Annotated in this window: 47 protein-coding genes (1 of these 47 running past the window's edge); 39 read left to right on the top strand and 8 right to left on the bottom strand. The window is 46.7% G+C overall.

Translation table 11 applies throughout. From position 1 onward, the window contains the following. Positions 1-285: the start of an AI-2E family transporter gene (locus FHW36_RS25990; protein ID WP_145673526.1), read on the bottom strand. It extends 819 nt beyond the left edge of the window; 285 of the gene's 1,104 nt are visible here — the first part of the coding sequence; the start codon lies at positions 283-285; its stop codon lies off the left edge, out of view. Between the two features lie 141 nt (positions 286-426). On the opposite strand from FHW36_RS25990, the gene FHW36_RS25985 reads away from it, so the two are divergent. Continuing rightward, positions 427-1,512, top strand: coding sequence for a family 20 glycosylhydrolase (locus FHW36_RS25985; protein ID WP_145673524.1), 1,086 nt, complete (start codon positions 427-429; stop codon positions 1,510-1,512). Between the two features lie 69 nt (positions 1,513-1,581). Here the strand turns inward: FHW36_RS25985 and FHW36_RS25980 are convergent, their stop codons facing one another. Beyond that, the gene (locus FHW36_RS25980) at positions 1,582-2,502 is read right to left on the bottom strand and encodes a helix-turn-helix transcriptional regulator (protein WP_145673523.1); all 921 of its coding nucleotides are present in this window, start codon (positions 2,500-2,502) and stop codon (positions 1,582-1,584) included. Between the two features lie 445 nt (positions 2,503-2,947). Between FHW36_RS25980 and FHW36_RS25975 the strand changes: the two genes are divergently transcribed. The 7 genes from FHW36_RS25975 to FHW36_RS25945 all read left to right on the top strand — a co-directional run bounded on the left by FHW36_RS25975 (position 2,948) and on the right by FHW36_RS25945 (position 8,078). Further along, positions 2,948-3,187: a hypothetical protein gene (locus FHW36_RS25975; RefSeq protein ID WP_145673522.1), complete on the top strand. Its 240-nt coding sequence runs from the start codon at positions 2,948-2,950 to the stop codon at positions 3,185-3,187. Between the two features lie 56 nt (positions 3,188-3,243). Continuing rightward, entirely contained in the window at positions 3,244-3,591 is a 348-nt protein-coding gene (locus FHW36_RS25970) for a DsrE family protein (RefSeq protein ID WP_145673521.1), read from the top strand. 176 nt (positions 3,592-3,767) lie between these two features. After that, positions 3,768-4,637, top strand: coding sequence for a type IX secretion system protein PorG (porG, locus tag FHW36_RS25965; protein ID WP_186452601.1), 870 nt, complete (start codon positions 3,768-3,770; stop codon positions 4,635-4,637). Positions 4,638-4,860: 223 nt separating this feature from the next. After that, on the top strand, positions 4,861-5,193 hold the full coding sequence (locus tag FHW36_RS25960) for a hypothetical protein (RefSeq protein ID WP_145673518.1): 333 nt from the start codon (positions 4,861-4,863) through the stop codon (positions 5,191-5,193). 57 nt (positions 5,194-5,250) lie between these two features. Then, positions 5,251-5,577, top strand: coding sequence for a hypothetical protein (locus FHW36_RS25955; protein ID WP_145673517.1), 327 nt, complete (start codon positions 5,251-5,253; stop codon positions 5,575-5,577). A 106-nt stretch (positions 5,578-5,683) separates the two neighbouring features. After that, on the top strand, positions 5,684-7,606 hold the full coding sequence (locus tag FHW36_RS25950) for a menaquinone biosynthesis decarboxylase (protein WP_145673515.1): 1,923 nt from the start codon (positions 5,684-5,686) through the stop codon (positions 7,604-7,606). Beyond that, positions 7,578-8,078: a DUF6265 family protein gene (locus tag FHW36_RS25945; RefSeq protein WP_145673514.1), complete on the top strand. Its 501-nt coding sequence runs from the start codon at positions 7,578-7,580 to the stop codon at positions 8,076-8,078. Before FHW36_RS25950 ends, FHW36_RS25945 begins: the two co-directional genes overlap by 29 nt. Before the next feature lie 69 nt (positions 8,079-8,147). Here the strand turns inward: FHW36_RS25945 and FHW36_RS25940 are convergent, their stop codons facing one another. Continuing rightward, a complete protein-coding gene (locus FHW36_RS25940) occupies positions 8,148-9,731 on the bottom strand; it encodes a peptide chain release factor 3 (protein ID WP_145673513.1) in 1,584 nt (527 codons plus the stop codon). 102 nt (positions 9,732-9,833) lie between these two features. Here FHW36_RS25940 and FHW36_RS25935 point away from each other — a divergent pair, with 102 nt between their 5' ends. From FHW36_RS25935 to FHW36_RS25920, 4 genes are all read left to right on the top strand, one after another. Continuing rightward, a complete protein-coding gene (locus tag FHW36_RS25935) occupies positions 9,834-11,087 on the top strand; it encodes an ABC transporter permease (protein ID WP_145673511.1) in 1,254 nt (417 codons plus the stop codon). A gap of 77 nt (positions 11,088-11,164) precedes the next feature. Next, on the top strand, positions 11,165-12,160 hold the full coding sequence (tsaD, locus tag FHW36_RS25930; RefSeq protein WP_145673510.1) for a tRNA (adenosine(37)-N6)-threonylcarbamoyltransferase complex transferase subunit TsaD: 996 nt from the start codon (positions 11,165-11,167) through the stop codon (positions 12,158-12,160). Between the two features lie 108 nt (positions 12,161-12,268). Then, positions 12,269-14,404 (top strand): alpha-L-fucosidase, encoded by a 2,136-nt coding sequence (locus tag FHW36_RS25925; RefSeq protein ID WP_145673508.1) that lies wholly within the window; start codon positions 12,269-12,271, stop codon positions 14,402-14,404. A gap of 2 nt (positions 14,405-14,406) precedes the next feature. Continuing rightward, entirely contained in the window at positions 14,407-15,129 is a 723-nt protein-coding gene (locus tag FHW36_RS25920; protein ID WP_145673507.1) for a tRNA1(Val) (adenine(37)-N6)-methyltransferase, read from the top strand. An 11-nt stretch (positions 15,130-15,140) separates the two neighbouring features. Here the strand turns inward: FHW36_RS25920 and FHW36_RS25915 are convergent, their stop codons facing one another. Both FHW36_RS25915 and FHW36_RS25910 read right to left on the bottom strand, forming a co-directional pair. Further along, on the bottom strand, positions 15,141-15,773 hold the full coding sequence (locus FHW36_RS25915; protein ID WP_145673506.1) for a phosphoribosyltransferase: 633 nt from the start codon (positions 15,771-15,773) through the stop codon (positions 15,141-15,143). A 1-nt stretch (position 15,774) separates the two neighbouring features. After that, positions 15,775-16,428, bottom strand: coding sequence for a dienelactone hydrolase family protein (locus tag FHW36_RS25910; protein WP_145673505.1), 654 nt, complete (start codon positions 16,426-16,428; stop codon positions 15,775-15,777). A gap of 125 nt (positions 16,429-16,553) precedes the next feature. Here FHW36_RS25910 and FHW36_RS25905 point away from each other — a divergent pair, with 125 nt between their 5' ends. From FHW36_RS25905 to FHW36_RS25890, 3 genes are all read left to right on the top strand, one after another. Beyond that, complete coding sequence (locus FHW36_RS25905) at positions 16,554-17,882, top strand: erythromycin esterase family protein (RefSeq protein WP_145673504.1); 1,329 nt, start codon at positions 16,554-16,556, stop codon at positions 17,880-17,882. A 180-nt stretch (positions 17,883-18,062) separates the two neighbouring features. Beyond that, positions 18,063-18,365 carry an ABC transporter permease gene (locus FHW36_RS25900; protein WP_145673503.1) on the top strand — a complete coding sequence of 101 codons (303 nt, stop codon included), beginning with the start codon at positions 18,063-18,065 and terminating at the stop codon, positions 18,363-18,365. A gap of 402 nt (positions 18,366-18,767) precedes the next feature. Beyond that, on the top strand, positions 18,768-24,869 hold the full coding sequence (locus tag FHW36_RS25890) for a papain-like cysteine protease family protein (protein WP_145673502.1): 6,102 nt from the start codon (positions 18,768-18,770) through the stop codon (positions 24,867-24,869). 72 nt (positions 24,870-24,941) lie between these two features. Here the strand turns inward: FHW36_RS25890 and FHW36_RS25885 are convergent, their stop codons facing one another. Further along, the gene (locus FHW36_RS25885) at positions 24,942-25,859 is read right to left on the bottom strand and encodes a DUF4249 domain-containing protein (RefSeq protein WP_145673501.1); all 918 of its coding nucleotides are present in this window, start codon (positions 25,857-25,859) and stop codon (positions 24,942-24,944) included. A gap of 3 nt (positions 25,860-25,862) precedes the next feature. Then, on the bottom strand, positions 25,863-28,181 hold the full coding sequence (locus tag FHW36_RS25880) for a TonB-dependent receptor (protein WP_186452599.1): 2,319 nt from the start codon (positions 28,179-28,181) through the stop codon (positions 25,863-25,865). A 596-nt stretch (positions 28,182-28,777) separates the two neighbouring features. Between FHW36_RS25880 and FHW36_RS25875 the strand changes: the two genes are divergently transcribed. From FHW36_RS25875 to FHW36_RS25865, 3 genes are all read left to right on the top strand, one after another. After that, positions 28,778-29,293, top strand: a complete 516-nt coding sequence (locus tag FHW36_RS25875; protein ID WP_145673499.1) for a flavodoxin domain-containing protein — start codon at positions 28,778-28,780, stop codon at positions 29,291-29,293. A 71-nt stretch (positions 29,294-29,364) separates the two neighbouring features. Continuing rightward, positions 29,365-30,795, top strand: a complete 1,431-nt coding sequence (locus FHW36_RS25870; RefSeq protein ID WP_186452598.1) for a L,D-transpeptidase family protein — start codon at positions 29,365-29,367, stop codon at positions 30,793-30,795. Between the two features lie 92 nt (positions 30,796-30,887). Beyond that, positions 30,888-31,988 carry a gliding motility-associated C-terminal domain-containing protein gene (locus tag FHW36_RS25865; RefSeq protein ID WP_145673496.1) on the top strand — a complete coding sequence of 367 codons (1,101 nt, stop codon included), beginning with the start codon at positions 30,888-30,890 and terminating at the stop codon, positions 31,986-31,988. Between the two features lie 30 nt (positions 31,989-32,018). On the opposite strand, the gene FHW36_RS25860 is transcribed toward FHW36_RS25865, so the two are convergent. Next, positions 32,019-32,684, bottom strand: coding sequence for a sensor histidine kinase (locus FHW36_RS25860; protein ID WP_186452597.1), 666 nt, complete (start codon positions 32,682-32,684; stop codon positions 32,019-32,021). A gap of 481 nt (positions 32,685-33,165) precedes the next feature. On the opposite strand from FHW36_RS25860, the gene FHW36_RS25855 reads away from it, so the two are divergent. The 21 genes from FHW36_RS25855 (at position 33,166) to FHW36_RS25755 (ending at position 57,543) form a co-directional block, all read left to right on the top strand. Continuing rightward, positions 33,166-33,885 (top strand): response regulator, encoded by a 720-nt coding sequence (locus tag FHW36_RS25855; RefSeq protein WP_145673494.1) that lies wholly within the window; start codon positions 33,166-33,168, stop codon positions 33,883-33,885. 124 nt (positions 33,886-34,009) lie between these two features. Next, entirely contained in the window at positions 34,010-34,819 is an 810-nt protein-coding gene (locus FHW36_RS25850) for a polysaccharide biosynthesis/export family protein (RefSeq protein ID WP_145673493.1), read from the top strand. A 3-nt stretch (positions 34,820-34,822) separates the two neighbouring features. Further along, positions 34,823-37,174, top strand: coding sequence for a GumC family protein (locus FHW36_RS25845; protein ID WP_145673492.1), 2,352 nt, complete (start codon positions 34,823-34,825; stop codon positions 37,172-37,174). 110 nt (positions 37,175-37,284) lie between these two features. Beyond that, positions 37,285-37,791: a transcription termination/antitermination NusG family protein gene (locus tag FHW36_RS25840; protein WP_145673491.1), complete on the top strand. Its 507-nt coding sequence runs from the start codon at positions 37,285-37,287 to the stop codon at positions 37,789-37,791. Positions 37,792-37,807: 16 nt separating this feature from the next. Then, complete coding sequence (locus tag FHW36_RS25835) at positions 37,808-38,830, top strand: mannose-1-phosphate guanylyltransferase (RefSeq protein ID WP_145673490.1); 1,023 nt, start codon at positions 37,808-37,810, stop codon at positions 38,828-38,830. Positions 38,831-38,846: 16 nt separating this feature from the next. After that, the gene (gene fcl, locus FHW36_RS25830) at positions 38,847-39,791 is read left to right on the top strand and encodes a GDP-L-fucose synthase (protein ID WP_145673489.1); all 945 of its coding nucleotides are present in this window, start codon (positions 38,847-38,849) and stop codon (positions 39,789-39,791) included. An 11-nt stretch (positions 39,792-39,802) separates the two neighbouring features. After that, positions 39,803-41,149, top strand: coding sequence for a UDP-glucose dehydrogenase family protein (locus tag FHW36_RS25825; RefSeq protein WP_145673488.1), 1,347 nt, complete (start codon positions 39,803-39,805; stop codon positions 41,147-41,149). A 54-nt stretch (positions 41,150-41,203) separates the two neighbouring features. Then, positions 41,204-42,301 carry a GDP-mannose 4,6-dehydratase gene (gmd, locus tag FHW36_RS25820; RefSeq protein WP_145673487.1) on the top strand — a complete coding sequence of 366 codons (1,098 nt, stop codon included), beginning with the start codon at positions 41,204-41,206 and terminating at the stop codon, positions 42,299-42,301. Between the two features lie 10 nt (positions 42,302-42,311). Beyond that, complete coding sequence (locus FHW36_RS25815; protein ID WP_145673485.1) at positions 42,312-43,865, top strand: lipopolysaccharide biosynthesis protein; 1,554 nt, start codon at positions 42,312-42,314, stop codon at positions 43,863-43,865. 5 nt (positions 43,866-43,870) lie between these two features. Then, complete coding sequence (locus FHW36_RS25810; RefSeq protein WP_145673484.1) at positions 43,871-45,034, top strand: glycosyltransferase family 4 protein; 1,164 nt, start codon at positions 43,871-43,873, stop codon at positions 45,032-45,034. Next, entirely contained in the window at positions 45,018-46,283 is a 1,266-nt protein-coding gene (locus tag FHW36_RS25805) for an O-antigen ligase family protein (RefSeq protein ID WP_145673483.1), read from the top strand. Before FHW36_RS25810 ends, FHW36_RS25805 begins: the two co-directional genes overlap by 17 nt. Before the next feature lie 20 nt (positions 46,284-46,303). Further along, positions 46,304-47,449, top strand: coding sequence for a glycosyltransferase (locus FHW36_RS25800; RefSeq protein WP_145673482.1), 1,146 nt, complete (start codon positions 46,304-46,306; stop codon positions 47,447-47,449). 11 nt (positions 47,450-47,460) lie between these two features. Continuing rightward, positions 47,461-48,387 carry a polysaccharide pyruvyl transferase family protein gene (locus FHW36_RS25795; protein ID WP_186452596.1) on the top strand — a complete coding sequence of 309 codons (927 nt, stop codon included), beginning with the start codon at positions 47,461-47,463 and terminating at the stop codon, positions 48,385-48,387. A 2-nt stretch (positions 48,388-48,389) separates the two neighbouring features. Further along, complete coding sequence (locus FHW36_RS25790; protein ID WP_145673480.1) at positions 48,390-49,748, top strand: hypothetical protein; 1,359 nt, start codon at positions 48,390-48,392, stop codon at positions 49,746-49,748. Beyond that, positions 49,745-50,821, top strand: a complete 1,077-nt coding sequence (locus tag FHW36_RS25785) for a glycosyltransferase (protein ID WP_145673478.1) — start codon at positions 49,745-49,747, stop codon at positions 50,819-50,821. The genes FHW36_RS25790 and FHW36_RS25785 overlap by 4 nt, the downstream gene beginning before the upstream one ends. A 10-nt stretch (positions 50,822-50,831) precedes the next feature. After that, positions 50,832-51,962, top strand: coding sequence for an XrtY-associated glycosyltransferase XYAG1 (locus FHW36_RS25780; RefSeq protein ID WP_145673477.1), 1,131 nt, complete (start codon positions 50,832-50,834; stop codon positions 51,960-51,962). Beyond that, positions 51,963-52,868: a glycosyltransferase family 2 protein gene (locus FHW36_RS25775; protein ID WP_145673476.1), complete on the top strand. Its 906-nt coding sequence runs from the start codon at positions 51,963-51,965 to the stop codon at positions 52,866-52,868. Between the two features lie 6 nt (positions 52,869-52,874). After that, positions 52,875-53,456 carry a WcaF family extracellular polysaccharide biosynthesis acetyltransferase gene (locus FHW36_RS25770; RefSeq protein WP_145673475.1) on the top strand — a complete coding sequence of 194 codons (582 nt, stop codon included), beginning with the start codon at positions 52,875-52,877 and terminating at the stop codon, positions 53,454-53,456. Further along, the gene (locus FHW36_RS25765; protein WP_145673473.1) at positions 53,453-54,886 is read left to right on the top strand and encodes a capsule assembly Wzi family protein; all 1,434 of its coding nucleotides are present in this window, start codon (positions 53,453-53,455) and stop codon (positions 54,884-54,886) included. Before FHW36_RS25770 ends, FHW36_RS25765 begins: the two co-directional genes overlap by 4 nt. Positions 54,887-54,904: 18 nt before the next feature. Next, positions 54,905-56,128 (top strand): WcaI family glycosyltransferase, encoded by a 1,224-nt coding sequence (locus tag FHW36_RS25760; protein WP_145673472.1) that lies wholly within the window; start codon positions 54,905-54,907, stop codon positions 56,126-56,128. 29 nt (positions 56,129-56,157) lie between these two features. Continuing rightward, the gene (locus FHW36_RS25755) at positions 56,158-57,543 is read left to right on the top strand and encodes an undecaprenyl-phosphate glucose phosphotransferase (RefSeq protein WP_145673471.1); all 1,386 of its coding nucleotides are present in this window, start codon (positions 56,158-56,160) and stop codon (positions 57,541-57,543) included. Positions 57,544-57,671 lie beyond the last annotated feature (128 nt).

Below are 57,671 nucleotides of genomic sequence, written 5' to 3'. Positions count from 1 at the left end.
GGTAGGGAAGTCGGAAATAAAGGCTTCCATTTGTTTGCCCAGCATGATCATGATCAGCACCAGCACAATAATAAATAACAGTACTGCGAGTATGGCGGCCACGCCCCTGGGTATCCGCCATTTCTCCAGCCTTTGTACTACCGGTAGCAGCATGATGGCAATGAGGAGGGCAAACATCATAGGTACAACAATGCCACTACCGATATGAGCCACATAAATGACCAGGATAATGGATAACAGGGTAAAGGTGAGTCTTGCGCTGAAAGGCAGTTTAACCTCGTTCATAGATGCGTACTTTTATCAAAGATATTAAAAATCAACGTGTATAACATTAGAATTGCTATTATACATTTGTTTGGCCCAAATGGTTGCAGAACATCCCGGCATTCCTTAATTTACTGCATTCCTGAAAAATTTTTATCACTTATGAAAAAACTATTTGCCCTTTTTCTGCTGTTTGCCGCCAATATTTCCTTTTCTTTTGCGATGCCACCACCAGCCGACACGCTGCCTGTCCGCGGTTTTTGCATAGCGGCTCCCCGGTCGGCCGGACTGCCGGCTTTTCTGAAGTTTATAGCAACAGAGCTGGCGCCCCGCCATATCAATACGCTGGTGCTCCGGGTGGATTTCAATTACCAGTTTAAGTCGCATCCAGAGTTGCGCGACCCGGGCGCTTTAACGGAAGCGGAGGTAAAGCAATTGGTACAGACCTGCCGTGCACACCAGATACAGCTTATTCCGCAGATTAATTTGCTGGGGCATCAGTCCTGGGCAGGTACCATTAACAACTTGCTGAAGGTATACCCTGATTTTGATGAAACGCCCTGGGTAAAGATGCCTGCCAAATATGAATGGCCCAATGCAGATGGGTTGTATTGCAAGAGTTATTGTCCGCTGCATCCGGGGGTGCATAAAATAGTATTTGAATTGGTAGATGAGATCTGTGATGTGTTTGAGTCCACCGCTTTTCATGCCGGTATGGACGAAGTATTTTATATCGGTGAAGAGAAGTGCCCCCGTTGCGGTGGGCGGGATAAGGCAGAATTATTTGCCGGGGAAGTATGGACCCTGCGTAATCACCTGGCCGGAAAGCAGCGTGTGTTATGGATTTGGGGCGATCGCCTGCTTGATGGCAAAATCACGGGGTTAGGAGCCTGGGAGGCAAGTATGAATAATACTGCCAGGGCGGTAGACCTGGTACCAAAAGATATTATGATCTGCGACTGGCATTATGAGCGTCCTGATAAAACGCCTGTCTATTTTGCGATGAAAGGACTGTCTGTGATTACCTGTCCCTGGCGGATGCCGGCCAATGCGAAGTTGCAACTGAAAGACATGAATGATTTCCGGGCTACCGCTACTAAAGACATGAAGCCGCGCTACCAGGGGATGATGCAGACGGTGTGGTCGGATGCCGATAGTTTCCTCGCCGAATTTTATGGTACTGGGAAACCCCAGAAAGACATGGAGCATACCAGTGCCAATTGTTTCCGGGCGGTTTTTGAGAAGTAAGGAGATGTTCCCGTGGAGAGGTACCGCAGCCTGGGGAATCACCGCAGGGAACATCCATTAGTCACTTACTCAATAGTGTTTCTTCAGCTGCGGTATATATATTTCGGAATAGCTAGGGCCGTTCATGGAGATGAAAAAGTGATTGCCGCTCATTTTGAATATGCCTTCCTTGCAGTTCATGCTGATGAAATTATACATTGGCACACCGGCGGTGGCAAAGTCCATGGGTACGGGCAGTTTCAGGTAGTTGCCGCCAGTAATTCTTTTCGTCATCAGGTAGCCGAAATTTTGCTGTAACTGTATATGCGCTGCAATGGCCTGCACGGGGATCAATATGCCGGCAAACATGGATAGCCGTTCATAGTTAGTGACCGGTACAGCATCAAGAGTTCCGGTAATAATCCTGCTTTGTGGCAGATCGTACAGGGTTTGCATCTTCTTAAACAGGTTATAGTACTGAGTCATCCTGGCAATCATTTCCGTTACGGGGTCTTGTCCCCTGGAGATGAGAGAATAATACAGGATGCTGTCCGGCAGCTTTACTTTTTCGCAACGTTCGTAGTTAAACAGGCCGTTGAAGGCATCAGGGCCCAAAGCGGCCGTAATAGATTCCGTTATCTGCAAGGTTCTCTTTTCGTTGGGAAGAATAATGATTTGCCGGAAATCTTTCGGGCTTTCTTTAAAATGTTGTTTGAACGCCTTGCTAAATGCCGCTGTAGTAGCGTATCCGCACAGGTCACTTATTTCACCGATATTATATCCGCTGTGCCGGAGCAGGCCTGCGGCCAGTTCCAGCCGGTGGCGCTTAACGTAATGCCAGAAGGGTTCGCCCATGTACTGCGCGAAGTTGTGATAGAAATAAGAATAGGAAATACCCAGTCTGTCGGAAACATCTTTAATGCTAAACGGATCGCCTACGTGATCATCTGCAAAGGATAGCCCCTGGAGGGCAAAGTTTTCAAGTTGTTCTCTGGTTATAAGGGAAGCCATAAAATAATACGTGATTTTAGGAATTCACCGGATGCGACATGTAAATTTTATCGTAAATCAGCTTTTATCAACATGAACATTATATGTAATTTAATCCCTTTTGAGATGTTCCAACATGTAATTTTAAAAATCATTTCAAAATATTAATTATCAATATAATATGAATATTTTTTTTAAAGTATTTGAAGGGAGCCCGGGCGTTTATTCTCTCTTGAGGGGCATTTTTTTTAAGAAAGCGCAAAAAAAGCTGAAATGGACAAATGGTTCTGAAAGCGATTGAATAACTTTAAAAGTGCGTCATGTAAACAGCTCCAACCAGGTTTTCAGTTCGGATTTTACTGAGTTTATGATATTTGTCCTATCAATCCTGTTATGGAGTTGCGGAAATCGCAACGCCATTAGGAAGATTTATAACATGGCTCCCGTAGTATAATTGTATTTAACCATGATACTTGTCATTATTACTTTCCTATTGCTATTGTTGTTTCTGGGCTGGGTTTTATTGTTCCGCCACTTCAGAGCCTTGCAGGTTGCCAATATCAATATTGTAAAGCAGGAACAGAAGGAAGCCTCATTGTTGTATCAGTTGCACGAAATCAAAAAGAAAAATCATCAGCTGGAAGACAAGCTCCGTGAGGTGCAGTATGAGCTCTATCACGAGAAACAGAAAGCGGCGCATCGCTGAAGGAACATCCACCTTTTTACTTTCCATTCTGCCAATATTTGGGTAGGTTTGTTGCCATGAAAGTCGTTTTCCAGATTACATCCGGTGATGCCGATGTACAGTTATCCATGTTAGGGCAGCTCCATAACCTGCTTGCCCAGGCGGCAATAGAGCAAACGTCGCTTGAGGTGGAGGTAGTAGTACATGGACAGGCCTGGAACCTGTTGTTACCCACCGCCAATCCCCTGGCGGAGAAAGTCCGGCTACTGCAGGAAAGAACCGTATTATTTATCATTTGTGCCAATACCCTCCGTGGCCGGGAAATGCAATTAACGGATCTGCTGCCTGGAATAGCCCTGGTACCTGCAGCTATCTTTCACCTGGTAAAACGCCAACAGGAAGGCTGGGCCTATATCAGATGTTAGTTTAGCGATTTATTACGTTAATTGTTTATTAGTTAATTGCTTTATTAGTTTATTTTTACATTTTTAAAGACCCTGTGGGTGTATGTGGAGAAAGTATTGAAGCGGGCAGCAAATAAAAATTGTAGAATTAGCGTTTAATGGAATCAAATCGGACTAACCTCTTAAACTTTTATACTTTGAAATTCACAAAATCTACCGGAATACTCTTGTTGTTGACGGCGATCCCCTTTTTCAGCTTTGCACAGGACTGGCATGTGGGCGCTTTTGCAGGCATTAGTAATTACAGCGGAGATCTGACACAACAGCGGGTGGATATGAAATACACCCGGCCGGCACTTGGGTTGTTAGTGCGAAAAGATATCAACCGTTATCTCAGCATACGGGGGGCTTTTACCTGGGGAATTGCTACAGGTGCAGATAGTACCAACACCTCGCCCGCGTTGAAAGCCCGTAACCTTAGTTTCCGTACCAATATTTTTGAAGGAAGCCTGATCGGTGAAATCAATTTTTTTGACCTGGACGAAAAAGGTTTTACTCCCTACGTATTTGTAGGTGTGGGCGCCTTTGGTTTTGATCCTACCGCCAAAGACCAATCGGGCAACCGGGTGCGCCTGCGGCCACTGGGCACAGAAGGGCAGGGGTTACCTCAATATCCCAGTCGTAAGCCGTATGATCTCTTAACTTTATCCTTTCCATTCGGTGCCGGTCTTAAGGCCAACCTGAATGAAAAGTGGACACTCGGATTTGAAATCGGATTACGGCCTACGCTCACCGACTATCTCGATGATGTAAGTACGAATTATGTTGATAAAAACACATTGCTGACTTATCGTGGCCAGAAAGCCGTAGACATGGCCTATCGCGGCGATGAAGTAACCGGGAAAGGGACTACACCGGGTACTTATCCGGCAGATGGCACTATCCGCGGTTCCGATAAACATAAGGACTGGTACGCCTTTTCGGGATTTACCATTACCTATCGCCTGGGCGGTGGTTCAGGATGGGGTAAGCAAAAAGCTACCCGTTGCCCTATACTGCGGCCGTAACAGCGCTTTTAACTTTTTATTTTTTCCATATAATCCCGGCCTTGTGCCGGGATTTTTTTATTGGCATAGTTGTTGAATTTAGGAGTTTAAACAGGTATCAATGTAGCCACCAGCTTATAGCGGATGGCATCAACAGAAATCGCGGAGAGAGTATGAAATCAACAGCCGCAAAAAAATAAGTTGGTGTGCAACGACCTGTTATAGCTAACAAAAAAAAAGTGCCATGAAGAAGTTTTTGTATTTAGCTTCAGTGATGTTGACGGTGGGTAGCATGAGCCTTTTTGCACAACACAGGCCTCCAGCTCCACCACTGCCACCAAGGCCACCGGTACCGGGGCACTTCCCGCATCCGCCGGTTCCGCCTCGTCCGCCGTTGCCGCCGCATCTCAGGCATCCGCCGCATCCACCACATCCGCCCGGACCGCCACGCCGGCATCGCCACAGGCACTATAACTATAGACCACATCGGCATTACCACCGATATAGCTATGTGAGCTACCCGGGAGCCACCTACGTTGTGAATAGCGCTCACCTGAACTTATATCAGCTTTCGTAAAGAATAACACCACAATTTTTATTTGCCAACCAATCTTGAACTAAAAAACCAAACAACATGAAAAAAGTAATGCTGATGATGCTGCTGATAGGTGGTACAGTGTTTACCGCTTCCGCTCAAAGAGGATGGGGTCATGACAGGGGCCGCGGACATGGCCGCTGGGAGCGCGAGAGATGCGATCGCGACGATGACAGATGGGAACGTAGAAGGGAATGTCGCCGCGACTGGGATGATGATGAGTGTTACCGCCCAAGAAGAAGGGTCGTATATGCCGAACCCGCTTACTACCCGGTAGTACCTGTACCGGTGCCAGTACCCGCTCCACGCTATTACCCCTCCAGGCCCAGAGCCGTATTCCACGCAGGAGTTACCATCGTGAACTGATAACTGAAAATGGAATAAATGAGATGCCTCCCATTATTTAAGTGGGGGGCATTTTTTATTGCGGTGCGGGATGGTTACTTTTGTTGATTGGTAATACGAATCAATCATGGCATATAAAAATCTCAGACACTTTATAGATACGCTGGAACAGGCAAATGAACTGGTACGCATCAAGACGTATGTGGACCCACGACTGGAAATCGCGGAAATAACTGACCGGGTAAGCAAATCGCCCGATGGGGGTAAAGCGCTGCTGTTCGAAAATACCGGGACAGATTTCCCGGTACTGATCAACGCAATGGGCAGTTATAAGCGTATGTGCCTGGCCCTGGGTGTACAGGAACTGGACGATGTTGCCGGGGAAATTGAAAACCTCTTTAAAATGCTCTCCAAGCCCAAAGAAGGGATATTGGATAAACTGGCCCTGCTGCCCAAGCTGGGACAATTTGCCTCCTGGATGCCCAAAGTGATTGGCGGAAAAGGAAGCTGCCAGGAAGTGGTGATGGCCAATCCTGACCTGAACAAGCTGCCTGTACTTACCTGCTGGCCCAAAGACGGGGGCCCGTTTATTACACTTCCCGTAATACATACCAAAGACCCGCTGACCGGCACCCGCAACGTAGGGATGTACCGGATGCAGGTATTTGAAAAAGATATGACCGGTATGCACTGGCATAAACATAAAGTATCTGCCAAACACTTTATGGAATATAAAAAGCTGAATAAGCGTATGCCCGTTGCCGTAGTACTGGGCGGCGACCCGGTATATACCTATTCTGCTACTGCGCCGCTCCCTGAAAACGTGGATGAATACATGCTGGCTGGCTTTCTCCGTAAGAAAAAAGTAGAACTGGTAAAATGTATTACCCAGCCGGAAATAGAAGTTCCTGCCGATGCCGACTTTGTGATTGAAGGGTATGTAGACCCTTCGGAAGATCTGATATGGGAAGGTCCCTTTGGCGACCATACCGGCTACTATTCCCTGGCCGACTGGTATCCCCGCTTCCATGTAACGGCAGTTACGCACCGCAAAGATGCCGTATATCCGTCTACCATCGTGGGTATTCCACCACAGGAGGATGCCTGGATAGGAAAAGCTACAGAACGCATTTTCCTCGCACCCATTAAAATGACGCTGGTGCCGGAAATCATAGATATGGAAATGCCGGTAGAAGGGGTCTTTCATAACCTGGTAATTGCCCAGATTAAGAAAGACTACGCCGGACAAGCCCAAAAAGTGATGAATGCCATGTGGGGCGCCGGGCAGATGATGTTTAACAAGATCCTGGTGGTTACCGACGATGGAACAAAGATCAATGACTATAAGCGACTGGCCCAATATGTCTTCCAACACCTGAACCCGGCTACCGATATCTACCTGAGCCAGGGGCCTATGGATGTACTGGATCATTCTTGCTCCAAAATGGGCTTCGGCGGTAAGATGTGTATCGACGGTACCCGGAAATCGGAAGAAGAGCTGGATACGACCTTCCTGCAGGCGCCATCGCCGCGGGAAGTAGATACGGCCGCTATTATGCGGCAGTTCCCTGAAATAAAGGGTATCAACAGCAGCTTACTGCCGTTGGATATCTCCTGTATACTGGTAGCAGTAGAAAAGAACCGCCCTTTTCATATCCGCGAACTGAATGAACAGCTATATACGTTACCGGCGCTGACAGGTGTGAAAATGGTATTGTATGTAGAGCATACCGTGGATGTTAGCGACCTGGCCTCGGCGCTGTGGCGTTTCTGCAATAACCTGGACCCTAAGCGCGATAGCTTTGTGATACGCCAGCCATCGGCTATTGCAGGGAAGTATGTGGGGGGCATTGGCATGGATGGTACGCTGAAAACCAGGCTGCTGGATAACTTTGAACGTGACTGGCCTAATATCATTGTAGCAGATGATGCCACCATCAGTAAAGTAGATGCCAAATGGGCGGAGTTGGGCATGGGCCCCTTTCTTCCCTCGCCTTCTCTTAAATACAAACACCAGATTTATGGCGAAGAAGCGGTGGTACAACAGTAAATATCTCCTCCTGGCAGGATTGTTACTGGCTGGTAGTCTTCGGGCAGCCGGCCAGGTAAGCACCGCCGATTTTCCACTGCTCAGCAAGCTGGAAGGCACCTGGCGTATGTCTACCCGCAAAAGCACGATAGTAGAACGTTGGAGTAAAATAAACGACTCTACCTGGAGCGGTAAAACCTGGCGTGTGGTGGGAAAAGACAGTGCGGTGCAGCAATCGATGCAGGTGGTGCAAAGGAATGGGGAAATCAGTTTTATACCTGTTTACGAAGGCGGACCTACGGCCAGGCCTATACGTTTACGGCTCCGGGTACTGAAGCCCATTGGCTTTGTAGCAGAAGACCTCAGTAACGACTTTCCCCGTAAAATTACTTACCGCTTTAAAGACGCCCGCCACCTGGATGCCCGTGTGGAAGGCACCAGGGATGGGACTATAGAAGAATATATTTTCCAGTATGTGATCGTGGAAGACTAGCCATTCCTGATTGCGTAATAAAAAAGATCGGCGCCCGGAATCCCGGACGCCGATCTTTTTTATGTTTTTCTATTTGTGTATTTCAGAAGTGAAGTTAAACTGGATATCCGGGTTGTTGGTACGTTCGGTATTCAGGTACCATTCAGACTGGGCCAGGTATACCAGGTGACCGTCTTTATCTTCCACGATGTTGGAGGATTTAAAGCGGATGAAGTCTTCGATTTTATTTTTAGGACCGGTGAGCCAGCAGGCCTTATAGAAAGGCAGGGTATTAAACTGGCAGGCCGCACCATATTCCTGAAGCAGGCGGTACTGGATTACTTCAAACTGAAGTTCACCTACGCAACCAATAATTTTACGGTTACCACCATGTTGGGTAAATAACTGGGCTACCCCTTCATCTGTAAGCTGACGGATACCTTTTTCCAGCTGTTTGGTTTTCATCGGGTCCTTGTTTACCAGCTCCTTGAACAGTTCCGGAGAGAAGCTGGGGATACCGGTAATGTAGAAGTTTTCACCTTCCGTCAGGGTATCGCCGATTTTAAAGTTGCCGGTATCGAATAAGCCCACCACATCGCCGGGGAAAGCATCATCTACAATGTTTTTCTCACGGGCGAGGAAGCTGTAAGGGTTGCTGAATCTAACGTCTTTGTCTAAACGAACATGGTGATAAAACTTGTTGCGTTCAAATTTACCGGAGCAAACGCGAAGGAAGGCGATACGGTCGCGGTGGCGGGGATCGAGGTTCGCATGTATTTTAAATACAAATCCGCTGAACTTATCTTCCTGTACACTTATTTCGCGGGTAGTAGCGGTACGGTCGCGGGGGGTAGGCGCAATGTCTACGAAGGTATCCAACAGGTCTTTTACCCCGAAGTTGTTGACTGCACTACCAAAGAAAACGGGGGCCAGTTTACCCGCCAGGTAATCTTCCCGGTTAAACGTATCATACACGCCTTCGATGAGTTCTACATCGCCACGGAGCTGGGCGGCATCTTTTTCGTTGAAATGCTCATCCACGTAGCGGCTGCTGAGATCATCGAGGGGCACTACATCCTCGTCGGTGGCTTTTTTATTGGGCTGGAAAGCTACCAGGCTTTTATCATAAAGGTTGTAAACTCCTTTGAAGTCGCTGCCCATGTTAATAGGCCAGCTGAGCGGTCTTACACGGATGCTGAGTTTTTCTTCCAGCTCGTCGAGCAGGTCGAAAGGATACTTACCATCGCGGTCCATTTTATTCACGAAAATGATGACAGGCGTATCGCGCATGCGGCATACTTCCATCAGTCTTTCGGTTTGTTCTTCCACCCCTTTTACGCAGTCGATTACCAGTACCACGCTGTCCACTGCGGTGAGGGTACGGTAGGTATCTTCAGCAAAGTCCTTGTGACCGGGTGTATCCAGGAGGTTAACGAGGATATCGCGGTATTCGAAGGTCATAACGGAAGTGGCTACGGAGATACCTCTCTGCCTTTCAATTTCCATGAAATCCGAAGTGGTGTGCTTCTTTATCTTATTGGATTTCACCGCACCGGCGGTTTGAATAGCCCCGCCAAACAGGAGGAATTTCTCTGTCAGCGTGGTTTTACCGGCATCCGGGTGAGCGATGATAGCAAAGGATTTTCTTTTATTGATTTCGTTAGCGTACTTCATATATATCCGAAAAATGGCAGCAAAGGTAACTAAATTTTTTGTCCGGCTATATTTCGTGTTTATTGGCGTCGGTCATGGCCATAAATCTGTTACATTTGAAATATGATAGCGACCCTTAAAATATTATGGAATAGTTTTAAGATGGCGATGCAGGAATTGCGGGTTAACAAGCTGCGTTCTTTTTTGTCATTGTTTGGTATAACCATAGGTATCTTCTGTATCATCGCCGTACTAACGCTCACCGGCAGCCTGGAACACAATATCAGGAAGGACCTGGCCGACCTGGGCGATGATGTGATTTACCTTCAGAAATGGCCCTGGGGCGGAAATGGAGAATATGCATGGTGGAAATATATGAACCGTCCGCTGCCTGAGTATAAAGACCTGAAAATTATACAGGATAAGGTGCAGAGTGCTAGCTATGCTTCCTTTGATTTTGAAGTGGGCGGTAAGAAAGTGGAGTATGGCGACGATTACATGGATGGGGTGAATATGATGGCTGTGACCCATGATTTTGACCAGATCCAGACCCTGCAGATAGTGGGCGGCCGCTATTTTGCCAATGGTGAAAGCAATAGTGGCGCCAACGTAGTTATCCTGGGATATACCGTCTGGGATGGTTTATTCCCTTCTGCGGAGGCGGCGCTGGGTAAGATGGTGAAGGTAGCAGGAAGGGATGTGAAAGTGATCGGTGTGTTGAAGAAAAAGGGAGAAAGTATGATTGGGGGGCTCGGTTACGACAACGCCATTATTCTTCCTTATCGTTTTGCCCGTACCATTGTGGATGAGCGCCGGTATGCAGATCCATATATCCTGGTAAAGGCTAAATCCACCGTGTCGATGGATCAGCTGAAAGATGAGCTGAGAGGAGTTATGCGGGCGGCGCACCGATTGAAACCTTCTGAGGAAGATGATTTTGCGCTGAATGAGATTAGTTCGGCCAATGAGAACCTTAACTCTCTTTTTGCGGCTATCAATGGCGGAGGAATCCTGATTGCGGGGTTTGCCTTGATTGTAGGGGCTTTCGGGATCGCCAATATTATGTTTGTGACCGTAAAAGAGCGGACCAATATTATCGGGTTGAAAAAGGCTATTGGCGCGCGCAGGGCGATTATCCTGATGGAGTTCCTGCTGGAAGCCATTTGCCTGTGTTTGTTCGGGGGATTGCTGGGACTATTACTCGTGTATTTGCTGACAGTAATTATTAATATGTCGGGTAGTTTTGAGATGATACTATCCCCGGGCTCGGCGGTTTTTGGCGTCAGCGTATCGGCAATTGTAGGCCTGCTGGCCGGTTTTATCCCGGCGTGGGTGGCCAGTAAACTGGACCCGGTGGTGGCCATAAGGAGCAATTGATCAGCTAAAGGTATTGGCAGCAGGCATGCTGCGTACAGGCGGGGTTTTCCCGCCTTTTTTTATTAAATTTGCCGCTTATGTCTGTTAAAATATTAGCCATAGAATCGTCCTGTGATGACACAGGAGCCGCCGTTATTGTAGATGGAAAAGTGTTGTCTAATCATATTGCTAACCAGAAGGTACATGAGCAATATGGCGGGGTAGTACCGGAACTGGCTTCCCGGGCGCACCAGGAGAATATAGTACCCGTAGTGGACATTGCTTTGCAAACAGCAGGCGTAAAGCGGGAGGAGCTGAGTGCCATTGCCTTTACCCAGTCGCCGGGCCTGATCGGATCGCTGCTGGTGGGTAGCTGCTTTGCCAAGTCGATGGCCATGGCGCTGGATATCCCGCTGATAGGGGTGCATCACATGCAGGCGCACGTGCTGGCTAATTTTATTGACGATCCCAAACCTGATTTCCCTTTTTTATGTTTGACGGTATCGGGGGGACATACCCAGATCGTGTTGTGTGAAAGTCCGTTGAAGATGCGGGTCATTGGCGAAACGCTGGACGACGCTGCCGGCGAGGCTTTCGATAAGAGCGCCAAAATACTGGGACTACCTTATCCCGGTGGCCCGTTGATCGATAAATATGCTAAAACCGGCAACCCTACCCGGTTTAAATTTCCCGAACCCAAAATCCCCGGGCTGAACTTCAGTTTCAGTGGGTTAAAGACGGCCATCCTGTACTTTTTACAGCAGCAGGATCCTGCCTTTATTGTGGAGAACATGCCAGATATCTGTGCCTCCATACAACATCGTATTATCAGTATCTTATTGAATAAAGTAATTAAGGCTGCCGAGGAAACTGGTATCCGTGATGTGGCCATTGCCGGCGGAGTGAGTGCCAATAGTGGCCTGCGCCAGGCGCTGGCTGAATACGGGGAGCGTTATGGCTGGCGTACCTTTATTCCGAAATTTGAATATTGTACCGACAATGCAGGTATGATTGCTATTACCGCGTATTACAAGTACCTGGCTGGCGATTTCGTGGGCCTGGATGCAGTGCCTACGGCGAGAGCCGCATTTTAATGAAAAGGTATCCGCGGTTAAATGCTAACAGTTTTGGGTAAAATCCTATTCCTTTCAGTTCCTGAATCGATTTAGCTTTAGGTTTGGCTATAACGCTTACATTTATCTATGAAGAAAATTTTTATCGCATTACTGGCGCTGGTAACCATGTTCCAGGTGGCCTCCGCGCAGGAATCCACGGCGCATACCGACTGGAGAAACCAGAAATATTCCATGTTTATTCACTGGGGGGCTATCTATTCTACGCTGGGAGGCGTATGGGAAGGAAAGCCGGTAACCCGGGGCTATAGCGAACAAATTCAGGCACATGCCGGTATTTACAGCGATGTATACGGTGATGTAGCTAAACAGTTCCATCCTGAGCATTGGAATGCCGACTCAATCGTGCTGCTGGCAAAAGCTGCCGGCATGAAATCGGTGGTGATGACTTCAAAGCACCATGATGGTTTTTGCATGTTTCATTCTGCCTATACCGACTATAATGTGGTAGACGCTACCCCGTTTAAACGCGATGTATTGAAGGAATTATCGGATGCCTGCCAGCGGCACGGCCTGAAATTCGGGATGTATTTTTCGCTGATCGACTGGCATTTCCCACAGGCCTATCCCATCTCCAGTAGTAACAGTGATCCTATTACCCCTGAGCATCATGAGTATAACAAAAAACAGGTTACGGAGCTGATGACCAACTACGGGCCGGTATCGGAGATCTGGTTTGATATGGGTTCGCTCACCGCTGCCCAAAGCCGCGACCTGGCAGCGATTGTACATCGTTTACAGCCGGGATGTATGGTGAGTGGCCGTTTGGGAAATGATGCCGGCGATTTTTGTGTGATGGGAGATAATCAATATCCCGATTATAAGATCGCTTCGGCCTGGCAAACGCCTGCTTCCGTATATGATGAAACCTGGGGATACCGCAGCTGGCAACAGCATGGTAAAGCATCCGATAAGGCGCACGAGAAACTGGAGGGGCTGATTAAAGTGGTGAGCCGCGGTGGTAACTACCTGTTGAATATTGGTCCCCGTGGCGATGGCTCCGTGGTAGATTTTGAAAAGGAGGTATTGCTATTGAACGGCGCCTGGCTGCAACGCAATGGAGAAGCTATTTACGGGGCTTCCGCCAATCCTTTTGACACCACTTTTACGTGGGGAGAAGTCACCACCAAACCGGGTAAGCTATACCTGCACCTGTTGCAAACGCCTGAAAATGGCAGCATCCTGTTACCGGGTTTAAGCAGTAAAGTAGGCCAGGTAACTTTGTTGGGAGAGCATAAGAAAATAGCCGCTAAGATCAGCAGCAAAAATGGTAACACGTATATCCAGCTGCCGGCCGGCTTCCAGTTAAAGGATAAAGATATTCAGGTACTGGCGTTGACCTGTAAAGAAGGGGTACATATCACGCCGCTGCATTTACTGTTGAATGCCCGCCGACTGGACCGGTACAATGCTGTTCCGCTGTATAGCTTTTCCGGTATCGATTATGAAAGCTATTACCGCAGCCGGGTAGGCGATTCCTGGACGTTTACCGCCGGCAAGCCCGCCGCATTGAAACTGTTATACAGTGATGCGGAGAAAGGCCGCAGTATACAGCTGACCCTGAATGGTAATACCCATCAGGTATTGCTGGACGGTGGTACCGCCCAGCGGCTGCAGTCTGATGCCTCCAATTTACAGTGGGGACCTATGTACAGCGCCGGGCCTTTCTGGTCTGGTATAGACGGTGTACATGGAGATATAAAACAAATAGATCCTTCCAAACCATGGCCTAACCAGGACAGTCAGCCCTGGAAGCTGCAGCCCGACTGGAAAAACGATGCGCTCATTACCTTTGACGGCGATAGAAGTATTGCCAAATATGTGTTACAGGAAATCACTGCTGCCAAAGCGGGTAACTACCTGGTAGGTTTTACCAGTGGAGATGGTATTGCGGTATATCTGAACGGAGAAGAGCAGGTATTGCATAATAACCCTGAAAGGGGAGGCGTGACCAATGAAGTGGTATTGTTGTCGCTCAAAGAAGGCAAAAACCAGTTGCTGGTAAAGGCGTACAGCCGTTTTGCCAAACAGTCGGAAGTAGCTATCCGCCGCAATGTACCACAGGTCATGTATGTGCAGCCGTTGGATATGCAGGTAAGTGGAAATGGCAAGGTAGAAACCTGCGAAGTAAGAGAGGCGAACCCGGTATCGGGGCATCGTAATTTGCGTATGCCGAACCTGTCGCTGTTGATTGATTCAAAATAAGGATGGCAAATACATTTTTCCAATTCAAACAATTTACTGTTCACCAGGAGCACTGCGCCATGAAGGTGTGTACAGATGCCTGTATACAGGGAGCTTTTACGGCGCAGTACCTGGCAAGCCAACTTACTACGGTACCGGCTATACTGGATTTAGGCGCCGGTACCGGTTTGTTGAGCCTGATGCTGGCGCAGCATAGCCCGGCAACCATTACCGCCGTGGAGCTGGATCCCGGCGCAGCGCAGCAGGCTACCGCTAACTTTGCGGCTTCTCCCTGGGCGGACCGGCTAATCCTAACGCAGCAGGATATACGAAAAATGGAGCCTGGCGGAGGCTATGATTTTGTTATCAGCAATCCACCATTTTATGAAAATGCATTGAAGAGCGGTCATGCCCAAAAAGACCAGGCGATGCATGCTACCAATCTTACCTACGGGGATCTGCTAACAGCGATCGACCGGCAACTGTCGCCGGCAGGAGAAGTGTCGGTATTGTTGCCCTACGCTGTATTTGATACATTCTGCGAGCTGGCATTGACAGTCGGGTTGCATCTGCGCCAGGTATTATATATAAGGCAAAGTGTGAACCATGGGTATTTCAGGGCCGTAGGCATTTTCGGAAGAACGGCAGCAGGTACTGCGGTAACGGAAATGGCGGTGTATGATGCGGAGAAGAAATATACGCCTGCGTTTAAGGCGTTGTTGCAGCCTTATTATCTCTACCTTTAGTTGTCGGGGTATCAATTGGTAGCCTCCGAGTTTTTGGCTGCTCTCAAATATTTGATTACTTCCTGGTCGCTTACTTCACTGAAATCATCATAGAAAGCACCCACACCAATAAATATTTCCGGTATATAGAGTACTGTTACTTCATCGGCTGTGCGACGAAGCAGCTCATACGCAGCTTTAGAAGCGATAGGGGCTGCTACAACAATTTTCTCAGGATGTTTTTTTCGCAACATTTTGATGGTAGCCAGCAAAGTATTGCCAGTGGCAATACCATCATCTACAATGATAACAATTTTGCCGGTGACATAGGCCGGAGGCTGGTTGCCCAGATATAGCCTTTGCATTTCAGCCAGCCGGGCCCGTGCGTTCCTGATTGTTTTTTGAAGATAAGCATCCGATACATTTTCATGCGGAACTATATAACTGTCGGTAAGGCTTACAGCCCCTACCGCATATTCCTCGTTGTCGGGATGGCCTATTTTCTTGGTAAGTGTAAGGCTTAATGGCAGCTGCAGGGTTTGGGCAATAATATATGCGATGGGCACCCCGCCTCGTGGTACTCCCAGCACTATGGCATTCTGCCCTTTGTATTTATCCAATAAAGGAGCCAGCTGGATGCCTGCAGTTATTCTGTTGCTAAACATATCAGGTGCTTTTAAGGTGAAGATACTGGTCAAACCATTCAATGGCGGCTATGCCAACCTGGCGGAGCGTATCACCTTCTTCAAAGAGATGCCCTGCGCCGGGTATCACTAGTAATTTTTTAGGACCTTTCAACTGCGTAAGCGCATGTTGATTTAATGCCAGCACTTCCGGATCCAGGCTGCCTACTATGAGCAATGTAGGCGTTGTTATAACAGGCAATGCGGTAGCTGCAAGATCAGGTCTTCCGCCGCGGCTAACTACAGCCTGTACATAAGGTAGTTCACTGGCTGCTTCCAGGGCTGCTGCAGCGCCTGTACTGGCGCCAAAATATCCTATGGTAGAATGGTTGACAGGTTGGAATGCCGACAGCCATTTTGTTGTATTGACGAGCCTGCTGGTGAGCAGAGAAATATTGAAACGTGTGTAATATGAACCAGTTTCTTCCACTTTAGTGAGCAGATCGAATAGTAACGTACCAAACCCATGTTGTTGCAATGCTAATGCCACAGACTGGTTGCGCGGGCTGAACCTGCTACTCCCGCTACCATGGCTAAAAATGACAATAGCAGTAGCTCCCGCCGGGATAGTAAGCTCTCCATCCAGCATTACCTGTCCGGCAGGTATTTTGACTGTTTTTGAAAAAGATTGCAACATGATTTAAATGTAGAAAAATGATTATCGAGTCGTAATGATATCTATCATAAAGAGGGGTGATTATCATCATAGCATAAAAATGATGACATTTTTATCTTAATAAAAAACTTTTAAATCCTTTTGTCATGGATCACTATTTTAAGCATACTCTTGATACTACGGTGTCTATAGCTGATCTTCACAGGGCTGCTCATCCTTTTACCAAGGGAGGGAACCTTGATCTTTTAATTGACAAAATTGGTCATGCGCGTGTGGTAATGTTGGGAGAGGCTTCACACGGGAATCACGAGTATTACAAGTGGCGTAATTACATTTCACAAAGGCTTATTGCAGAAAAAGGTTTCAATTTTATTGCAGTAGAAGGTGACTGGCCTGATTGTTACCGGTTTAACCGGTATATAAAGCATTATGATCAATCCGGGAGTAGCGCATTTAATGTACTGCATTCATTTAACCGCTGGCCTACCTGGATGTGGGCCAACTGGGAGATTACAGCCCTCGGAGAATGGTTATATAATTACAATGTATCATTGTCTGTCGAAAAGAAGATTGGATTCTATGGACTGGATGTATACAGCCTTTGGGAGAGTATGGAGGCCATCCTGGCTTACCTGAGAAAGGAAGATCCGGCCATGGTCAGCGTAGCAGAAGAAGCCTATCAGTGCTTTGAGCCATATCGCACAGAGGAAGGACATGGTTATGCAAGAGCTACCGCGCTGGTACCGGAGTTATGCAAGACAGAGGTGGTGAATCTCTTACGGGATATACGGCAACGCTTCCCGCATTACGACACCGATCATGAAAGTGCTTTTAGCACCGAACAAAATGCGCTGGTGGCAGTACACGCAGAAAATTACTATAGTGCAATGATAAAAGGGGGGCCTCATTCCTGGAATATCCGTGACCTGCATATGGAAGAAACCCTGGAACGGTTACTGCAATTTCATGGGGGGCAGTCGAAAGCTATTATCTGGGCGCATAATACGCATATTGGTGACGCCCGGGCTACTGATATGGCCAGTGAAGGCATGGTAAATATAGGTGAGCTCGCCAGGGCTAAATTTGGGGAACACCAGGTCGCGCTTGTTGGTTTTGGTGCTTATCAGGGTCATGTGATAGCAGGAAAAAGGTGGGGCGCCCGAATGGCCAATATGACCGTCCCGCCCGCGCAAACAGGGAGCTGGGAGTATCTGCTTAGAAATGAAGGGGACTGTAATAAATGGTTTTTAATGGACGATCTTCGTAATACCCAGTTTTTGGAAGTGCCCGTAGGGCATCGCGCTATTGGAGTTGTTTACCATCCGGAGTATGAACGATATGGCAATTATGTGCCCAGCATTCTTCCTTTACGCTATGATGCTTTTATTTACCTGGATCATGTAACTGCGCTTCATCCGCTGCATATCAAACCGGATGGCACCCAGATGCCCGAAACCTACCCCTTCGGCGTCTGATGTTTATGATAAAGGTCATGCGGTTATTTGATGCCGCTCATCTTTTTTTTGATGTGAATGCTGGTTCTTTGCTATAAAAGCATCTATGGTTACCATTGTTAAAACAAAGGCTAACTATAATACCGCCTTACGCAATATTTTTCATCAGATGTCGTCCTCCAATATGGGCGCTGAACTAGGATCTATGAGAGTAACAGAATTGTATCAGCTATTTTCTTGCCGATATTCTGGTATTTCATTTTCGGAAGTGGTGTGGGAGCTATTACATCGGCTGGCGATACATCCTACCGGCATTTCATTTTCCCTGGATTTCTTGTTATGACGATTATCTTCAGTTCCCTGTTTAATGGCGCGTACATTGTATGGGATAAAAAAATAGATTTCCTGAAAGAAGTGCTAATTGCACCGTTATCCCGCACTACTATTTTCATTGGTAAAGTAATCGGCGGCATGACAGATGCTTTACAACCTTACCTGCGATAACCAACGCTGTAATAAGTGGGGCCAGCGCCCGTATAACCGCAATAGAAATCAAAGATGGCCGCCATAACTTGCAGAAATTATTAGTATAATATTGATACTTTTAACCAGCTGCAACAATGACGGCGATCAACAATTGTTATGACTTTGCTCACAAAGGTGAGAATTAAGTTGTTATTACCTTCCGTAGAATTACGCTAACAGCCTACCCACCATTTACGTACTTTTACGGAATTTTTAATTTTGACAGCTGAAAAGTTTGCTGCCATTCGTTAAACAATTAATTTTGTTCCTTCATTACATCAACCCCTTAAAACCATATATTCAAACCCCAGTTAATGACAATGCTTATACGTACATAGCAACCCCCATACACATATTCATAACCCCAAATTAAAAAAATCAATGTTAACGCTCCAAAAGTCGTTCCGCTATGCTGCGGACCCTACTAAGCTGCCGTTTAGTAAAGTTCCTATTAACGTCGGCTATCCTGTATTCTCCTTCAAGATCGCTGATACCAGTGGCCAGGTGACCAGGGAAAAGTCAGGTAATGCCACTATTAGCTTTTCACAAGAAGTAAGTGCCACCACCTACTTCAGTGCGCTTCCGGAAGGCAGTATGTTCAGTACTGCTTATGATTTGCTGGCCAAATTTTTCCAGCTTCATTTTAATTCGTCGCCCACTACCGGCGTTACCTTAAATGATATCTCTGTCAGCCTGCAGGTAACGTATGGTGGTGCCGGTAATGCCACAGATGCCACTGTTCTGGAAGGCATCTATTTCCTGAAAGATCTTGCCCCTGCACAAAGATCGCTACGGCTATTAAATGCAAATGCCGCCGACGGAAATGCTGAAATCTATATCAACAAGAACCTTTACCTGCTCAACAAGTCAGTGTACCTGAAATTCCTGGAGAAATTTGGGAATATTTCCTCCGACCAGGAAGGATTTTACCTGTTGTACGTGATTAACCAGCTGGTAGATCTCAGCGGACCAGCGCCTGCATTGCGCACAGATATCGACGATGCGCTGAAAACAAAGATCGCCGGCATATTAGGCGCGTTGGGCGTACAGGAAACAAGCATCAAGCAGGTGATCGATTACACGATAGCCAATTTCGCACAGCTGTTCGATTTTTCGTTGCTGATGCCGGAGCTGAAAACAGTAGATATCAGCGGTACCTTTGAAGTAGTTAGTACCGACAATACGGATGTAGGGTTTACAGATCTGCTGCTCTTTGATCTGTCGGTGGAATACGCTTCCCATATTGCCGATAACACCTCCCTGATGCAGATCCTGCATTTCGACTGGATGGCGCATAAAACAGATTTTCATAGCGGTAAAATCAAGTTCTCTTTTACCCAGGACAATCCGCTGTTGCAGCGCAACGTCGATGGCGTGATTTCCGTAAAAGTGAAAAATTTCGATAAAACAATTATCTGGTCAAAAGATTACCGGGTAGATGATGCAGCGCTGGGAAGTCTCGCGATTTCAGTTCCGCTGCAACGCCCGAACGTAATTACCTCTGGCGATAAAAGCGGTAGTAAAGATGAAAACAAACGCCTGAGAGGACAGCTGGTAGAGCTGAGTAAGCAATGCGATCTGAAAGGAGTTACCGTACTGGTACAGGCGAAGAAAGCCGAAGATCAGCCCTGGCAGATAGTGGGAGCTGCCGATGCAGATAGCGCCGGTAATTTTTCCATGGCTTATCCTTTCGGCGTGTATATCGCAGCGCAGGCATTAGTGTCCCTGACTCCGCAAAGCCCGGTAACAATCGCCACAGATCCGGCCTCCAAGAATAATCAGTCCATTTCCGCAGACTTCCTGTACCTGCTGGTAAATGGTGCTGATTGTGCCACAACCGGCGACAGCCATGGTGATGATGACTGCGCGTGTCATTCCGTAAAGAAGTCGGGACGGTTACCCGGGCAGGAAGACCTGATCAACTCCGACCAGTATTCCCAGGATATTGGCGGTTCCTGCGTGAACCTGTCGACCCCCAACCGCACCTTAAGAGAATATAACTACCAGGCGATTGTACGCACCTCCGATCCGGATGTATCCAACTATACCCTGCGCAAACTGGAGAATGGCACCTTTGAACTGGTGGGAGATAATAAGAAAATTAAACGTGCAGCAGTAGACCTGGATAACCCGGTAAGGTGGCAGGATGCCCCGGATGCCGGGGATAACCTTTCTTTTTACCAGTCTGTAACCGTTGCTACCGGTCATATTCTGCATTATAAATCGGAGTTTAAGGCAGATGGATATTCCATGGGAGACCTCCTGTATTCCCTGGCGCTGGCTCCCGGGCAGAAAAAACAGATGGTAGTGATTGATGCCACGCACTCCCTGTTAGGGGCCGAAAACCAGTCTATCGCACAAGGGGAAAGCCTGGCGGCCAACCTGCTAAATGACCGCTCTATCACCGATCAGCTGGGAGGCAATATCAACGAAGCCTTGCAGGGCAGTAGTTCCGCGTCTACCAGCGGTGTCAGTGCCGGTTTAGGCGTAGGCGTTAGCTATGGCGGCATAGGCGCTTCCCTGGGCGTTGCCGGCGGTTATTCCAATTCCAACTCCAACGCGTCGCAAAACAGCTCCCGCAATGTATCCCAATTCTTCGGGGAAAGGCTGCGCCAGTCTATTATGCAGAATGCAGAAAGCTACCGGAGGTTGAATGCTTCCGTGGTGACTTCTGTACAGGAGGGGCAAACATATGGCGCTACCGCCGATGTAGTGGCCAATCATAACCACTGCCACGCCCTCACGATGATGTATTTTGAAGTACTGCGCCATTTTGCCATCTACCAGGAACTGGTGAATGTAGAAGAATGTGTGTTTGTTCCGCTGCTGATGACCAATTTTACGACCGATAATATCTTTAAATGGTCTGATATCCTGGCCAAGAACCTGTTGCCCATGTCTTCCAACACGTACCTGAAGCCATTCAGCTTTTTCTACGGAAGGCCGCAACACCCGTTGCTGAAGGCATTTGATGCCAATGAAAGGATCAAAACGAATTACGCGCACGTAGACTACCCGACTGGATCTTACGACCAGGAGCCGATCAGCTTTGTAAAAGGAGATATTAATATCCGCACAAATTTGCAAAGGCCTAAAACCAAATACGATCGCATTAAGTCCCTGCCTATTATCACCAAAACGGTAACGAAAGAGGTAACCGATGCGCGTAGTATAGCCAAAAGCGCTATGCTGGGGGTTATGACCGGCGGGTTGTCCTTTCTCTTCGGCTCTGATGGCTCCCATACAGAAACAGAGGAAATACTGGCGAAAGAAAAGATCTTCGATTCTTTCATGCAACTGGATGCTAATTACGAATATGTGCCGCCGGCAAAATGTATCCGGGTCGTAAATTTCGAAGCTTTTAGCATTAAGTTTTCCGGTATCAATATCACCATTTCTCCCGTAGACTTTTTCCAGAACGGTATCGTAGATAAGAAGCTGTGGGACGCTTATGCTTCCATCCTGGGATACAATAATACGCTGGAAATGCTGGACTACTATTTCAAAGGCAGGCTCATATCCGAATGGGATGATATCTATTACAATGATATTGCACCGGTGGTTTTTGATAAGATCGTAGACAGTATCCGCCTGGAATATATCGGCACTGATATGACCAGCACGTCCCGCTACAAGGGCGGTGAGCGTGTGATGCGCATTAATTTTGAAGGTACCACCAGCAAACGCCGGGTCGATTTTCCATTGACTATGAAAATGTTCTGCAACAGCCCCGTGGTAAAAACACTAAAAGACCTGGTAACACTTACCGTGGAAAATGTGCGTATTGCCTATTCTACGCCTCACTTTAACGGATTGTTATACAGTGGCAGCGTGGGCGACGACCTGCTCGACGATACCCTGCTCTACATTCCTGAAAATGCGGACGAGAAAAAAGATCCGCGTAAAGAAGACCGCTACCTGGTGCAGAAGCTGATAGAACATCTCAACAGTAACCTGGAGCATTATAATAAAGCACTGTGGTATAACCTGGATGCAGACAGAAGGTTTATGCTGCTGGATGGTTTCAATATCCAGATCTTTAACGATTTCGGCATACCCGTAGGTTTCAGAAGCCTGGCGTCGGTAGTCAAAAATCAGCTGATCAGTATTGTGGGTAATTCCCTTGTGCTGCCCGTAGCGCCAGGCTATAAAGTGAGCCAGTCTTTCATCACAGAAAAAACCGGCGATGGCGTAGAACAGGAAATAACCCTATTGGATCACTATCAACCTATCACCCCGGTTCCTCCTTACCGGATTAGCATCCCCACCAGGGGCGTGTTTATGGAAGCGGTACAGGGCGCCTGCGATGCTTGTGAGAAGGTGAAAGAAAATTCTTCACAGGATTGGAATAAGTTCCCGACGGATGAACCTTCACAAATCAATCCGATTACCCCACCAGTACCTACTGTTACCGACTGGAAAGCAGCCTTCAAGGATTTTGCTACGCCGATCGTCAATATCCAGAATGCGCCGGCAGCACCGGAACCAGGCGCCGGACTGGCAGGTATAACAGAACTGTTGGGCAAGGCAGGTATCTTCAAGGATATTACCGGCCTGGATGCTAACCAGCAGAATGCTATTAAAACCTATCTCTCCAACCAGGAAAATGCGAAAGCATTTGCAGAGATGGCGAAGAGCATGGCTATGCAGGGACATAATACCGATAACTCTTCCAAGATCATGGATACCCTGAAGAATGCAAAAGATTCCGGCGCTATCAGCAGTGAAGATTACGGTAAGCTGGTAAAAGAACACCTGCAACAGCAGATTGACGGTGGAGCAACCAAGAAAGCTGAACTGGAAAAAGAAAAAGCTACGCAGAAACCTACCTTAACAGATGCTGCTGTAAAAGCTGCAGACCAGGGTAAGGATGTGAAAGCACAGAAAACTGATCCGGAAGGCAATATAGAATCTGTAGAGATCAGCAGCGGAGGCAAGAACGGCACTGTGCTGGCTGCTGTAGAAGGCGTTGTGCCCAAACTGCAACAGGATAACAACCTGGCTTGCTGGGCTACTGCCGCTACGATGATGGTCAGCTGGAAGATGAAGAAGCCAATGACAGTTCCAACCGTACTGGCACTGGCCGGCGATGAATACGTAGATAAATTTACGAACAAGCAGGGGCTGAAGTCGAGCGAGAAAGAAGCATTTATCGGTAAACTGGGTATGGTGGGCGAACCTCCTGCAGATTACCCGGTACAACAATATATCGACTGGATGAAGGCTTACGGACCGCTGTGGATAACCACCGATGCCAGTGTGGCCACTGGTATGTTCTCGCCTCATGCCCGTATCCTCACCAGGATTGAAGGCACCGGTAACCCGAACGGAACAGGTACTTACTTTATCTTCAACGATCCTGCTACCGGCTCAGAAAAGTCACAGAGCTTCCTCGAATTCATCGCGGCATTTGAACAGATGGTGACGGATAACAAATCTGATAACCTGTTTGTACAGGTGGTACACTTCAAAGACAAAATTGACGGTACCTCCGAAGGCTACCAGATAGAAGGTCCATGGAATCTTAATAACCCGGTGCATGAAAATGTGACGCTGGCGGCGTTGATCAAATCATCCGTTGGCGTTCCTACCACCACCAAGGTGGGCAGTGATCAGGCGGTGAATGAATTTTTCCGCGGGGTAATATGGAATGATGATCCGGCCATCCTGTTGTTTGATGAGAACAAGTATGATAACTGGGATTTCTCCAGCGGCATTATGTGGAAGAACAAGTTTGACACCGCTGGCAAGGCCAGTGCCAACGATCTGAAAAACCTTACCGGCAGATCCCATTACTGGGACATGCAGTTCCTGCACGGTATGGCAGCGGCGATAGGAGAGGATCCTAAAGATACGCAAGCCAAGGTGCTGCTGTGGGCGGAATTCATGTATAAATTGTCTATCAATGAGGGAATCATGGATACGGATACGCTGAAATCGGTGCCAGTCACCAGTAAATTCGGTAGTACCACTTACACTGTCAATTCGTTCTTTACGGCGGCATCCGATCCACTGGAAACAGATACCATTAATACGTTGCTGAACCGCAATACAAAATGTGTATTCCTTAACAACTCCAGAAGGGCCATTGGATCCCTGATGCACCTGATCCAGGATTCCTTCGCCAAAGGGCACGTAAGAAGGGTACTGAAGAATCCCGGTGATCTTAAACCAGGCACTACTGACCAGTTCCAGCCTGGAAAGTTCGGAGATTACGGAGACATCCAGAACTTCCATTGCTACAAAGGACAGAATCATGATGATCATGATAAATACGATAAGTATGATACCAGTCTTTTAGATACCAGCAAACTGGAAACCTTCAATGGATTGATCGGTGCAAGAAACGCGATCGATTTTTGTACCAGGTTGCTTAATTTTTGGAAAGCCCGAACACCGTATGCGAATGGCCCTAAAGTGATGTTTGAAAACGAAATATTCAAACTCGCCCCCGGAGCCACTCCTGCGGATGCCACTGTGTAATATCAGTAGGTGTATTTTTCAGGCCGGTTGGAAGCAGCAATGCTTTCAGCCGGCTTTTTTATTGCCTAATCATTATTTCATCACGTGTTTCATACTACTCACCGCAAAACCGCTGAAACACCCGACTACATTGCTGCCCTTTATGTTGCTTTTCAGCACAACAGGGGTAGAAAATGGGCCGCTATTGACCCTCGCTTTATTAAAACTGTCCCAGAAATCATGTACGGGACGTTCTACACTAACAAGGTAGTAAATAGCCGTGTCGCCGATTGGCAGGGGAGCTGAATGTGTGATATGTATGTCCTGTCCGTTTACCAGGTCGTCTGTATTGGGTAGATACCTGTCTGTACTAAGTGCGCCCCATCCAAATGTATTTTTAGTGTAACGGTTGCCCCAATAATAAATCTGTGCATTGCCAAGTGTATCAGGGTCTGTATAATGTACAGTAAGCCGGGCCTGTACTTTTCCGGAGTCGTCTTTAAATGGAGGGGTATTCGTAAGGCTATCAATGGGCACCGGGATGGGTAACGTGGTGATAGCTGTATATTTCTTTCCTCCTGCCATAATTTCAAGCAGATAGGACTTTCCAGGTTTACCTAATAGGGCGTGAGAAGAGTCGGTAGTAAGTTTGGGATCAAAGTAGGCGCCTGGAACATACAGGCCGTGCATGCCGGGTGTTTTGCCTTCTTTCATCGTTACTGTACTGGCAGGATTCCATTGATAACCTTTTCCTTTTTCGAAAAAGCCTTCAGTGATGGTTACCGTTGCTTTTTCCACGGCGGTATTGGCAAATTGTGATTCATTGAAGTTGACAGTTTTGCCGATGATTACATAGTTATAGGTGCGGATACTATTGTTGATATAGGCTTCTACTACCAGCATGGGAGGCGTTTTATCCAGCTGGAGATCTATATTTTTTTCGCAGGAATTGCAAAGAAGCAATAGCAGTAAAATAGGGATATAGCTGTTGCAATAATTTAATTTTTTCATACATTAGAAATTAAAGTTCCATGAAATGCTTGGCAGAATAGGAAACAGCGTCACCTGTTTGCCTTGTATGGTCTTTTTGTTTTCGTCTACATCTATATAAATGAAGTATGGATTACTACGATTATAGACGTTATATACACTCAATATCCAATGACTTTTAAAGCGCCGGGTACTTTCAGGGTTCGGTGTGAACGTAGCGGAGAGGTCGAGGCGATGATAAGCCGGCATACGATAGTCATTGACTTTGCCATAGCGATTGATATTGGTATATATCGGCGAATCGTTGCTGAAATTAAATCCCAGGTTATAAACAAACCGGCCATTGGGCATGGTGAGGGCGTTACCTGTACTGAATACAAATAAACCAGAGAACGTCCATTTTTCCGATAATTCGTAGTTGGCAACTACGCTGAGATCATGTGTGCGGTCGTACCGATAAGGAAATGGTTTACCCCCATTGAGCTCCGCAAAGGTGCGTTCTGTGCGACTCAGCGTATAGCCGATCCAGCCAGTGAGTGGTCCTGTTTTCTTCTTGAGCAGTAATTCCAGCCCGTATGCCTTGCCGGTACCAAAGATCATTTCGTTTTCAATGTTCTGGTTGAGGAGCAGTTGGGCGCCTGGCATAAATTCAAGCTCGTTATCCATTTGTTTGTAGTAGGCTTCAGCACTAAATTCATAGCTTTTGGACAAATCCTTAAAGAATCCCACCGCGATCTGGTCGGCCACGCCTGGTTTTATCAGCCGGCTAACAGGTACCCATAGGTCGCTCGGAAAAGTGGCTGCGCTGGTGGTGGCCAGGTGCAGGTACTGTACGGTACGGGTATACGAAAGCTTAATACTCGTTTCGCGGTCAAGCAGGTATCGCATAGCCAGACGTGGTTCAGGATACATATACTTGGCGATTCGTTGCCCTTTTTTATAGGCGATTGTTTTACCAGTGGGAACGCCGTCTTTTCCGTATACCACCTCTGTCTTGGGGCCTACCTGGTCGAAGTAACTCACACGCAGTCCTGCCAGGATATTGAACCGGTTATTAATGTCCCAATCTGCGCTGAGGTAGGCAGCTGCCTCCCGGCCATATTGTTTATTGATCTTTGATATAAATTCCTGTTCTCCTGCGCTGGTACTGCCTGCGCCTGGTTTGAACTGATGCCAGGTGCCCTGCCAGCCGGCTTTTAATTTGAGACGGTTGGAGGGCAGATACATCCAGTCGTTTTTTACCTGGTAATCTAAAAGTCCTGATGAAAACAGTACACCATCTGTATTGTAGCTGATGCTGCTGCCAAGTTCAAAGGAGTTATGGAATATTGAGAACTCTTGTTGAATTTTTCTGCTGATTTGTGATTTCCAGGTAGCACCGGCAAGTGTATTTCCCCAATTTGCTTTAAAATGACGGTACCTGTCGGTGGATTCATTTTTATCGTAGTTGAAGTTGTCTTTGCCTGTATAGAAATTGAAAGAAATACTGTTGGCAGCATTCAGCTCAAAATTCAGTTTAGCGTTAACATCATAAAAATAGTAACCGTTATTGCCTATGGAATCCGGTGCAATCCAACGGGCAAGCTGATCAATATAAGTACGGCGGGCACTTATAATAAAGGAAGATTTCCCTTTTTGCAGTGGCCCTTCTACAGTAAGGCGGGAGGAAATCAAGCCGATGCTGCCATTGAATTTAAGGCTGTCTTTATTTCCTTCCCTGGAGGTGACGGAGATTACACTGCTCAGTCGCCCGCCATATTCAGCTGGTATTCCTCCTTTAATAACGGATATGTTTTTAACTGCATCGCCATTAAAAATACTGAATGCACCTAGCAGATGAGTGGGATTATAAACAGTAATGCCATCCATTAATACGAGGTTTTCATCGGGGCCGCCGCCGCGTACATATATACCGTTACCCGCGTCACCGGCATTTTTGACGCCCGGAAGCAGCGTGATGGATTTTAATGGATCAATTTCCCCCATCAGGGTAGGTAATTTTTTCATCTGCTCAATGCTCAACAGATGTGAACTCATCTGGTTGAGCTGTAGAATCCGGTCCGCCTCAATTGTAATGGGTTTGAGCTGGTTACTACTTTTTTGCAATACAAAAGCAATAGTGGTATCACCCTTTAGCACAATACCCTGGCTACTGCCGGCGTAGCCAAGGGCGCTAACGGTAACCAGGTACCGGCCCGGGGAAAGATGCAGCAGGGCAGTGCCGGTTGAATCCGTAATGCCCGCGAATGCGCCTGCCACAATATGGGCGCCGATACCCTGGTGTTGACTATCAGTAACGTGTACGCTAAGTAATTTCGATTGCCCACGGGCATTCTGCCCCACAACTAACAAAAATAGAAAGTTCCATAGTCTGATTCGAATGGTTTTCCGTCTGTTTACCATTTTTAGAAGATTAAGCTGGTTTACAGAAAGCTCAGTTTCGTTGAGCCTGTTTATGGTTCGTTAATATGGCCATTTCAGTCCGCATAATGTAAGCTGGTTGAACGGTTTTTCAATTTCAATGCTGGGAATGTAACGATACAAAGGAATGTTGTGCCCATCCGCAATTAATACGACGAAAACACTACCGCGGTTTGTAAACGTAGTGTAATTGATTATTAATATTAATGGTTTAAGGCGATAGAAATCAGGACAATCAATAGATGTAACTATTGCTACACTTAAAATCCGGTACGCCGATATTTTTTAATGCTCGATATGGTTTATCAGGTAGTGTTCTCTGATATTAGCGTTACACCTTTGAGCAATAATTACGCCAGAAAGGCGGAGGTTGGAATTATTTTTTCTTTAAGAGTGGTCAGTATGTGAATACCCGTGATCCTGACGATAGTCAGGATTTATGCTAATAGACATCATATTTCATTCTCCCGGCGGGTTCTACATTTGAGTAAAATAACTACATCCTTAAAACGGTAACTATGAAGGGTATTATCATCTATAAGGGCAAGTATGGTGCTACGCAGCAATATGCAACCTGGTTATCGGCAGCATTGAGTATTCCCGTGGTGGCAGCCGGTAAGGAAACGAAAGATCAGTTGGAAGATGCAGACTATATCATCATGGGGACCAGCATTTATATTGGGAAATTGCAGTTGCGTGACTGGGTGAAGAAGAACCAGGGCCTGTTGGCAGGCAAAAAGCTGTTTCTTTACCTGGTGGCTGGTACACCGGTGGCGGAAAAGGAGAAGCTGGAGGGATATATTACAGCCAATATTGTCGCCGATATCAGCAATAAATGCACTTGTTTTTTTCTTCCCGGTAAACTTGAATTCAGAAAGCTTTCGTGGGTGGATAAGTGTTTGTTAACTATAGGGGCACGGTTGGCGAAGGGCCGTGGGGAAAGCATTCGCGTTGCTGATTATAATGATGTGAAAGTAGAATATCTTTCAGGATTAATAGCATCTGTGCATAAGTTAAGTGAAGTGTCAGTTTAATGAGAGTCTGCTTTTTTATATTGCTATTTTTTCCCGGTCTTTATTTAAATGGACAGGTAGTTCATAATACTGTGCAACGGGAGGATCTGGGCATACATATCTTTTATCAGAAGACCGGTGGCCGGCCCGCCTGGATCAGTGCTGCAGGAAAGCCGCATTTTGATATGCTGACTGCATATCTTCGGGAAGCTGCTTTCCTGGGATTGAATCCAAGCGACTATGATCCGGTGCTGATACAAGCGTTAGTAGATAGTAGCTACAAAATGCTGACAGCAACAGATACCCTGAATGCCGATGTTCGTATAACTGAAGCGGCTATCCACTTTTTCCGGGATGTGGCATATGGCCGCCTGGTGGAATCCCCAGTAAAATATAATGGTCTGCCACCGTTGCCAAATGCCGAAACAGATATTGCTACTAAACTGGCAGACTCCCTTCTCCTGGGACGGTTTTCAAATTTTTTGCCCTCCATAGAACCGCCGGATACTGCCTATACACTGCTAAAGAATAATATTGCTGCTTTATATCCCATTATCATAGATAAGGCTTTTAAAGAGATACCTGTTACGTCTTTAAAAGCAGATAGTTCCAATGTTCCGCTATTATTGAGGCTGAGGCAAATCGGCATTATAGATACACTCGCTGGCATTGGACAGCGGCCGTTGTTGGACAAAATAAAAGAGGCGCAGCATTTGTTCAATACCCTCGACGATGGTGTGTTGAGAGACCGGTTCCTGAAAGCACTGAATCTTCCATTGATACACCGGTTGCAGGACTTGTATAAGGGATTAAACGAAATTCGTTGGCTGCATTATTATAAAATGCAGGCATCGGTGGTATTGGTAAATATACCTTCTACTACATTGGTGTTTTATGAGCATGGAAAGCCAGTGTTATATTCGAGGGTGATAACTGGAAAGAAGAGCACGCCGACTCCCACACTAGGCAGTTGTATTACAGAAGTAATATTATTTCCCTATTGGACCGTACCCAATAAAATTGCTGTTGGCGAATTATTGCCCCATATTAAAAGAGACCGGCAGTACCTGGCCGATAACCAATTCGTAATATTAGATAAGCGCGGACGTATTGTAGACCCTTCAGATATTAACTGGAATAGTCTTGGCCGCAGTAATTTTCCATATACCATCCGGCAGAATACCGGTTGTGATAACTCCCTGGGCATTGTAAAATTAAATTTCTATAGTCCGTTTGGCATTTATCTCCACGATACACCTGGAAAAAACCTGTTTATGCTACAACAGCGGTTTTTCAGTCATGGATGTGTAAGAGTAGAGGAGGCTGTACAACTGGCGCACTTGCTTTTGGATAAAGCAGCAGCAGCCATGATGGCCCTGGAAGCGAAAGGGAGTCAGCCTGATCAGCACCCGGTTGTTTTTCCTGTTCCGACTACCACGTATGTATTGATACTTTACAATACAGCGTGGCCGGATACCACCGGACAGGTTAGATTTTATGAGGATGTTTATGGGAAGAACTGATCGTTTGTCAGCGTTTTCAAAACACAAACTACTACTTTGAGTATATGCTGTCATTGCAGTAACCGGTAAATTTAGGACGGCAAATCAGCGGAATGTTTTCAAAACCCGGTACTTTTTGGCATATACTATACTACTGCCTGTGTTTAACCCCGGCTATCAAGGTAAGCGCACAGCATATTTCCCTGGGCAATCCCTCTATGGAAGGCCGGCCGGGAAAGGGCATTGTGCCTGCTCCCTGGTTTATAGCGGCAGGGACGCCTGATACGCAGCCGGGTATTTTTGATATTAAGCTGTTGCCTTCAGCAGGCAGCAGCTATATTGGTATGCATAGTGGGAAAGGTTTTCTGGAAGGGATTGGGCAGGAATTATCTCCACCATTGACGCCACATACTACTTATGTATTAAGTTTTGACATGGCCTTTACAACTTATTATCTGTACCCGGCTTGTTATGGTAGCCTGGCAATTTATGGCGGCAATACGCCGGGGGATACTGCGGCTTTGCTATGGTTGTCCGATAATTTTACCCAAACGGACTGGAAGCGCTACCACGCCGTATTTCGTTCCACGGAAGCATGGCGTTATATTTCTCTTTGGGCTTATCCCACTGCTCCCTGTAATAAAAGCCAGTTTGGGATTGCATTGCTGATCGACAATTTATCCACGATAGATGAGTTGCAGTTGCCCGCTGTAACTGCTACAGTAAAACCCTGCAGCTGCGAGGCCGTAACAGATGGTCGTATTACGCTGCATGTAACCGGAGGAGTTCCTCCTTTTCAATATAAACTGGATAATGGCGGATGGCAGGCGGATAGTGTTTTTACAGGTCTTGCGGCAGGAGGACATACTGGTGAAATAAAAGACAAACATGATTTTCAGGCCAGTATAGACGCCACCGTCACCTCGCCCTGGAAAAATTGCCTGGTGGTATTACCTACTGCTTTCACGCCTAATAACGATGGGCAGAATGATATTTTCCGACCCAAGGTATATGACGCTATCCATGACTACCGGTTACGGATATACGACAGGTGGGGCAAGCTGGTATTTTCCAGCGAGTCTCCGGAATGGGGGTGGGATGGCACTATAGGGGGATCACCCGCAAATGTACAATCTTACGTATATATATGCACGTATACAGACGGCCGGCAGGAACAGCATATGCAGAAGGGTAGCGTATTATTATTGCGCTGACAAGGAACTGGGATAGTGGATAAACATCATTCAGGAGGATGTATCAGTAGCATAAGGAAATGTAATAGTAAAAACGGTGCCGGTTGTATCGCTGCTCACTGCTATCGTGCCGTTGTTGGCATTAACAAAGCACTTTACAATGGCCAGCCCCAGTCCGGCCCCTTCCCTGGCGCCTACATTTCCTGCGCGGAAGAAGGGGGTAAACAGCAACCGTATGTCTTTTTCGGGTATACCAATGCCGTTATCCTTTATTTTGATGCAGAGATATTTTTTCCTGTAGTGCAGGCTCAGTAAAGGATTTTTTCCATGCGAGTACTTGAAGGCATTACTCACAAGATTGGTAAGGATACTTGTGAACTGACTTCTGTCGATGTAGATATCTTGACGCGTACCGGAAATTTTTATTTTCAATAGCCGTTTATCGGGCCGTTGGTCGAAGTACTGTTGTTTGATGGTCCTTGTGAAAGTAGTGGCATCCGTTACCTCGGGATGCGTAACCGGGCTGCTGGCTATTATGCTGCCGCTAATGAGTATATCGTCCACCATGTTGCTAAGGATCGTTATCTCCTCTTTGATACGGGACAAATTCCGCTCGTAAAATGGTAGCATCAATTCATCCCGCTGCATTTTTGTTTCCAGTAGTTCTATAGAAGATGAAATTGCCGTGATGGGTGTTTTAAATTCATGTGTTGCCATGGAAATATAAGCAGTTCGTATTTCCAGTAGTGATGCTTCTCTAGTTATATGTCTGTTAATGGGTTCCCGCATATGCTGATTTTTGGTAGACAGTAAATAAGGTTTATTTCGAAGGATATGGATCAGCAGGATAAATATGGTTATATACACAAAATACAAAAGTTTTTTAAATATTATATTAATTATATAATAATATGAATGATTATCCCTTGTATTTCATTGTAAATAGTGGTTTTGGTAAAATTTATACAATTAATGTTATTCCGATTAAACACCGTATTATTTATATATTTTTATTTATAAACTGTATGTGTTGATGATTTTAAGTAATACTATATGTTTAATTTAGTGATTAATAATTAATTGTAAAATAGTGCTAACAGGCAATCTTTTTTAGGTTTATATTTACTATCAAAGTATTTTATTGTACCATATCTGTATTTTATTAACCATATCTATCTGTAAACTTCCTTCCATTAATATGATTAACATAGGAATTATTGAAGACAACCATTTTCTGTTAAACAACTATCGTGAATTTCTGGAGGACTTCCAGGAGTGCCGCGTTGTATTTGCATGTAAATCGATAGAAGAATTTATCGCGTTGCCGGTAAGTTATCCGGATGTAAAGGTAGTATTGATGGATATTACACTGCCGGGTATGTCGGGTATTGATGGTATAGCTGAAGTAAAGCAACGTTATCCCGAATCGAAAGTGATTGTATTGTCTGGGCACGACGGTAAACAGTATGTTATTGAATCCATTAAACAGGGGGCCAGCGGCTATATTATTAAAACGAGCCGATTGAGCGATATCTACCAGTCCGTAATGGACACGGTGCATAATGGTGCCACCTTATCTCCCAAAGCAGCACATCTGTTGATCAGCCATCTCAACAAAAATCCATTGGAAAGTATCAGAGACAAACTTACCCGCAGGGAATATGAATTGGTGGAATTACTCAAAGAAGGCTACTCATATAAGGAAATGGCCGGGAGATTATTCGTTACTGTATTTACTGTGAACCAGCACCTGAAAAAGGTATATCAGAAGTTGAATGTTTCGTCCAAATCAGAATTGATTTCAAAAATCTGGTCAAATAATTTATTCTCTCTCTTCTTTTTTACAGGTATATCCGAAAATATCCTATATTTTTCTTTTACTGATATGATAGCCGATTTTGTTACAGATTTACTTTAACGAGTAGTAAGATACTTGAATTGAAAGCAATTTATACTGTAGTGAGTAATTGATTGCGGATAGTAACCGAAGTAATATTGTATGGAAATGTAAGGGATGTGCAAATGATGATGTAAAAAGCCATATGATGATATTGAAAACCTGCTTAACCTGGATAGGATGGGGATTACTATGCTTCAGTTGTTTGTTTACTTCCTGCGTATCAACCAAAAATGCTGTTTACTTCAGCGATGTAAAGGACACTGTGCTGTCCCCGGTGGATGGTAATTTTGAGCCCCGGATACAAAAGAATGATATACTGCAGATCAATGTAAGCAGTCTTAACCCGGAAGATGTTATTATCTATAATGTATCCAACATGGCTTCTGCGTCTGGTGCAGGTGGAGCTAATGCGGGCGCCGGAGCAATGCTGGGAGGGTTCCTGGTAGATGAGCAGGGATATATTCAATACCCGGTATTGGGGCCGGTAAAGGTAACCGGCCTTACTAAAAAAGCGCTCACCGTTTACTTGCATGACCAGCTCATAGAACGTAAGTTGCTGGTAGATCCCGTAGTAAGTATCCGTTTCCTGAATTATCGTGTTACAATACTGGGAGAAGTCAGTAAACCAACTGTAGTAAATGTTACGAATGAAAAAATATCAGTACTGGAAGCGTTGGGGATGGCTGGCGATATAACGGTATTCGGTAAACGAAATAATATCCTGTTAATCCGGGAGGTTGATGGAGAGCGGATTATTCGCCGTATAGACCTGAATGATAAACGTATCCTCAACTCTCCTTACTATTTTCTGCAATCAAACGATATACTGTATGTAGAACCCAATAAGTCAAAAATAGCGACAGCGGACCGGTCCCGGCAAATATTGCCCATTGTACTCAGTAGCTTGTCATTACTCGTTATTATCCTGGATCGTTTAGTTGTTAATAAGTAGTGTATGCAAAAAGTTAACGGAAATAAAACCCAGACTGGTGAAACGCCATTGAGCCTGCTAACGCTCATCCGTTCCCACTATCTGCCTTACTGGCCGCTGTTTGTAGTTGCCGTGGCAGCAGCCCTGGCAGGTGCATTACTCTATCTCCGGTATGCTACGCCACTCTATAAAATTTCAGGTGTACTGTTGGTACAGGAAGCTTCTAACGGACTTGGCGCCAGTGATATGCTGCAATCGCTCGATTTGATGAGTGGCAGCAAAACAATCATGGAGAATGAAATTGAAATACTAAAGTCGCGCACGCTAACGAAAGCGGTTATACGAAATTTAAATTTGTATGGAGAGGTAATAGAAAAAGGGAAGATAAGGGATGTGGTACTTTATAAAGACAGCCCCCTGAAATTTACTTTCCTGGAACCGGAAAGCATAGAAATGGCCGCAACAGGTATCTGGCCGTTTACGTACAACGAGGCCGCCAAACAGGTTGTCATCGACGGTAAGAAATATCCTATAGGCGATACCGTGCAAACAAGATGGGGTAAACTGTTAATACAATCAGGGGCCAGACACATAGATACATCGGCGAGCTATACCCTGCACGTGATGACAGAAAAGCAGTGGATACAGTTGTTACTGGCCACAATGAAAATTATGCCTGCCGCCAAGGCGGGGAGTGTAGTAGACCTCGAATACACCGATGCCGCGCCGGAGCGGGGTGAGGATATTGTAAATGAGTTGATCAGGGTATATAATAAAGCGGCGGTTGATGATAAGAACAGAACCTCTGCCAACACGATGAATTTTGTGGAGGAAAGATTACGCATTGTAAGCGCTGAGCTGGGACAGGCAGAAACACAGGTAGAACATTTCAAAACGGCACAGGGGATTGTGGATATCGGGGAACAAAGCAAATTGTTCCTGGCCAGCGTACAGGAAAACGACCGTAAGATCAGCGAAGCAAATATGCAGCTCTCTGTCCTGGATGCGATTGAAAAATATGTCAACAACCAGGACCCGAATGGCAATATTGTACCCGGTACCATCGGTCTTACCGACGCCGTATTACTGGAACTGGTGTCCAAATTATCAGAAACCGCACTGCAATTGGAGCGGCTGCGTAAAACTACCGGTGAAAACAGTCCGTTGCTGGCTAGCCTGACCCGGCAGATGGAACGGCTGAAGCCTGCTATCCTGGAAAATATAGGGAGTTTACGTGCTAACCTGGAGGCCGGACTAACACGATTACAGGCAGAAAATAGCCGTAATATGGGTATCATCCGCAGTGTACCCGGCAAAGAAAAAGCATTGCTGGAAGTAAGCCGGCAACAGGTGATCAAGAATAATATTTACACCTTTCTACTTGAAAAACGTGAGGAAACAGCGCTAGCCTATGCTGCAGCTGTATCCGACAGCCGGATTGTAGATGCAGCCGAATCTGCCGCCTATCCTTTCAGTCCCCAGAAACCACTGGTACTCGGAATTTCTGTACTAGGCGCCATAGCGCTGGTAGTGGGATTTGTATCGCTGAAAGATATGATGAACCGGGAAGTGATGTTCCGTGCTGATATTGAAAAAGTGACCACCGCGCCTATTGCAGCTGAAATTATGCATCACGATGGTAAAGACCCTGTGGTGATGCGTAGTAACAGCAGGACAGCTGTGGCAGAACAGTTCCGGGCATTGAGAACTTCTTTATCCTATATTGGTTTGAATGGCGACCGCAAAACCTTGCTCATCACTTCTTCTATTTCTGGTGAAGGCAAAAGTTTTATATCGGTGAACCTGGCGATGAGCCTTTCGCTGGCGGGGAAAAAAGTGGCACTAATGGAATTTGATCTACGGAAACCCATGATCAGTAAAATGCTGGACATGCGCATAGATCCAGGCATCAGCAACTACCTGGTAGGTAAGGCATCTCTCCAGGATATCCTGAAAAAGATAGGTGATAACGGGTTTTTGTACCTGGTGCCAGCCGGCATTATGCCGCCCAATCCCAGTGAACTTATCCTCAACGGCCAGCTGGAACATTTACTGAACGAGCTGAAAGAACGTTTTGATTATATCATTATTGACTCTGCCCCGGTAGGACTGGTAACAGATGCCAGGTTGATTACCCCGTTCTGTGACGCTACCCTGTATGTAGTACGTCATCAACGAACTCCCAAGCATTATCTTAAGCTGGTGGAAGAGCTTTACCAGAACAGGGAATTGGGAAAACTGAATATTGTATTTAACGGCATAAAACGGCAAGGGGTAGCAGGGTACGGGTATGGATCCGGATACGGCGACATAAACGGCTACGGCTACACCGAAGTATCCAGAAAACCCGGTTTATTCAAACGCAGCACAAAGTAGCTGTTATTATATCTGGTTGCACTATTGATATAAATAACGGGCAGAAGTATGCCCGGTCCCGCCTTTATAAATTCCGCACGAACTATCCGATCACCTTAAAACCGGCTCTTATGTTTAATGAACAACCATTAGCCTGGTATGCGGTATATACCAGGGCTAAATGTGAAAAGAAAGTAGCTGACCTGTTCACCCGCAAGAAAGTGGAACATTATCGTCCTGTTAAACAGTTGATACGTTCCCGTAAGATCATAGAGGAACCCCTCTTTCCTTCTTATGTATTTGTACACATTCCTGAAAGCAGGAATTGGGTAGTGCGCGAAACAGACAACGTCGTGAATTTTGTGTACTGGCTGGGCCAACCGGCCGTTATACCCGATCATGAAATTGCATTAATCAGGCATTTTCTCCGCGACTACGACGAGGTGTCTGTAGAACAGTTTCCCTTAAAGGCAGGTGAGGAAAGGGCATCCTCTTCCGGTGGTAAAATTATACAACTCAGCAGTACCCGGGTAAAAGTGGAACTGAGCAGTTTAGGTTGTATGCTGGTAGCCAAAGTACCATCGAGGGAAATAACGGTGATTGCCGGAAACAAAACGGTGAACGGACATCATTATTGACTTAAACACCAACCTTATGATGCAACATATTCTTCTTTGCGGTGGCTCGGGCACCCGGTTATGGCCTTTATCGAATCAGCAAACTCCCAAGCAGTTGCTAACGTTGTTTGATGGTTATAGTCTCCTGCAACTGGCTTTCCGGCGCAACCGTTTTGCCTGTAACAAAGTGATGGCCATTGTAAATGAACAACAGGCGGAGATGGTGCTGGAGCAGCTGGAACAGGCAGGCGCATCAGCCCCGGTATGCCTGGCAGAACCGGTGGGGCGTAATACGGCCGCCGCCATTGCGCTGGCTGCTTTTGTAGCCGATCCCGAAACTATTTTACTTATCACTCCTGCTGACCATCTCATTGGTACCCCCGACAGGTACGCCATGGCCATAGAAACGGCGGGGATATTGGCCGCCGGAAATCATATTGTTACCATCGGGCTGGTGCCCACCTATCCGGAAACAGGTTTTGGCTATATCAGTTATGCTGGCCATGACGTGCTGCGGTTTGTGGAGAAGCCTGACCGGGTAGTGGCAGAGGCTATGTTGGCTGCGGGCGGGTTTCTGTGGAACAGTGGCATTTTTTGCTGTAAAGCCGGTGTCATGCTGCAGGAATTACAACAACATGCGCCAGCTATCTATGAAGCCGCCGCTATTGCCGCCGCTGAATGGAAAAGTACCGGAGCCTTGTCCAGAGAAACAATGGAAGCCATTCCGTCAGACAGTATTGATTATGCCGTACTGGAGAAAAGCAGCCTTGTGAAAGTAGTGCCTACAAAAATGGACTGGAGCGATGTAGGCAGTTATGAAGCACTGGCAGATGCACTCTCTCAGCATTATCAATACCGTAATCACCAGGCTGTGTTTATAGAGAGTGATCCACGAAAGAATTTGGTGATCGGAAAAGATAAACTGGTAGCCCTCGTAGGCGTGGAAAATATCGTAGTAGTAAATACCGCCAGCGCCCTGCTGATTATGAAACGAGGCCGGGGGCAGGATATTAAACAATTGCATCAATGGGTAAGAGATAACCGTCCCGAATTACTATAAATAATAATCAAAGTATATGGAAGCAAATGATCCTATCTATATAGCCGGTCACCGTGGTATGGTCGGAGGCGCCATTAAGAGGAGACTGGAAACGCTCGGCTATCATAACATTATTACACGCAGCTCCGGTAGCCTTGACTTGCGCAAACAGGAAGACGTAGAGGCTTTTTTTGCCGCAGAAAAACCCGCCTATGTATTCCTGGCAGCAGCTAAGGTGGGTGGTATACACGCCAATAATACCTACCGGGCCGAGTTCCTGTACGATAACCTGATGATCGCAGCTAACGTAATACATGCTGCCTGGAAATATGGTGTTACCAAGCTGCAGTTTCTCGGCAGTTCGTGTATCTATCCCCGCATGGCGCCGCAGCCGATCAAAGAAAGCTTTTTGCTGACGGGGTTGCTGGAACAAACCAATGAGCCTTATGCCATTGCTAAAATTGCAGGCATCAAATTATGCGAAGCCTACCGGGATCAGTATGGCTGCAACTTTATCAGTGTGATGCCTACTAATCTTTTCGGTATTGGTGATAACTACCACCCTGAAAATGCGCACGTATTGCCAGCATTGATCCGGCGCTTTCATGAAGCAAAAGTGAATAATAAACCATCGGTTACCGTATGGGGAACGGGAACGCCTAAACGGGAATTTCTTTTTGCCGATGATTTGGCGGATGCCTGTGTTTACCTGATGCAGCACTATAACGAAAAGGAGCCGGTGAACATTGGTAAAGGAGAAGACCTGACTATTAAACAGCTGGCAGAATATATCAAAGAAGTGGTTTGTTATGAGGGCGAGCTGATATTTGATGACAGTAAACCTGATGGCACTCCCCGTAAGTTAATGGATGTATCCAGGTTGCACCGGTTGGGGTGGAAACATAGCATTACTTTGAGAGAGGGGTTGGTAATGGCATACAGGGATTTTCTACAGCAAGACCAGTTCAAATTACAATCTTAAATGCCAGTTGTATGAAAGTAGTCATTGTAGGTACAGGATACGTTGGTTTGGTAACGGGCGCCTGTTTGGCAGAAGTGGGAACGGAAGTGGTTTGCGTTGATGTAGATGCGGAAAAGATTGCCCGGTTGCAAAATGGCATATTGCCAATTTATGAGCCGGGTTTGCAGGAGATAGTGGTGCGTAATCAGCAGGGAGGGCGCTTGTCTTTTACGACCCGGCTGGCTACGGCGCTGCCGGGAGCAGAAGTAGTATTTATTGCGGTGGGTACCCCTCCGGGGGAAGATGGGAGCGCCGACCTGCAATATGTATTGCAGGTGGCCAGCGAGGTAGGGGCGCTCATGGATCATTACCTGGTGATCGTTACCAAAAGCACGGTGCCAGTGGGTACTGCCGTTCACGTTAACCGGGCCGTGAAAGAGAGTTTGTATACGCGGGGAATGATCGTCGATTATGATGTAGCCTCCAATCCTGAGTTTTTGAAAGAAGGCGCAGCCGTGAATGATTTCCTGAAGCCAGACCGTATAGTCGTTGGTGTTAATACACTGCGGGCCAGGCAAAAACTGGAGCAGTTGTACCGCCCTTTCTTATTAAACGGACACCCGATCCTGTTTATGGACATTGCTTCTGCGGAAATGACCAAATATGCCGCCAATGCTATGCTGGCTACCAGGATATCCTATATGAATGATATCGCTAATTTATGTGGGTTGGTAGGCGCCGATATCAACCAGGTACGTAAAGGTATTGGCAGTGATCCGAGGATAGGCAAGCATTTTCTGTATCCCGGTATCGGCTATGGCGGTTCCTGTTTCCCAAAAGACGTAAAAGCCCTTATACAAACCGGCCGCGAGTATGGTTACCGGCTTCGTATCCTCGATGCGGTGGAGGCGGTGAATGAAGATCAGAAGCAGCTGTTATTCCAGAAGATACTCCGCCATTTTGATGGGAATGTCAGCAATAAAAAGTTCGCTGTATGGGGATTGTCATTTAAGCCGAATACGGATGATATGCGGGAGGCGCCGTCGCTGGTGCTGATCCGTAGCCTGCTGGATGCCGGCGCTATGGTGAGTGCATATGATCCGGTAGCCATGAAGGAAGCAGTGATTTATCTGGGCAGCAACATCACTTTTGCGGATGATATGTACCAGGCCGCGGAAGATGCGGTGGCAGTGCTGCTGGTAACAGAGTGGAATATGTTCCGGATACCGGACTGGCCGCGACTGAAAGGGCTCATGCGATCGCCGTTGTTGTTCGATGGTCGCAATATTTATGATGACGTTGAACTGGTGAAAATGGGTTTTACTTATTACGGTATCGGCAACACTGCTGCTACACCGGTTAATGCATTGCTGCGATAAAGCACAGCCAGGCAACTATAATAACTATTTCTATCACCACTAAATAACGATTGTATGAAAGTAGCCCTGATAACAGGTATCACCGGCCAGGATGGCGCTTACCTGGCAGAATTGCTGCTGGGAAAAGGATATATGGTGCATGGCGTAAAACGCCGGGCCTCCCTGATCAACACAGAGCGTATCGATCATTTATACCAGGACATGCACAGCGAAAATGTGCGCTTTCGTTTGCACTATGGTGATATGACAGATAGCACCAACCTGATCCGTATTATACAGGAAACACAGCCCGACGAAATTTATAACCTGGCCGCCATGAGCCATGTAAGAGTAAGTTTTGATACGCCTGAATATACAGCCAATGCAGATGGTATCGGCACGTTGCGTTTACTGGAAGCATTACGTATCCTGAAAATGGAGAAGAAAACCCGTATCTACCAGGCCAGCACATCGGAGTTGTACGGACTGGTGCAGGAAGTGCCGCAACGCGAAACTACGCCTTTTTATCCCCGTAGTCCTTACGCTGTAGCGAAGTTATATGCTTACTGGATCACCGTTAACTACCGGGAAGCCTATGGTATGTACGCCTGCAATGGTATACTGTTTAACCATGAAAGCCCTTTGCGGGGAGAAACCTTCGTGACCCGCAAAATAACCAGGGGCGCAGCTGCTATCGCGCTGGGGTTGCAGGATAAATTATACCTGGGCAACCTTGATGCGCAACGCGACTGGGGACATGCGAAAGATTATGTGGAAGCCATGTGGCGCATCTTGCAACAGGAACAGCCAGACGATTATGTAATTGCCACCGGCATTACCACCACCGTCCGCGAGTTTGTTCGCATGGCCTTTGCCGAGTTGGGTATCACTGTCTCCTTCCGGGGAAATGGCGTAGACGAAACCGGTGTAGTTACCGCCTGCTCAAACGAAGTATACGCGCTGCCGTTAGGAAAGGAGATTGTGGCGATCGATCCCCGTTATTTTCGCCCTACCGAGGTGGAGTTGCTCATTGGCGATCCTACCAAGTCAAAGACGGTGCTGGGTTGGGAGCCCGCTTACGACCTGGCGGCACTGGTAAAGGAAATGATGGCCAGCGATGTGGCCTTATTTGCGAAGAAAGAAGTCACCCAACTGGAACATTTAATCGGATAAATCAAGGGCCATGCAGGTAGCTAACAAGGTAATCTTAAATACGGGCGCACTTTACGGGCGGATGCTGATTACCGTTTTTATTTCTCTATACGCCACCCGGCTGGTATTGAACCTGCTGGGAGCGGCCGATTATGGGTTATTTAACCTGATCAGCGGGGTGATTGCCATGTTATCTTTTCTGAATATTGCCATGACTATCAGTACACAGCGGTATATGTCTTTTTACCTCGGTACAAAAGACAGCCACAAGCTAAGGGCGGTATTTAACGCCAGCGTGTTGCTGCATTTTATACTGGGACTGGCAATGGTGCTGTTATTTGAAATGGCAGGAGCCTACCTTCTCCGTTATGTATTGAACTACCCGGTAGAACGGACCATGGCAGCAAAGCTCATTTTCCAGTTTATGGTGGTCAGTGCTTTTTTTACCATTATTTCGGTTCCTTATGACGCTACCCTGATCGCGCAGGAAAATATGGTGATGGTGGCAGCGCTGGGGGTTGCAGAGTCTTTGGGGAAGCTGTTGATCGCCGTGGCCCTGCAGTATACGGGTTATGACAAGCTTATTGTATACGGGGGACTGATGGCGTTGCTGACGGTGCTGCTGCTGCTGTTTAAACAAGTGTATTGCGGTATGAAGTACGATGAAAGCCGGATCAGCATCCGGCGGTATTTCGACCGGCATTTGCTGAAGGAAATGTTTGCTTACGCCGGATGGAACATGTTTGGCGCAGGCAGTGTGGTAGCCCGTAACCAGGGCCTGGCATTGCTGCTTAACGTGTTTTTTGGCACTATTGTCAATGCTGCCTATGGTATTGCCAACCAGGTGAATGCACAATTGAGTTATTTCTCTGTGACTATGTTACGGGCATTGAATCCACAGATTATAAAAAGTGAGGGCAGCGGCGACCGTCCGAGGATGCTGCGGCTGGCGATGATTGCCAGCAAATTTTCCTTTTACCTGCTGAGTTTTTTTGCCATTCCCATGATGATAGAAATGCCATTTGTATTGCAATGCTGGCTGAAACAGGTACCCGAGTATACAGTGATGATGTGCCGTTTAATTGTTGTCGCCACGCTGATAAACCAGCTGTCTGCTGGCATACAGGTGGCGGTGCAGTCAGTCGGTAAAATCAGGAAGTACCAGGTGGTGGTGAGTACCATGGTACTGCTTAACCTGCCTGTTGCCTGGCTGCTGCTGAAGGCAGGATATCCTTCCTCCGCAGTATTGGTCAGCGCAATTGCTATAGAAGTGGTGAGCGGCATTTACCGTATGATTGCCGCCAGGAAGATTACAGGTTTGTCGCCATGGCTGTTTACCAGGCAGGTAGTCATCCGGGCCATAGTGCCGGCGCTGTTATCTGTGACCCTGGCAGGCATACCACAATTGTTTCTTCCGCAGGGATTTGTGCGACTCGGTATTACCACCCTCGTGAGTGTGACGGGGATGATTGTCTGGGTGCGGCTGGTTGGCCTGACACCGGAAGAGGTGACAAAGATAACGCAGTTATTTAGCCGGGGCCTTTCAAAGTTGCAGGCAAGGCTGGTTGTATTAAAAGCAAACTAACGCAGATGTACATACTATTCTTTACAGATATTTCACCTTTCCCGCAAAACGGGGGAGAAAGGATCAGGAGCTATAACCTGATCAAAGCCTTGTCGCAGCTGGGACATGACGTGATAGCCGTAGTGCGGAACGTGGAGAAGGTAGATTTGCAAAATTACCATCTCCCTAATGTTACTTTTTATACTTATGAGGTAAAAGACTTTAACCTGGTGACCCGCATTACCGGTAAACAGTATTTTCAGCGGTCTTCCGCGATACTGGATATATTCCGGGAAATATGCCGGGAGTACCCGGTGGCCGTTGCTATGCTCGATTACGGTTACATAGGTCATTATATTTCTTTTTTCAGGACCCGGAACATCCCGGTGATCCTGGGTACACATAATGCGCAGCCACTGATCACCTGGCAGCTGCCTTCCGGCAACCTGCTGGACCGGCTACGTAAGCTGCAGTTGTTTGGCATGGAAAAGCTGCATGAGCGGTTATACTTCAGGAAGGCGACCGCAGTATTGGTGGTGAGCGATGATGATCATGCGTACCATACCCGGTTTCTGCCAGAACAGAAGGTGTTTACAGTGCCGAACTTTTTGGACCAGAAAGACTATTCTCTTTTTGGAAAAAAACAACGGAGAGTACTGGTGATGACTGCCAACTTCGGCGTATATATGAATTATGCAGGTCTGAAATGGTTTATTGAAAATGTGTGGGATGAAGAGCTGGCCGAAAAGTACGACCTATGGCTGGTAGGCAGGGGATCCAAGGAAGCATTAAAACGTATTACGGGTAAAGATGACTACCAAAACATTGTGGCTTTTGGTAAAGTGGATGATGTAAAATGGTATATATCCGTAGCCACTGCGGTGATTATCCCGTTGCTGCATGGCAGTGGTACCCGGTTGAAATGCCTGGAAGCCATGGCGCTCAGAACGCCTGTTATCAGCACTTCCAAGGGAGTAGAAGGGGTAAGGAGTAAGCATTTTATCGTGGCCGATGAACCCGCGGCATTTAAACAGTCCTTACTTGGCTTTGATGCTGATACGGATAAAGGAGCACTGTTACAGGAAGATTTTCAACGGGAATATAGCCTGGAAGTAAACAGGCAACGTTTGCAGCAGATTGTTGACTACACCGTGCGCGGTAAAATAACGGCCCATGCTCAACCGGCTTAAAATTGCTTTATATACTTTGCTTAGCGGGGTAAATCTCTCGCTGGTGGGACAGCTGAAGCTGAATGAAATCATGGTGCTGTTATCGGCCCCGTTTGTATTTGATATACGCGATTTCAAGCTTTTCCCATTGTTCAGGAAGATCATTATGGCGCTCGCATTATTATTTATTTTCCAGGTGATCACAGATCTGTTTGTGGTGAAAAGTTCTGCTGATAATTTTATGCGCGGATGGGCAGCTATCATTATGTCTATCCTCTCTTTTCTCTTTTTGTTTAAGACATTGAAGGATGATAAAGTTATTTTTTTCTTTCTCTGTATGACCCTCGTGAAAAATATTATCTGGACAGACGATAATGCAGACACGGATATGTCCTATTTCAAATTCAAGATGGTGCCTATTCTGTCGTACGGCGTTTACATCCTATCGTTTTTGTTATACCGGAATGGCCAGTGGAAGGCGGTGCTGGCATTGTTGCTGGCGTACAGCCTGTTGTGTTTTGCAAGGGATTCCCGTTCAACAGGGATGGTATTTTTCCTGGGCGCTATCATCATTTTTTGCTTTAATAGCGGAATGTATCTGACGCGTGACCGGCTCCTGGTTTTTGGCATATCGGGGTTGCTGTTGTTCCAGTTTGCCTATGTATGTTATGTTAATGCAGTATTGAACCATGAAATAGGAGGCGAGCACGCGTCGGAGCAAATAGATCGGCTGGATAATCCTTATAATCCTTTGGAATTGCTGATGACAGGGCGTGGAGAAACCTTTGCTGCGCTTGCGGCGATCAGCGATGCGCCGTTGTTTGGCCATGGATCCTGGGCAAAAGACGATAATCTGAAATACTACCGCATTCTTTTGTTGTACCAGAATGAAGAGATGAATGAACAGCTGGCTACTTCAACAGAGCACCTGATTCCCAGTCATTCTATTTTGCTGGGCGCCTGGGTAAACTGTGGCCTGGGAGGATTTATAGCGGTGCTGCTGGTATTTATTTTATTGCTGAGGATGGGGTTTTACCTGGTGGGTCATGCCGCAGATACGGCGCTGTACCCGGTATTGGTGCTGATGACTATAGGTGTGATCTGGACTTTTCTTTTTTCACCTGTGCAACAGTTGCGGTTTAATATCCCGGCAATTGGCGCCATCCTGTTGCGGGCATATTATGAGTGCATATCGGAAAATGAAGCAATATCAGCCGAAATGCACGCGCCGGAAAAGACAGTTTTAATGTCTCCCGAAGGGAAAATATAAATGGATTAAAAGTAACAACTATGAAAATATGCTTCATTACACTGGGCGATATTAAATTTATTGCCACCATGAAACGGGCCATAGGTATGGCAGAACCGCTGTTGTTACTCGGCTGGGAGGTATCACTTATTGCGCAGGATACCGAAGAGAACAGGAAGCGTATTGCCATGGAATGCAGTGATGCCGTACAGGTCTATTACTATCCTGAGGGGACCGCGGCGGAAGAGGTGCGTATTAAGACGGCGTTGGTAAATGAAATTGCGCCAGACTATATCTTGTTTTGTTCTTTTAGTTTCCGCAACCGCATCTTAAAAAATAAATTGAAGCTGAAATCCACGATACTTATCGAACACTCAGAGTTGCCATCTGGTATTCCGGATAACAGGGGCCTGCGTAGATATGCTATGTTGGCCCTGGAATACTGGTCGGTGTTGTATGCCGACGGATTGTTATGCGCGAGTAAATACCTCTGCCGAACGTATACCAAAAGGGCGGCGCAGTTATTCCGGAAGCGGTTGCCGGTACATTATTCTCCATACGCATTTAATAATGAGGTGGTGGAATCGCCCAGGGTTCGTTACCAGGAGTTAGCCGAAATGTATCAAGGGAAAACGCTGCTTATTTATATGGGCACGCTCACCCGTAACTATGGCCTGTTTACCATGCTACAGGCGATGGAAATAATTAGCAGGGAGCGCTCGGATATACACCTGCTGCTGCTGGGGAGGGGGCGTCACCAGGAAGAGGCGAAAGATTATGTGAAGGAGCGCGGACTGTCAATGCAGGTGCAGTTCCTGGGTTATACTCCCGAAGAAGAGCTGAGTTCCTACTTTGCTGCAGCGGATGCTTTTATCTCTCCGCTGAATGATACAGTGCAGGATTGGGCGCGTTGTCCCAGTAAAATCTATATGTACATTCCTTTCAACAAGCCGGTGTTTACCGGAAAGATTGGTGAGCCGCTGGAGATATTTGGTAAAGAAGGATACTATTTTGATAATCATGCGCCGGTATCGCTGGCGGCGCTTATCAGCGAGCTGGCGTCCGGCGGGTTAAAACCGGTATCGGTAGATAAGGGGGCGCACAGCTGGGAGAAGCGTGCTGTTGATTTTACGGAATGGATCAACAGTAACTACGCAGATAAGGTATTACATATTGCTAACCTGTAAATGTGTGCACTGTGAATTATGTTTATTATAAAGATCCCAAAGGTAATTTTGGCGACGACCTCAATGGATGGCTATGGCCACAGTTGTTTGGCGAAGGAAAAGGCGAAGATCCGGAAGTATTTCTGGGCGTAGGCTCTATCCTGTTTAACGGTTCACCGTTATTCCGTGAGCTGGCCTCCCAAAGAAAGATAGTATTTGGCACGGGTGTGCGACCGGTATCTAAGGCATTTCATCTTGACGGCAGCTGGGATATCCGTTTCCTGAGAGGGCCATTATCGGCCTATACTTTTAACAACCAGTTCCCGTATATCGCTGATGCGGCTTATGCCATCCGCCAGCTACCGGATTTTGGGCGGTTGCTGCAGGTGCCGAAGAAACACAGGGTAAGCGTGATCCCTTATTTTAAATCTGTGCCTTTTTTTGATTGGGAAAGTATCTGCTACCGGTTGGGTTTTAACTATATATCGCCACGCTCAGAGAAAGGAGTGGAGCATACTTTGAAGGAAATTGCGGCATCGGAGTACGTGATAACAGAAGCAATGCATGGGGCTATCCTGGCTGATGCGTTGAGAGTTCCCTGGCACAGGTTTGTGTTGTCTACTCCGCATACTGAAGGTAGTGGTGTGTCGGCGTTTAAGTGGATGGACTGGCAGGCTGCTATTCAGCTTTATAATATTGATGTTACGGAAGTGAAGCTATACCGTAAGTCATTTCTACATCAGAGAATAAAGTCGCTCTCCGGGAACCGTATCAGCGCTGAGTTCCTGGTGCCTGATAGGGTGAAATCGGACCTGTTGAAAGCGCTACAGGATGTAGCAGAATTTTATTTATCAGCTGAAGACGTGCTCCGGCGGATTGATTACAAGATTCATGACCAGGTAGCTTTGTTACAGAAAGAGCAGTGTATAGATACTTCCTTATTTATTACAACCCATTAGTTATGCAAAAGGAATTTATTTTATCAGTAGGAGAGGGGGATTTCTTTTTTGGATTTCATGATTTGGTGGCGTGGAACTTCACGGGTGACAAGCTGCTGGCATTGCAGGCGCCGGATATTACAGTGCCACCGGATCCGCGGGTAGCGTGTGGTATTGGTTACTTCGACGCGGCGCAGCAGTTTCACCGGCTGGGAAGTACGTATGCGTATAATTATCCGCAGGGCGCCCGCCAGCAGTGGATCGGGACTACTGATACCTTGATAGTAAATGACCGCGTGGGCGAGAAATGGGGCGCCCGGATCTATGATGCAAATGCCGGTAAATGTGTGTCCACGTTGTCGTTGCCTGCACATGTGATTACGGAGGAAGGCATAGCTTTCGGAATAGATTATGCGCGGCTATTCCGTGTAGGTGGATATGGTTATACCGGACTTCCTGATAAGCAGGCGCATATCCATGCGCCTGTGGATTCCGGCATTACAATACATAATGTATATACCGGTGAGCAGTCGCTGCTGCTGTCTATTGCAGCAGTGGCTAATTACCGGATGAATCCCTCCCTGGGGCAACATCATTACATCACGCATCTGCTACTGAATCCCTCTCAGGACAGGCTGGCATTTTTGCACCGGTATAAGTTGAAGGATGGTGGTGAAACCACACGTCTGATGACTATCGGGGTTGATGGTGGAGAGCTCAGATGCCTGGCCACGGGATTTCTCAGTCACTTCGACTGGAAAGATGACGGGCATATTGCCATTTGGGGCAGAACGGGCAGTGGTATTGAAAAGCTGCGTGGATCATTACTGTATAAGATGATGCCGGCAGGTTTGATAGCCAATGGCAAGAAGGTGTTGAAGAAGTTATTATATACCGGGGAGAGAGGAGCCAAAGCAGTGGCGCCTTTTAACTGGTTGTTGCTCGAAGATACCGACAATGCGGTGCCAGCTATGCTGGCTAAAGATATCATAACGGAAGATGGACATCCTATGTTTTGTCCGGCTGACCGGGATTGGATGATTTGTGACACTTACCCGGATCAGCAGGGAGTCCGTACGCTGTTTCTTTTCCAGTACAGTACCCAGCAAAAAACAACGTTGGGCACCTATCGCATGATTGATACCAAACCGGACCTGCGGCTGGCAGATCGTTTACTGGCTGGAGTGGATGAAGGTGTGTTAAAGGCCTTTTCGCTGGAGCAAATGGCTTTTACCAGGAGCGGCTTACACTGTGATCTGCACCCACGCTGGAAGAGGGATGGCAGCCTGGTAGCCTTCGACTCTATTCATGAAGGCAACCGGCAGATCTATGGATATGATGTGAGCAGTATTATTCATGCAAATAAAAACATGTTGGTATGATAGCAATAGTGCAGCCACTGGTACCACATTATAGGGAACATTTCTTTAACCGTTTGCGTGAGCAGGCGCCGTTTGACCTTTATTGCTACGATGGAGTAGCGGCTTTACAAAAACAAAACCTGGCTGCGGGCAGCACTTCGATAAAATCCTTGTCTGCCTGGAGCGTAGGGCCTTTTGTGTTATATAATCCCATGCGTTTTTTCAGATCGGATTACAAGATATTGGTGCTGATGCTCAACTTTGCCCATTTATCTACCTGGCTGATTCTTCTGCTGAAACCTTTCCTGAAGCAAAAGGTGATCCTTTGGGGACATGGTATTTCCGTGAAAAGATATATACAGGAAGAACGGCGGCCCAGTCGTTTGCTGAAATGGATGATGCAGCTGGCAGATGCAACCTGGTTTTATACTTCCCGGGAGCTGGAGCTATGGCAACAGGTGATGCCAGGGATGAATGCCGTGGCACTGAATAATACTATTTCAGAGGTGGAACGGATTATCCAGGAGCCTATCCCTGATAAGGCATTGCTGCGGGAAAAATATGGTATCAGCGCCAGGCGGGTGTTGATCTACTGTGCACGGTTTAACGAGGTCGGGAGACGTATTGATCTCCTGTTAAAGCTCATTTCGGAAACTGATCCGGCACAATATAGCTTTATCATTATCGGCGCCGGAAAGTACAAGCCTGACTTCAGCGGATATCCGCATGTACATGATTTTGGTGCCGTATATGATCCTGCAGTGAAACAAGAACTGTTTGGTCTGGCGGACCTGTATTTCCAGCCCGGTTGGGTTGGATTGTCTGCTGTGGAAGCAATGGCTTATGCCAAGCCGGTGTGTACTTTTAAACGCAGCGAGGCGGTGCTGCAGTGCGTGGAGTATAGCTATATCCGGAACGGTTACAATGGGCTGATCTTTGAAAGCATAGAGGAATGCCTGTACGCATTGGATAAACTTCCTGAAGATAAAATAGATATCCTGGGGCAACAGGCCCGGCGCTTCGTAAAAGAAAACCTGACAATGACGGCAATGGTAGATAATGCGTTACACTCCTTGTATGCCGTGAATCAATAATACTCATTTTATGAAGATACTTTTTATTGTTCCTTCTTATAAACCCGCTTATATATATGGGGGGCCCATTGTGGTGATTGCCAGGCTGGCGGAGCAGCTGGTGTTGATGGGACATGCCGTGGAGGTATATACTACTACCGCCAACGGGAGGGAAGAGCTGGACATTGCCGCCAACAGTACAGTAATGATGGACGGTGTAAAGGTGACTTACTTTAAGCGGATTACAGGAGATCATACCCATGTATCGCCTGCGTTGTGGAAGGCGGTTTGGACGAACGCCCGGCAGTTCGATAAAATACATATTCACTCCTGGTGGAATTTCCTGGTGATTGGCGCTTCTTTTATCTGTAAATGGAAAAAACTCAAGCCATTGCTATCGCCGCACGGCATGTTCTGTGATTATGTATTTACAGCCAGGAACAACCGCAGCAAGCAATTGCTGCATACCGTAGTGGGTAAACGATTGTTGCGCAGTACTTATCTGCATGTTTCATCAGAGTTGGAATGGAAGGAGTGTAAGCAGGTGAATAAGGAATGGGAGGGAGGAGCGGTGTTTAACCTGGTTGATTTACCGGATGAACGATATGCCCGTACAGACAATAGCGTATTTACGATTAGTTTTTTATCGCGCGTAGATCCTAAGAAAGGGCTGGATCTATTGATCCGTGCACTTTCCAGGGTATCTTTCCCGTATCGGTTAATGATTGCCGGTACGGGTGATGAAAAATATATGCTGGAACTGAAGGCATTAATTACTTCGTTGGATATGGATAACAACGTCGAATGGGTAGGTTGGAAGGGCAGCGTGGATAAGTTTCATTTCCTTGCTGCCACCGACCTGTTTGCCCTTACCTCCCGAAATGAAAATTTTGCGATCGTGGTGATTGAGGCGTTGTATACCGGCACGCCGGTATTGATCAGCGACCAGGTGGGATTAGCAGGCTACGTCGCTGAACATGACCTGGGTTGGGTCACGCCTATTGATAGTGTGGAAGCTATTAGTAAACAATTGAATGAAGCCTACCGGGATAAGTTACGGCGGCTATATATTGCCCGTCACGCGCCCGGGCAGATCAGGGCTGATTTTAATGATGCCAGCCTGGCATCCTCTTATGTGCAACTATATGAAAAATGTATTTAGATGGAATTGGCTGTAGTGATACTCACCTATAATGAATCCTTGCACCTGGCCCGTTGTTTACAGAACCTGAGGCAGGTGGCCACCGCTATTTATATAGTGGACGCTTTTTCTACCGATAATACGGTGGCTATTGCAGAAAGCTATGGGGCAACGGTTTTTCAGCGTAAATGGGTCAACTATGCGGATCAATTTCAGTGGGCGTTGGAGCACGCCGGTATTACAGCGCCCTGGGTAATGCGCATGGATGCGGACGAATACCTGGAACCGGGATTGCTACAGGAAATAGGCAGGCGCATGGATACAATACCAGACCATATAACGGGGATCTATATCCGCAGGAAAGTATTGTTTAAAGGAAAATGGATCCGTTACGGCGGGTTTTACCCCCACACGTTGCTGAGGATCTGGCGGAATGGAGTGGGCAGCATAGAGCAGCGTTGGATGGACGAACATATCGTATTGTCGGAGGGGACTACTATACGGTTTAACGAACATATTGTGGATGATAACCTGAATTCTATTCACTGGTGGGTAAATAAGCATAATAATTATGCGATCCGGGAAATGGTGGACCTACTCAACATCCGTTATGGGTTCTGGCAAACAGACGATCGTTTGTTAAGGGCGCGGGGCTCGCAGGCAAAACGGAAGCGTTTCCTGAAAGAAAAGGTATATGCAGCGTTGTCGCCAGGCATGCGGGCGTCGATGTATTTTCTTTTCCGCTATGTACTATGCTATGGCTTCCTGGATGGTTATAAAGGTTTTTTGTTCCATTTTATGCAGGGATACTGGTATCGTTTGCTCGTAGACGTTAATGTACAGGAGTTTGAACAGCAACTCAAAGGCGGTGAAAGCAGGGAAGATATCATGGCATTGTTGAAAAAGCATTATAACATTCATATCTGATATTATATGAAAACGAATCTAGCGGCTTTTAATACGGGTAGCTATTATGCCGGGCCCAAATGGAAAGTGCTGGTCTGGTACTTTTGTAACTATTATGTGTTCAACAGTGCTTTTCCATGGCCATATGCGTTGAAACGGGCGCTGTTAAGGCTATTTGGCGCCAGCGTTGGCAAAGGGCTGGTTATTAAAACGAAGGTAAGGATCAAATATCCATGGCGGTTAACCATCGGCGACCACTGTTGGTTAGGGGAGGGAGTATGGATAGATAACCTGGCAGATGTAACACTGGGCGATCATGTGTGTATTTCCCAGGGGGCGCTGTTGCTGACAGGTAACCATGATTATAAACTGACTGATTTTCCTTATCGCCTGGGAAATATTTGCATTGAAGACGGAGCCTGGATTGGCGCTATGGCGGTGGTATGCCCTGGTGTTACCTGTGGGTCGCACAGTGTGCTGACCGTGAATGCGGTAGCAGCAAAGAACCTGGAGCCCTGGCTGATTTATTCCGGTAATCCTGCATTGGCAGTGCGTAAACGGAATATGACAGCACATACAGTCACTTTTCTAAACGTAGCGCCTATATGAAGAAAAGTGCGGTATTGTTACTGTTTATGTGCCTGAGTATTTGCCTGCAAGCGCAGCAATGGCTGACAGATTCGCTGGAAGTGCATGCGGGGGCTATAGGGACGGTAGCCGCAAAGGACTATCTCCCGCTATGGTTGTTGTCAAACCATTTTGGCACTATCAGCGACCGTAAAGGAGATGTATCCGCACATGCAGGCTTTAGCAACCTGCATGTATGGCAGGAGCATTTTTATATGAAGTATGGATTGGATGTGTATAATAACAACCAGTTTGGCAGCACTTTTATAGAGCAGGGCTATGTGAAGGCGGGATATAAAAACTGGGAGATCAGGGCAGGACGGTATGAGGAAATTATCGGGGAGGTAGATCCTATGCTGAGCAGCGGGTCTATGGGGATCAGCGGTAATGCGTTGCCCATTCCAAAGATAGGGTTGGCAGTTACGAAATATACCAGTATGCCATTTACAAACGGATGGCTACAGTTCAAGGGATTGTTGAGCCATGGCTGGATGGGGAGAGATCAGTTTATCAGGAATGCCTGGTTGCATGAAAAGAATTTCTATCTCCGCATAGGAAAAAAGAAACTTAAGTTATTTGGCGGCATACAACATTATGCTGTATGGGGAGGCAGCCGTAAAGACCTGCCAGCTATAACCAGCAACTGGCAGGGGTTTATGGATGTATTGCTGGTGAAAACAAAAGATGATGGCACCGTAGGTAACAACGATATACAGCCTAACCGGCCCGGCGATCACCGGGGGATTATTGAAGGAGGGATTGACTGGGAAAATGAGCAGTTGGCACTGCACCTGTATCATCAAACACCCTTCGAATCAGGGCAGGGCATCGATATCCGTAACATTGACCGGCTGCTCGGTATCACTTATACCAACAAGAAACCAGGTAGCTGGCTCGATAAAATAACGGCGGAATTTATTTATACCAAACAGTCGAACGACTTTTATCTGCAACGGCTCAGGGAAAGTTACTATAATAATGGGGTGTACCTCACCGGCTGGGATTATCATGAACGCATTGTTGGTACGCCCCTGTTCATAGACCGTAACAGGGGGCAGCATTATTTCCCCGGCATGAAGCCAATGAACTGGGATCAACCGAAGGATTCGCTACGCGGGAAAGGTGGAAACATTATTAATAATCGCGTGGTGGGCGGACATATTGGGATGCTTTATCATCTCACAAAAAAAATAACCAGCAAAACACTGATCACTTATACACAGAATTATGGTACTTATACCAACCCGGCACTATTTACGCCTATGAAGCGGCAATGGTATACGCTGGAAGAGCTGCGTTACCTGTTGCCTGGAAAAGGAATAATGCTTACAGCATCGGTAGCAGTAGACCAGGGGCAGCTGACGAATAACGTAGGACTCATGTTGGGAATGCTGTGGACATGGAAAAGATGAGATTTAAATATAACGTATATGGGTAAACGAGTACTACTGATAGGCGGCAATTTTTCACCGGAGCCAACAGGAATTGGCAAATACAATGGTGAAATGATTAACTGGCTGGCAGATAACGGATACGACTGCACGGTAATAACCACCTATCCTTATTATCCGGACTGGGAGGTACAAGCGCCCTATGCCAGTGTAAAAAACTGGTTTAAAAAGGAAATAACCGGAAACATCACTATATACCGGTGTCCGCAATATGTGCCGGCCGTGCCCTCCGGCAAAAAACGGGTGTTGCAGGATGCTTCGTTTGCCGCCTCGGCATTTATAAAGGTCGTACAGCTGGTATGGCGCCGGAAGTTTGATATCGTGATCACGGTGGCGCCACCATTTCACCTGGGTCTGCTGGCAGTACTTTACAAAAAATTGCGGGGCGCTACATTTGTGTATCATGTGCAGGACCTGCAAATAGAGGCAGCAAGGGACCTGCAGATGATCCGTTCCAGGCGCCTCATAAGTACAATGTTGAAACTGGAACAAGTGATCCTGCGGAATGCTGATCATGTGAGCAGCATTGCAGATGGCATGATCCGGAAAATACGCGATAAAACCGGGGGGCAAGTTTTCCTTTTTCCCAATTGGGTGGATGTTTCACGGTTTCACCCGATAACAGATAAAGCGTCATTGAAGGAAGCATTTGGCTTTGCGGCTACGGATAAGATTGTGTTGTATTCAGGGGCTATCGGTGAAAAGCAGGGGCTGGAAACCTTGTTACACGCCGCTGCGGCCTGGCAGCATCAGCCGGATATCCGGTTCCTGATCTGTGGTTCCGGACCTTACAAAGCAAAGTTGGAACAGATGGCGGCGCAGCTGAAACTGAAAAATACGACGTTTTTGCCATTACAGCCAGCCGAACAGTTTAACCGTTTCCTGAATATGGCAGATGTGCACCTGGTTATTCAAAAGTCGCACGCCAGCGACCTGGTAATGCCTTCCAAGCTTACCACCATATTGGCAGTTGGTGGTATAGCACTCATTACGGCCAACACCGGCACGGGTTTACATGAGCTGGTGAGCCGGCATAATATGGGCATACTGGTAGATGCCGAAAACCTGGAAGCATTACGAACGGGTATCGGACGGGCTGTATGGGATAATACAGCCAATATAGCGAAAAATGCGCGCGCCTATGCAGCTGATTATCTTTCTATTTCGGGGGTGATGACGCATTTTGAAGAACAAATAGCGTAGCGCTTTTATTGATCAACCATCTCTTTTTTATGTTGAACCGGTATCTTAAAATTTGCAGTATCCAGTTAATTGCACTGGATTTTATTTGCCTGAATGTACTGTTTTTCATGAGCAGCTCCTGGTTACAGCGGTATGACCGTATGCAGGATATCAATGTAGACATTTTCCTCATGGTCTCCAATCTTTCCTGGATGGCGGCGCTGTATACTACCGGTATTTATTTTCTCAGCCAGCAGCTATCATTTGATCGTATTGCACGAAAAACCGTACAAAGTATCCTGTTATATTTATTATTGTTGTTGTTATTTCTGTTTCTTTCCAAACAGCTGTATTCCCGTTTGTTTATCCTTATTTATTGTACGGGATTTATCCTGATGGTATTATTGGGGCGTTGGGCTTTTTACCGGGTCACCAGTCATATTCTTCACCGCAACGGCGTGGAAAAAAAAGTGGTGATACTGGGTTATAATGAGCTGTCGAAAGAATTGGCGGGTAAATTACTGGAAGATAACAGCAACCTGAAGTTTGAAGGTTATTTTGAAGAATACAGCAATGTACATGAGCTGTCGTATTACCCGGTGATCGGCAACCTGGAGGCTTGTGTTCCCTATGCGCAGTCCAATAATATCCGGGAGATCTATTCTACTTTATCGCCGGAAAAGTTTCCTTACCTGTATACATTGGCCAGGGAAGCTGAATTGAACCTGATTCATTTCCGATTTGTACCGGACTTTAAATTGTTTGTAAACCGGCAGATCTTTGTAGATTACTTCAATAACATCCCGATTATTTCACTGCGTGCCGAGCCATTGGATGATATTGCCAACCGTATAAGGAAGCGGGTGTTCGATATTATATTCAGCAGTTTGGTGATCCTCTTTATTTTGACCTGGCTGATTCCTTTGCTGGCGCTGCTGATCAAGCTGGAATCGGCTGGACCGGTGTTCTTTATTCAATATCGTACCGGTCGTAATAACCAGAATTTTCCCTGTTTGAAACTACGGAGTATGCATGTAAACAAGGACGCTAATTCCAGGCAGGCAACGCGCCACGATAGCCGCTTTACGCGGATAGGCCGCATACTCAGGAAAACCAACCTGGATGAAATGCCACAGTTTTTGAATGTGTGGATGGGGCAGATGTCGATTGTAGGACCGCGCCCTCATATGCTCCGTCATACGGAGGAGTATTCGCGGGTGATACAACAATACATGATCCGCCATTTCCTGAAACCAGGTATTACCGGTTGGGCACAGGTTAGTGGATTGCGCGGAGAAATTACAGATGAATCGCATCTGCGCAAAAGAATTGAACATGACATCTGGTATATGGAAAACTGGTCGGTATATTTGGATCTGCGTATCATATTTTTAACGATCCGGAATACAATCAAAGGGGAAGAAAATGCTTTCTGATACTCTCTGCAAATATCTTTAAAACGGATTTAGAAAAAGAGGCTGTATCATAAATAAATGGTACAGCCCTTTTTTTATTTTTGGTATTTATCGGGCGTTTATCCACGTTTCAGGTGGAGAAATATATT

The organism is Chitinophaga polysaccharea (assembly GCF_007829335.1).
GTDB classification, from domain to species: Bacteria; Bacteroidota; Bacteroidia; order Chitinophagales; family Chitinophagaceae; genus Chitinophaga; species Chitinophaga polysaccharea_B.
Note: the sequence above shows the minus strand (reverse complement) of the source record. Positions and strands in the feature narration are given on the sequence as shown.

Bases quoted from the DNA above. Each gene is read 5' to 3' on its own strand.
- FHW36_RS25985 (WP_145673524.1), top strand. From the start codon at position 427: ATGAAAAAACTATTTGCCCTTTTTCTGCTGTTTGCCGCCAATATTTCC.
- FHW36_RS25980 (WP_145673523.1), bottom strand. From the start codon at position 2,502: ATGGCTTCCCTTATAACCAGAGAACAACTTGAAAACTTTGCCCTCCAG.
- FHW36_RS25975 (WP_145673522.1), top strand. From the start codon at position 2,948: ATGATACTTGTCATTATTACTTTCCTATTGCTATTGTTGTTTCTGGGC.
- FHW36_RS25970 (WP_145673521.1), top strand. From the start codon at position 3,244: ATGAAAGTCGTTTTCCAGATTACATCCGGTGATGCCGATGTACAGTTA.
- FHW36_RS25960 (WP_145673518.1), top strand. From the start codon at position 4,861: ATGAAGAAGTTTTTGTATTTAGCTTCAGTGATGTTGACGGTGGGTAGC.
- FHW36_RS25955 (WP_145673517.1), top strand. From the start codon at position 5,251: ATGAAAAAAGTAATGCTGATGATGCTGCTGATAGGTGGTACAGTGTTT.
- FHW36_RS25950 (WP_145673515.1), top strand. From the start codon at position 5,684: ATGGCATATAAAAATCTCAGACACTTTATAGATACGCTGGAACAGGCA.
- FHW36_RS25945 (WP_145673514.1), top strand. From the start codon at position 7,578: ATGGCGAAGAAGCGGTGGTACAACAGTAAATATCTCCTCCTGGCAGGA.
- FHW36_RS25940 (WP_145673513.1), bottom strand. From the start codon at position 9,731: ATGAAGTACGCTAACGAAATCAATAAAAGAAAATCCTTTGCTATCATC.
- FHW36_RS25935 (WP_145673511.1), top strand. From the start codon at position 9,834: ATGATAGCGACCCTTAAAATATTATGGAATAGTTTTAAGATGGCGATG.
- tsaD (WP_145673510.1), top strand. From the start codon at position 11,165: ATGTCTGTTAAAATATTAGCCATAGAATCGTCCTGTGATGACACAGGA.
- FHW36_RS25925 (WP_145673508.1), top strand. From the start codon at position 12,269: ATGAAGAAAATTTTTATCGCATTACTGGCGCTGGTAACCATGTTCCAG.
- FHW36_RS25920 (WP_145673507.1), top strand. From the start codon at position 14,407: ATGGCAAATACATTTTTCCAATTCAAACAATTTACTGTTCACCAGGAG.
- FHW36_RS25915 (WP_145673506.1), bottom strand. From the start codon at position 15,773: ATGTTTAGCAACAGAATAACTGCAGGCATCCAGCTGGCTCCTTTATTG.
- FHW36_RS25910 (WP_145673505.1), bottom strand. From the start codon at position 16,428: ATGTTGCAATCTTTTTCAAAAACAGTCAAAATACCTGCCGGACAGGTA.
- FHW36_RS25905 (WP_145673504.1), top strand. From the start codon at position 16,554: ATGGATCACTATTTTAAGCATACTCTTGATACTACGGTGTCTATAGCT.
- FHW36_RS25890 (WP_145673502.1), top strand. From the start codon at position 18,768: ATGTTAACGCTCCAAAAGTCGTTCCGCTATGCTGCGGACCCTACTAAG.
- FHW36_RS25885 (WP_145673501.1), bottom strand. From the start codon at position 25,859: ATGAAAAAATTAAATTATTGCAACAGCTATATCCCTATTTTACTGCTA.
- FHW36_RS25875 (WP_145673499.1), top strand. From the start codon at position 28,778: ATGAAGGGTATTATCATCTATAAGGGCAAGTATGGTGCTACGCAGCAA.
- FHW36_RS25865 (WP_145673496.1), top strand. From the start codon at position 30,888: ATGTTTTCAAAACCCGGTACTTTTTGGCATATACTATACTACTGCCTG.
- FHW36_RS25860 (WP_186452597.1), bottom strand. From the start codon at position 32,684: ATGGCAACACATGAATTTAAAACACCCATCACGGCAATTTCATCTTCT.
- FHW36_RS25855 (WP_145673494.1), top strand. From the start codon at position 33,166: ATGATTAACATAGGAATTATTGAAGACAACCATTTTCTGTTAAACAAC.
- FHW36_RS25850 (WP_145673493.1), top strand. From the start codon at position 34,010: ATGATGATATTGAAAACCTGCTTAACCTGGATAGGATGGGGATTACTA.
- FHW36_RS25845 (WP_145673492.1), top strand. From the start codon at position 34,823: ATGCAAAAAGTTAACGGAAATAAAACCCAGACTGGTGAAACGCCATTG.
- FHW36_RS25840 (WP_145673491.1), top strand. From the start codon at position 37,285: ATGTTTAATGAACAACCATTAGCCTGGTATGCGGTATATACCAGGGCT.
- FHW36_RS25835 (WP_145673490.1), top strand. From the start codon at position 37,808: ATGATGCAACATATTCTTCTTTGCGGTGGCTCGGGCACCCGGTTATGG.
- fcl (WP_145673489.1), top strand. From the start codon at position 38,847: ATGGAAGCAAATGATCCTATCTATATAGCCGGTCACCGTGGTATGGTC.
- FHW36_RS25825 (WP_145673488.1), top strand. From the start codon at position 39,803: ATGAAAGTAGTCATTGTAGGTACAGGATACGTTGGTTTGGTAACGGGC.
- gmd (WP_145673487.1), top strand. From the start codon at position 41,204: ATGAAAGTAGCCCTGATAACAGGTATCACCGGCCAGGATGGCGCTTAC.
- FHW36_RS25815 (WP_145673485.1), top strand. From the start codon at position 42,312: ATGCAGGTAGCTAACAAGGTAATCTTAAATACGGGCGCACTTTACGGG.
- FHW36_RS25810 (WP_145673484.1), top strand. From the start codon at position 43,871: ATGTACATACTATTCTTTACAGATATTTCACCTTTCCCGCAAAACGGG.
- FHW36_RS25805 (WP_145673483.1), top strand. From the start codon at position 45,018: ATGCTCAACCGGCTTAAAATTGCTTTATATACTTTGCTTAGCGGGGTA.
- FHW36_RS25800 (WP_145673482.1), top strand. From the start codon at position 46,304: ATGAAAATATGCTTCATTACACTGGGCGATATTAAATTTATTGCCACC.
- FHW36_RS25790 (WP_145673480.1), top strand. From the start codon at position 48,390: ATGCAAAAGGAATTTATTTTATCAGTAGGAGAGGGGGATTTCTTTTTT.
- FHW36_RS25785 (WP_145673478.1), top strand. From the start codon at position 49,745: ATGATAGCAATAGTGCAGCCACTGGTACCACATTATAGGGAACATTTC.
- FHW36_RS25780 (WP_145673477.1), top strand. From the start codon at position 50,832: ATGAAGATACTTTTTATTGTTCCTTCTTATAAACCCGCTTATATATAT.
- FHW36_RS25775 (WP_145673476.1), top strand. From the start codon at position 51,963: ATGGAATTGGCTGTAGTGATACTCACCTATAATGAATCCTTGCACCTG.
- FHW36_RS25770 (WP_145673475.1), top strand. From the start codon at position 52,875: ATGAAAACGAATCTAGCGGCTTTTAATACGGGTAGCTATTATGCCGGG.
- FHW36_RS25765 (WP_145673473.1), top strand. From the start codon at position 53,453: ATGAAGAAAAGTGCGGTATTGTTACTGTTTATGTGCCTGAGTATTTGC.
- FHW36_RS25760 (WP_145673472.1), top strand. From the start codon at position 54,905: ATGGGTAAACGAGTACTACTGATAGGCGGCAATTTTTCACCGGAGCCA.
- FHW36_RS25755 (WP_145673471.1), top strand. From the start codon at position 56,158: ATGTTGAACCGGTATCTTAAAATTTGCAGTATCCAGTTAATTGCACTG.